This is a genomic window from Kineococcus rugosus (assembly GCF_050871975.1).
Lineage (GTDB): Bacteria > Actinomycetota > Actinomycetes > Actinomycetales > Kineococcaceae > Kineococcus.
In genome coordinates this window covers 112905-153774 of the sequence record NZ_JBJLSJ010000007.1, presented here as the reverse complement: position 1 = coordinate 153774, position 40870 = coordinate 112905, and the positions used below count along the sequence as shown (strand labels likewise).

The following is a 40870-nucleotide window of genomic DNA, read 5'->3' as shown; positions in this document are numbered from 1 at the left end:
CCCGCCCCGCCCCCCCGCGCCCCCCCCCCCCCCCCCCCCCCCCGCCCCCCCCCCCGCCGCGCGCGCGCCCCCCCCCCCCCCCCCCCCCCCCCCTCCCCGGCGGCGACGGCCCGCGACTGCGCGGCGAGGCGGTTCAGCGGCCGGGCGATGGCGCGCCGCACGACGAGCGTGCCGGTGAGGGTGGCCGCCACCACCAGCCCGCACAGGGCGAGCAGCCGCCGCAGCTCGGCGCGGGTGGCCTCGGACTGCTCCCGGGCCCGGGCGACGACGGTGTCCGCGGCCCGGTCCAGCACCGCCCGCAGCTCCGCGTCGCGCTCGGCCGCGCCCCGGCCCACCGTCGTCAGGTCCCCCGCCGTGGGCGTCGCCGGCGTGAGGGCCGCGCGGGCGAGGACGGCGTCGAGGCGGCGCGCGCCGTGGGAGCCGGTGGCGCGGGTCCAGGCCGCGGCCAGGCCGGGGTCGCCGAGGGCCGCGACCTCGGCGGCGGCCTGCCGGGAGGCGCCCCAGGCGCTGACGAAGTCGTCGCGCCGCACCGAGGGCAGCCCCGCGGCGACGGCCAGGTAGAGGCTCGTCTCCCGGGTGGACAGGCTCCCGGCGGTGGAGACGCGCTGGAGGTCGGACACGGCGGCGGCGAGGTCGCCGTCCAGGCCGAGGGACCGCGCGGCCCGCAGGTGCCCGTCGACGGCGCCGGACAGGTCGGACAGCAGCCCGCCGTACAGGCCCAGGCCACCGTCGAGGTCGCTCGCGCTGAGGGTGCGGGCCCGGGCGATCCGGGCGCCGAGGTCGTCCAGGCCGGGCCCGCCGGGCGGGTCGTCCAGCGCGCCGTCGCGCCCGGCGGCCGCCAGGGCCCGGTCGGTGGCCGCGGTGCGCCGGGTCAGCTCCTCGCGCGCGGCGGCGTCCAGGGCCGGGACGACCTCCTGCCCGATCGCGCTGCGGACGTCGTCGAGGGCGACGGCGGCGCGGACCTGCGCGAGCGCGGTGGTGGCGTCGCGGACGTGGCCGAGCCGTTCGTCGACCCCGACGCCCGCCACGCAGGCCAGCCCGGCGACGGGCACCAGCACCAGCGCCAGCAGGGTGTTCTGCAGGGGGCGGCTGCGGCGCGGCGGGCGGGGGGCGTCGGGTCGCGCGGCGGTCACGAGGGCGTCTCGTCACCGCCGGTGGTGGACCTGAGCCGGACCGGCGGGGACCACCCGTCCGCGCGGGGACCGTTGCGGCGAAAGGGTTCCCCTTCTAGAACCTCAGGGCTTCAGGAGGACCTTGAGGGCGCCGCGGCGGGCGGCGAGCTCGTCGAGGGCGGCCTGCGCGTCGGCGAGGTCGAACTCGTGGGTGATGAGCGGGGTGGGGTCCAGGATCCCGGCCGAGAACGCGCGGACGGCGTACGCCCAGGCGCGGGTGGGGGCGCCGAAGACGGTCAGGACGTGGACGTTGCGCGAGACCAGCTCCAGGGCGGACAGGTCGTCGGCGTCGGTGCCGGGGATGCCGGTCAGGACGACGCGCCCGCCGCGCCGGGCCAGCCGCACGGAGGTCCGGGCGATGCCGGGCACGCCCGCGGCCTCGATGACGGCGTCGAAGGTGGCGCCGAGGGTGCTCGCGTCGCCGGTGTAGTGGGCGGCGCCGCAGGTCGCGGCGAGCTCGCGGCGCTCGTCGTTGTGGTGCACGACGGTGACCTCGGCGCCCAGCCCGGCCAGCAGCTGCACGGCGAGCAGGCCCAGGGTTCCGGCGCCGACGACGGCGACCTTCGCGCCGGGGGCGACGTCGGCGAGCAGGACGGCCTCGGCGACGCAGGCGGCGGGCTCGATGCCGGCCGCGGCGCGCAGGTCGGCGCCCTCGGGCAGCAGGTGCAGGTAGCGGGCCGGCAGGGTCAGCCACGTCGACCAGCCGCCGGGGAGGGTGAACCCGGTCTCCTCGTAGTCCTGCGGCCAGCCGTCGGTGTCGCCCTCGACGGAGGCGGGGGTGCCCTCGGCGGTGCGGATGCCCTGGCCGACGACCCCGCGGCCGACGATCCCGTCGGGGACGCCGGGCCCGACGGCGGCGACGGTGCCGGACCACTCGTGGCCGGGGACGAGGGGGTAGCTGACGAACTCGGCGGGCCGGGTGCCGGCGAAGACCTCCCGGTCGGAGCCGCAGATGCCGCAGTAGGCGATCTGGACGAGCGCCTCACCGGGTCCGGGGTCGGGGACGACGGTGTCGGTGAGCTCGAGGGTGCCGGGTTCGGTGATCCGGACGGCGCGGCCGGTGCGCTGGGTCATGGGCGCAAGGTACCGGGCCGGGGGCGTGCGGCCGGACGCCGAGGCGCGGGCGGCCTCAGGGGGTGGGGCCCTCGGCCCGCTCGATGACCTCGTTCAGGGCGGCGACGAGGCGGCGGGCCTCGGGCAGGGACAGCTGGGCGGTGTCGCCGATGAACACGCGGGGGCCGAAGCGGCGCAGCACGGTCTGGCCGGCCTCGGCGTAGGCGAGGTCGGTCGACTCCAGCCGGACGGGGCAGGGTCGCTCGGCCCCCTCGTCGCCCTCGAGGGGGACGACGCGGGCCTCGTAGCTGTGCAGCCAGCCGCCTTCGACCTCCAGGCCGCGCGACGCCCAGCGGGGGGCGTCCCAGCGGATCACCTGGACCGAGTCGTCGGCCACCTGCGCGGGGGTGGCCGCGGGGGTGTGCTGCTCGTCCATCGACGCTCCACAACTGACTAGTAGGTGCTCAACGAGGGTGCTGCTGAACGTGAGTATTTGGTCGCACAGAGTTGCGGGGTCAGCCTGCCAGACCTCGTTCGATCTCGCTGGGTGTTCGCGAGAACACTCTCAGTCGATCATGAGGGCGTCGATTCGCCACCCGGGGGGAGTCCGCACCGCACGAGGTTGCCCGCGGGTTCGCCCCGGCGGCACCATCGGAGCGTGCTCCCACCGCTGGTCGTGCTCGACCCGTTCTGGCCGAGCCGGCGCGCGTACCTCTTCGACGGGCTGTGCCGGCGCCCCTGACGCGCCCGCACCCACCCGACGACACGACCCCGAGGACGCACCGTGAGCACCGAGAACACCCCCGCCGTCGACCCCGCCACCTGGAGCTTCGAGACCCTCCAGGTCCACGCCGGCCAGACCCCCGACCCGGCCACGGGCGCGCGGGCGCTGCCCATCTACCAGACGACCAGCTACGCCTTCCGCGACACCGACCACGCCGCGGCCCTGTTCGGGCTCACCGAGATGGGCAACATCTACACGCGGATCATGAACCCCACGCAGGACACCGTCGAGCAGCGCATCGCCGCCCTCGAGGGCGGCGTCGGGGCCCTGCTCGTCGCCTCCGGCCAGGCCGCCGAGACCCTCGCGATCCTCAACATCGCCTCCGCCGGCGACCACGTCGTGTCCAGCCCGCGGCTGTACGGGGGCACGTACAACCTGTTCCACCACACCCTGCCCAAGATGGGCATCTCGGTCAGCTTCGTCGCCGACCCCGACGACCCCGCCTCCTGGGCCGCGGCCGTGCGGCCCGAGACCAAGCTCTTCTACGGCGAGACGATCTCCAACCCCGCCGGCGACGTCCTCGACCTCGAGACCGTCGCGGGCGTGGCCCACGAGCACGGCGTCCCGCTCGTCGTCGACAACACCATCGCCACGCCCTACCTCGTGCGGCCCTTCGAGCACGGCGCCGACATCGTCGTGCACTCCGCGACGAAGTACCTCGGCGGCCACGGGACGTCCGTCGCCGGCGTCGTCGTCGACTCCGGCCGCTTCGACTGGGCCGCCTCCGGCCGGTTCCCCGGCCTGACGACCCCCGACCCCAGCTACCACGGCGTCGTGTTCACCGAGGCCGTCGGGCAGCTCGCCTACCTCATCAAGCTGCGCGTGCAGCTGCTGCGCGACCTCGGCCCCGCCGTCGCCCCCTTCAACGCCTTCCTCATCGCCCAGGGCCTGGAGACGCTGTCGCTGCGCATGGAGCGGCACGTCGAGAACACCGGCGAGGTCGCCCGCTTCCTCGCCGGCCGCGACGACGTCCTCAGCGTGAACTGGGCCTCGCTGCCGACCTCGCCCTGGCACGCCCAGGCGCTGAAGTACGCCCCGAAGGGCTCCGGGGCGGTGATCGCCTTCGAGATCGCCGGCGGGCTCGCCGCCGGCAAGGCGTTCGTCGACGCCCTCACCCTGCACAGCCACGTCGCGAACATCGGGGACGTGCGCTCCCTCGTCGTGCACCCGGCCTCCACCACGCACAGCCAGCTCACCCCCGCCGAGCAGCTCGCCTCCGGCGTCACCCCCGGCCTGGTCCGCCTCGCCGTCGGGATCGAGCACGTCGACGACGTCCTCGCCGACCTGCGCGCCGGGTTCGCCGCGGCGGCCGCGGCCCGCTGAGCCCCGCGCGTCAGGGACACTGGGTCGTCGAGCAGGGGGTCGAGCGGGAGTGGTGGTCGTCGACGTGGTGGAACTCACCGACGGGGTTCCCGGGCAGGTCGCGCGCGCGTTCGCGCCGTCGCCGCCGCCGGCCTCCGGCGGCTGGCGCGAGGGCGACCCGGCCGGGCACCGGCGCTTCGCCGACGTCGGGGACCTGCCGCTGCAGCTCGGCGGGGTCCTCCCGCAGGTCCGGCTCGCCTACGAGACGTGGGGCACGCTCGCCGCGGACGGCTCCAACGCCGTCCTCGTCGAGCACGCCCTGACCGGCGACGCCCACGTCACCGGCGAGGCCGGGCCCGGGCACCCCACGCCCGGCTGGTGGTCCGAGCTCGTCGGCCCCGGCCGCGCCGTGGACACCGACGAGTGGTTCGTCGTCGCGGCGAACGTCGTCGGCGGCTGCCAGGGGTCCACCGGCCCCTCCTCGACCCGCCCCGGCACCGGCCGGCCGTGGGGATCGGCCTTCCCGCGCCTCACCGTCGCCGACCAGGTCGCCGCCGAGGCCCGCCTCGCCGACGCCCTCGGCATCACCCGCTTCGCGGCCGTCCTGGGCGGCTCCATGGGCGGCATGCGGTCGCTGGAGTGGGCCGCGGCGCACCCCGGCCGCGTCGGCGCCTCGCTCGTGCTGGCCTCCGCCGCCGCCTCCGGGGCCGACCAGATCGGCGGCCAGAGCGCCCAGATCACCGCGATCGTGTCCGACCCGGGCTGGCGCGGCGGCGACTACCACTCCGCCCCCGACGGCCAGGGCCCGCACACCGGCCTGGGCCTGGCCCGCCGCCTGGCGCACCTGTCGTACCGGACCGCCGCCGAGCTCGACGTCCGCTTCGGCCGCGCCGCCCAGTTCGGCGAGGACCCGCTGGCCCCGCACGCCCCCGGCCGGTACGCCGTCCAGAGCTACCTGGACCACCACGCCGACAAGCTGGTCCGCCGCTTCGACGCCGGCTCCTACGTCGCCCTGACCGACGCCATGAACACCTGGGACGTCGGCCTGGGCCGCGGCGGCACCGAGGCCGCGCTCGCGGCGATCACCACGCCGCTGGTCGTCGTGGCCGTCGACTCCGACCGGCTCTACCCGGTGGCCGACTCCCGGCGCATCGTCGACGCGGCCCCCGCCGCCGTCGGCGGGGTGCGGGTCGTCACCTCCGCGTCCGGCCACGACGGGTTCCTGCTGGAGGTCGACCAGATCGCCCCGCTCGTCCGGGAGACGCTGGCCCTGGGCCGCCGCTGAGCACGGGGACGACGAGGGGGACCGCACCGGCGATCACCGGTGCGGTCCCCCTCGTCGTCGGGGCGGGCGTCAGGCGGGGACGCGCTCGCCCTCGCGGACGTCGGCGGTCTTCGCCGGGTCCATCGACGTCTCGTCGAACGGCCGGTTCCCGGCCAGGACCGCGGTCAGCTGCTCGCGGTCCAGCGTCCGGCTCCACGTCGCGATGACGAGGGTCCCGACGGTGTTGCCGATGAAGTTCGTCACCGCGCGCGCCTCGGACATGAAGCGGTCGATGCCCACGATGAGCCCCACCCCGTCCAGCAGGGCCGGCTTGTGGGAGGCCAGCCCGCCGGCCAGCGTCGCCAGCCCGGCGCCGGAGACCCCGGCGGCGCCCTTGGAGGCGATGACCATGAACAGCAGCAGCGAGACCTGCTCACCGACGGACAGCGGGTCGCCCAGGGAGGTGGCGATGAACAGCGAGGCCATCGTCAGGTAGATCGCGGTGCCGTCGAGGTTGAAGGAGTAGCCCGTCGGGACGGTGATGCCGACCGTGGACTTGTGCACCCCGGCGTGCTCCATCTTGGCGATGAGGCGGGGCAGCGCGGTCTCCGAGCTCGACGTCGAGACGATGAGCAGGATCTCGCGGGCGACGTACTTCAGGACCTTGAGCAGCGAGATCTTGGCGACGACCCGCAGCAGCAGGCCGAGGACGACGAAGATGAACAGCGCGCACGTCACGTAGAACCCGACCATGACGATCGCCAGCGCCTTCAGCGCCTCGACCCCGGTCTCGCCGACCACGGCGGCGATGGCGCCGAACGCCCCGACCGGCGCGACCCACATGACCATCGCCAGGACCTTGAAGACGATCTTCTTGATGGCCTCCACCGCCCGCAGCGCGGCCTGACCGGTCTCCCCGAGGCCCTGGATCGCGAAGCCGACCAGGAGGGCGACGAAGAGCGCCTCCAGCACCGACCCGTCGGTGAGGGCCGAGGGCAGGGACGTCGGGATGATGCCGAGCAGGAACTCGGTGGTGCCGCCGCTCTCGCTGGCCTTCTCGGCCAGCTTGGCGCCCTCGCCGCGCAGGGCGTCGGTCAGCTGCAGGTTCGTCGTCGGCAGCAGGTTGCCGACGACCAGGCCGATGACGAGCGCGAAACCGCTCATCACGAGGAAGTACAGCAGCGCCGTCCCGCCGACCCGGCCGACCTGCGCGGCCTGCCGCACCGACCCGATGCCCAGGACGATGGTGCAGAAGATGACCGGCGCGATCATCATCTTCACCAGGGCCACGAAACCCGTCCCCAGCGGCTTGAGCTCCTTGCCGAGGTCGGGGGCGAGCAGGCCGACGGCGATGCCGGCGGCCACCGCCACGATGACGGCGATGTACAGGAAGTGGGTGCGGTCGCGCTTCTTCCCGGCGGGCGGGGCGGGGAACGCGGAAGCGGAGTTCTGAGCGCCTGTGCTCATGGGACCCTCTCGGTGACGTCCGGGGGACTGCTGGTTGAAGGACTGGGGTGATGGTGCTCACACGACCGCCGACCGGTCGCGCTTCCGGTCGTTTCGTTCACGTCCCCGCCGCCGCGACCGGGCGCCGCCGCCGGCACTGGACGCTGGCCTCGCGCGTCCTCGTCCTCCAGCTGCTCGTCGTCGGGATCGTCCTGGTGGGCGCGACGGCGGCCCTGGGCTGGCAGCTGCGGACCGACACCCGCCGCGACGCCGCGACGCAGGTCACCGACGTCGCCGCCGCCGTGGCGCAGGCCCCCGACGTCCGCGACGGCCTCGCCGACCCCGCGAGCGCCGACCGGGCCGGCCTGCAGGAGCACGTGGAGGCCGTCCGCCGCGCGACCGGCGTGTACTTCATCACCGTCATGGACCGCGACAAGGTCCGCTGGACGCACCCCGACCCGCGCCGGATCGGGCAGACGTTCGTCGGCAATGCCGACGCCGCCCTGGCCGGCGGCGAGGTCGTCGAGACCTACACCGGGACCCTCGGGCCGTCGGTGCGGGCGGTGCTGCCGGTGCGCGGGCCCGGCGGCGAGGTCGTCGGCGCCGTCGCGGCCGGGGTCGCGACCCGGTCGGTCACCCAGGACCTGCTGGCGCGGCTGCCCGTCCTCGTCCTGGCCCTCACCCTCGCCCTCGCGCTGTCCCTCGTCGGCAGCTGGGCCCTGTCGCGGTGGGTCCGCCGCCGCACCCACGGCCTCGAACCGGCCGACCTGACCCGGCTGTGGGAGGTCAACGACGCCGTCCTGCACTCGCTGCGCGAGGGGCTCGTCGTGCTCGACCCCGCCGGGCGGGTGCAGGTGGCCAACGACGAGGCGCGGCGCCTGCTGCCCGCCACCGCCGACGGCGGGCTCGACGTCGGCCCGGCGCTGCGCCGCCTCCTGGACGCCGGGGAGGACGTCGTCGACGACGTGCAGGTCACCGACGACCGCGTCCTCGTCGTCAGCCGCCTCGACGCGCACTGGGAGGGCCGCCGCGTCGGGACGGTCGTGACCCTGCGCGACCACACGGAGCTGCAGGCCCTGACCCGCGACCTCGACGCCGTCCGCGCCCTGGCCGAGGCGCTGCGCTCGCAGGCCCACGAGTCGGCCAACCGGCTGCACGTCGTCGTGACGCTCGTCGAGCAGGGCCTGCCGGACCGGGCCGTCGAGTTCGCCACCGCCGAGCTGCTCGCGGCGCAGCAGCTCACCGACCTCGTCGTGGCCGACGTGGCGGACCCGGCCGTGGCGGCGCTGCTCATCGGCAAGTCCGCCCAGGCCGCCGAGCGCGGCGTCGAGCTCGAGGTCGAGCCCGACACCGCCCTGGCCGAGGGCCTGCTGCCGCCCCGGGACCTGGTGACCGTCGTCGGCAACCTCGTCGACAACGCCGTCGAGGCGGCGCTGGAGGCCCCCGGCCCGCGCTGGGTGCGGGTGCGCATCACCGCGCCGGGCGACCGCGTCGAGGTGCGCGTCACCGACTCCGGGCAGGGCCTGCCCGCGGGCCGGCTGGAGCGCGCGATGGAGCGCGGCTGGTCGCGCAAGGAGCACCGGCTGTCGCCCGGGGGGGCGCACGGGCTCGGCCTCGCGCTGGTGGGGCAGGTCGTGCGCCGCCACGGGGGGACGGTGCGCGTGGAGGAACCCGTGACGCTCGACGACGGCGGCGGCACGATCGTGGTCGACCTGCCGGTGCCGTCGTGATCCGCGTCCTGGTCGTCGAGGACGACCCCCTGCTGGCGGCCGGGCACGCCGCCCAGGTGTCCGCCGTGCCCGGTTTCACCGTCGCGGCCGTCGCCGGGTCCGGCCGGGAGGCGCTCGCCGCGGTCGGCGCGGCGGGGGCGGAGGCGCCCATCGACCTCGTGCTGCTCGACATGACGCTGCCGGACGTCGACGGCCTGCAGGTGCTGCGCGCGCTGCGGGCCGCGGCCGTGCCCGCCGACGTCATCGCGGTGACGGCGGCGCGCGACCCGGCCGTCGTGCGGCAGTCGCTGTCGATGGGGGTCGTGCAGTACCTGCTGAAACCCTTCACGGCGGCGGCGCTGGAGGAGCGGCTGCGGGCCTACGCCCGGTTCCGCGCGGACGTCGCGGCGGCGTCGGGGGAGTTCGGGATCGACCAGCAGGCCATCGACGAGGCGCTGTCGCAGTTGCGGACCGCGGCCGGCCCGGCGCGCGGGGTGGCGGCCCCCACGCTGCACGCGGTCGTCGTGGCCCTGCGCGAAGCGCCTGCGGGGCAGGGGCTCTCGGCGGCCGAGACGGCGGCCGCGACGGGGCTGTCGAGGGTCTCGGCCCGCCGCTACCTGGAGCACCTGACCACCACGGGCCGCGCCCGGCGCGAACCCCGCTACGGCGGCTCGGGCCGCCCCGAACTGGCGTACCACCCGACGTCGGCGCTGTGAGGGCGGGGGAGCCCGGCCGCGTCCCGGCCCGCCGAGATCGACTCCCCTCCGGTCGATCTCGGCGACCACGCACCGCCGAGGCGTCGCGCCACCGGGACCGGCCCCGATCGTACCGACCGCCTCAGCGCCGGTCGCGGGCCCCGGCCAGCCACTGCGCCGCCCGGTCCACCGGCACCGGCGGCGTCGCGGCGAGCTCGGCGGGCGGGACGGGGCGGCCGAACAGCCAGCCCTGCGCCAGCGTGCACCCCATCGCCGTGAGCAGGTCGGCCTGCTCGCGCGTCTCGACCCCCTCGGCGACGACCTGCAGCCCGAGCGCGCGGGCCAGCGACAGCAGCGCCTGCAGCATCCCGGCCCGGCGCGGTGACGTCGTGATGTCCGCCATGAACACGTTGTCGAGCTTGAGGTAGTCCGCCGGCAGCGTGTCCAGGCGGCTGAACGCGGAGTACCCCGTCCCGAAGTCGTCGATGGCGACCGCGACGCCGCGCGCGCGCAGCTCGTCGAGCGCCGCGAGCGCCTGCGCGGAGGACCCGTCGACGAGGCTCTCGGTGACCTCCACGACGAGCAGGTCGGTGGGCCAGCCGGTGGCGCGCAGGATCTCGTGCACGCGGTCGGGGTAGTCCCCGGACGTCAGCTCGCGGCCGGAGACGTTCACGGTCAGCAGCAGGTCGCGCCCCCACGCGTCGCGGACCTCGCGGGCGCCGCGGCAGGCGTCGGCCAGGACGGCCAGGCCCAGCTCGCCGATGAGCCCGCTCGTCTCGGCGGCCGGGATGAACTCGGCCGGGGGCACGACGCGCCCGTCCGGGCGCACCCAGCGGGCCAGCGCCTCGAACCCGACGACCTCCCCGCCCGGGCCGCCGGGACCGCCGGCGAGGGACACCAGGGGCTGGAACCAGGCCCGCACGTGCCCGCGGCCCAGGGCGTCGGCGAGGTCGCGGGCGGTGTCGGTGGAGGCGTCGTCGTGCAGCCGGGACCGTCCGCGGCCGGCGGCCTTGGCCGCGTACAGGGCGGTGTCGGCGTGCCGCAGGAGGTCGGCGGCGGAGTGCCCCCGCCGCAGCTCGGCGACCCCGGCCGACAGCCCGGCGGCGGTCACGGCCCCGCGCAGCCGGTCGACGAGGTCCTGCGCCTGCGCCCCGGAGCGGCCGGGCAGCAGGACGGCGAACTCGTCACCGCCGAAGCGGGCCAGGACCGCGCCCGCCGGCAGCACCGGCGCGGCCTGGTCGGCGATCGCCCGCAGCAGCTGGTCGCCCGCGGCGTGCCCGCCGCGGTCGTTGACGGTCTTGAAGTGGTCCACGTCCAGGAGCGCGGCCGACAGCGGGGTCCCGGACCGCTCGGCGGTGACGACGGCGGCCTCGACGGCGTCGTCGAAGCCGCGGCGGTTGCACAGGCCGGTGAGGCTGTCGCGGCTGGCGGTGGAGGCGCGCTGCACGAGGGCGCCGACGACGTAGGTCAGGGCGGCGCCGATGAGGCCGAGGCTGACCAGGATCCCGACGGGCACGTCCTGCAGGCCCAGGGCGGTGCCCCCGGCGACGGCGACGCTCGCCAGGTGCGCGGCGGCCTGGCGGCGGCTGAAGAAGTAGACGACGTCGACGACGATGAAGGTGTAGAGGCCGCCGACGGCCAGGGCGGTGGTCGCCGAGGGCATCAGCAGCGCCGCGGCGGTGATGAGGGCCGTGCCGAGGCCGACGACGGCGTGGTACCCGGCCGGGGGCACCCGGTGCCCGACCGCGAGCATGGCCGCCCCCGTCGCGGCGGCGACCGCCCCGAGCGCGAGCAGCCCCAGGCCCCGGGCGTCGAGGACGACGTCGGTCCCGGAGGCGAGGGCCACCGAGATCAGCCCGCCGGTCACCAGGAAGACCCCCATCGCGGCGGCGGTGGACCGCGAGGCGGTGACGGCGGGCGGGACGGCGGGCACACCGTCTTCTCGGCGCGTCCGGCCCCCGCCTCGAGGTGGGATCGCCCGTTCGCCCGAGCCGGGCCCGCGCCGCGCCCGGGGCCGGAGCGCCCACTAGGGTGCGGGACGTGGCAGCAGCGGAGCGCATCACCGACCGGATCGTGGGACACGGCGAGGGGCCCTGCTGGTCCCCGACCTGGGGAGGGCTGCGGTTCGTCGACCTCTACGAGGGCGACGTCGTGACGCTGGCCCCGGACGGGTCGACCAGCCGCCGGCACTACGGCGACGTCGTCGCCATCACCCGCCCGCGGGTGGGCGGGGGCGCGGTGCTGGCCGTCGAGCGCGGCATCGTCCTGGAGGACGCGGCGGGGGAGCTGACCGTGCTGCCGGAGCTGTGGGGGCCGCAGGATCGGCTGCGCATGAACGAGGGCGGCTGCGACCCCGACGGCCGCTTCTACGCCGGGAACATGGCCTACGACCAGGCCGACGGCGCCGGCACGGGCCGCGCGACGGTCTTCCGCCTCGACCCCGACGGCACGACGACCCCGGTGGTCGAGGGCGTGACGATCTCCAACGGCCTGGCCTGGAGCCCGGACGGGACCCTGGCGTACTACAACGACACCCCCACCGGGAAGACCGACGTCTTCGACTACTCCCGCGACGGGGGCCTGACCAACCGGCGCACGTTCGCGCAGGTCAACGACGACTCGGGCCGCAACCGGCCCGACGGGCTGACCGTCGACGCCGAGGGCGGCGTGTGGACGGCCCTGTTCGGCGGGTCGGCGGTGCGCCGCTACGCCCCCGACGGCACCCTCGACGCGGTGGTGGAGGTCGGCGCCCGCCAGGTCACGGCGTGCACCTTCGGCGGTGACGACCACTCCGAGCTGTTCATCACGACCTCGCGCGAGGGGCTCGACGACGACGACGACCCCGCGGCGGGCAGCGTCTTCCGGTACGTGCCGGGCGTCAAGGGGATGCCGGCGCTGCCGTTCGCGGGCTGAGGGTCAGCAGCTCACCGGGACGACGGAGCGCAGGGACGCGGCGACGACGAGGTCGCCGCTCCAGGTGACGTCGGCGCAGTCCCCGGCGCGCACCCCGGCCAGGCGCAGGTGGTCGACGTGCCCGCGGTCGAGGCAGACGTCGTGCCCGGCGGTGCGCAGGCAGACCTCCTGCGCGCCGGCGCGGGTGATGCGCCCGGCGGCGGTGGTCGACGCCGGCTGGTGCAGCAGGACGGCCCCCGCGAGGACGAGCAGGACCGTCGTGACGGCGGCGGGCAGCGCGCGGGTGAGCACGTGGGGCTGTCGGCCGGCCGGCGCCCCGCCTTGAGCGCCCGCGCCCGGGCCGGTGGGTCAGACGGTGTCGCGGACGGGCGGCTCGGGGGCGGGGGAGCCGCCGTCGGTGCGGCCCTCGGCCTCGTCGCGCAGCCGCTGCGCGAACTCCTCGGCCATCATCAGCCGGTCGCGGAGCTTCTCGACGCGGTCCTCGGCGGCCCGGCGGAACTCGTCGAGCCGGGCGAACAGCTCCTCGCGGGGGGTGTCCGAGGGGACGCGGCCGTCGAGGGCGTCCAGGACGGACAGCAGCTCGCGCATCTCGTCGAGGGAGAAGTCCAGCGGCTTCATCCGCTTCAGGATGAGGAGGCGGTAGACGTCCATCTCGGTGTAGAGGCGGAAGCCGCCGGGGCTGCGCCGGGTGGGGGAGACCAGGCCCATCTCGTCGTAGTAGCGGATGGTGCGGAAGCTGTACCCGACCCGTTCGACGACCTCGCCGATCTGCATGAGTCCGGACATCGATCCCCCCTGCTCGTGACCCTCGTGGAGGGGCGGTCGTCGTCGCGACGACAGTCGATCGTAACGGCCGGGCGCGCGGGGGCGGCACGGCCGCGGCGGTGTTCGCCCGTTCGCCCCCGGGGAGGGGGCCGGGGCGGGGCCGGGGCGGGGCCCGGGTCGGCGACCCGGGCCCCGCGACCTCAGTGGCCCGAGGCGCCCAGCTCGTAGGAGGTGCCCTTGGCGCGCTCGATGCTCGCCTGGATCTCCTTCTCGGCCGCCTCGCGCCCGGCCCAGTTGGCGCCCTCGACGCTCTTGCCCGGCTCGAGGTCCTTGTAGGTCTCGAAGAAGTGCTGGATCTCCAGGCGGTCGAACTCGCTGATGTCGGCCAGGTCCTGGATGTTCTCCCAGCGCGGGTCGCCCGCGGGGACGGCGAGGACCTTGTCGTCGCCGCCGGCCTCGTCGCGCATGTGGAACATGCCGATGGCGCGGCAGGTGATCAGGCAGCCGGGGAAGGTCGGCTCCTCGAGGATGACGAGGACGTCCAGCGGGTCCCCGTCCTCGCCCAGCGTGCCCTCGATGAACCCGTAGTCGTGCGGGTAGCGGGTGGAGGTGAACAGCATGCGGTCCAGGCGGATCCGCCCGGACTCGTGGTCCACCTCGTACTTGTTCCGCTGACCCTTGGGGATCTCGATGGTCGCGTCGAACTCGACTGGGGTGCTCACGGGACTCCTCATCTCGGCGCGGTGGGGCTGCGCTCTCGGCAGGCCGGCCGGAGGGCTCCCGGCCGGCGGACCGCGCTAGTGTCGCGCAGACGGGGCCCGTCGAACGAACCGGGCTGCACCCGCCCGTGACCGGGCGTAGCCGCAGGGACGGGGGGAGCACCAGCGTGCGCAGGGCCGCGACCGCGATCGTCACCGCCGCCACCGCTGTCGTCCTCGCCGGCGGGTACGCCGGGCTCGACGCCGTCGACGCCGTCCCCGGGCCCCTGACCACCACCCCCGCGCCGACCGCGACGCCGCTGCCGACGGCCCCCGGCGCCACCGCCGACGGCACCGCCGCCCCCGTCCTGCCCGCCCTGGACGCCGCCGCCCCCGTGCCCGACCCCGCCGTCCTCGGCGGCACCCTCGGCCCGCTGCTGGCCGACCCCGCGCTCGGCGCGTCCGTCTCGGCCCAGGTCGTCGACGCCCTCACCGGGGACGTGCTGCTCTCCTCGGCCGCCGACGTGCCCCGCACCCCGGCCTCCACGACGAAGGTCCTCACCGCCGTCGCCGCGTTGCGCGCCCTCGGCGGGACGACCCGCGCCACCACGCGCGTCGTCGACGGCGCCACCCCCGACGAGGTCGTCCTCGTCGCCGGCGGCGACGTGCTGCTGGCCGCCGGCGCGGGGGACCCCGACGCCGTCGACGGCCACGCCGGCCTGGGCGACCTCGCCGCCCGCACCGCCGACGCCCTGCGCGCCGCCGGCCGCACCACCGTCGCGGTCCGCCTCGACGACGCCTCCTTCACCGGCCCGGCCACCTCCCCGGGCTGGGGCACCGGCGACGTCGGGTCCGGCTTCGTCATGCCGATCGCGCCGCTGGCCGTCGACGAGGGCCGCCTGGCCGAGGGGGAGACCGCGCCCCGGGCCGCCGACCCCGCCCTCGGCGCCGCCCTCGTGTTCGTCCGGCACCTCACCGACGCCGGCATCACCGTCCTGGACGCCGGCGGCGGGCCCGTGGTGCGCACCCCCGCCCAGCCCGGCGCCCGCGAGCTCGCCGCCGTCGAGTCCGCCACCACGGCCGAGCAGGTCGAGTTCATGCTCACCACCAGCGACAACACCCTCGCCGAGGTGCTCGCCCGGCGCGTGGCGCTGGCCACCGACCGCCCCGGCACCTTCGACGACGCCTCCCGGGCCGTCGTCGACGAGGTCGCCGCGCTGGGCGTCGACGTGACCGGGGTGAGCCTGCAGGGCGGCAGCGGCCTGGGCCGCGACACCCGGATCCCGGCCCGCGCCCTCACCGGCGTGCTGGCCCTGGTCGCCTCCGGCGACCACCCCGAGCTCGGGACCGTGGCCGCGGGCCTGCCCGTCGCGGGCGTCAACGGCACCCTGCACGACCGCTACGACGAGCCCGGCTCCGTCGCCGCCGCCGGGGTCGTGCGCGCCAAGACCGGCACCCTGACCGGGGTCAGCAGCCTCGCGGGGTTCCTGCGCGACGCCGACGGGCGGCTGCTGGCCTTCGCCGTGATGTCGGACGCCGTGGCCCCCGGCGGGTCGGTCCCGGCCCGCCGCGCCCAGGACCGCTTCGCGACCGCGCTGGCGGCCTGCGGCTGCCGGTGACCTTGCCGGTGACCCCGCCCGGTGCCGGTCCGCGTACCGTGCGGGCATGCGTGCACCGGGGGACGAGATCGACGTGGTCGCGGGGGGTGTCGCGGGCGGGGGCCCGGACGACCTGCCCGCCGAGGGGACCGGGCAGGCGGTGGGACGCGCCGTCGGCGAGCTCGTCGACTTCGACCTCGCCGCCTCCGTCGCCGCGAAGCTGGTCAAGCCCGGCCCGAAGCTGGGCCGCGACGAGATCGACGACGTCGTCGCCGAGCTGCGCGCGGCGGCCGCCGAGGCCGCCGGGCCCGTCGCGGCGACCGCGCACCTGACCTCGCCGGTCCCGATGCCCCCGGCCCTCGTCGTCGACCGCGCGTCCTGGGCGCAGGCCAACGTCGACGCCTTCCGGACCCTGCTGGGTCCCGTCGTCGTCCCCGCCCGCCCCGGCGCCACCGCCCCCGGCCGCGCCGGGCTGGCCGTGGACCGCGCCACCACGGCCGTCGGCCGCCGCACCACCGGCGCCGAGCTCGGCAGCCTGCTGTCCTTCCTGTCCAGCCGCGTCCTGGGGCAGTTCGACGTCTTCGCCGGCGTCGACGAGGGCACCCCCGGCCGGCTGCTGCTGGTGGCCCCCAACGTCGTCCAGGTCGAGCGCGACCTCGGCGTCGACCCCCACGACTTCCGCCGCTGGGTCTGCCTGCACGAGGAGGCGCACCGCCTGCAGTTCGGCGCGCACCCGTGGCTGCGCCGCTGGGTGACCGACGAGGCCCGCGGCCTGTCCACCGAGCTGCTCGGCCAGCCCCGCGACCTGTCCGAACGCCTCACCGGCGCCCTGCGGTCCCTGCCCGACGTGCTGCGCGGCACCGCCGAGGGCAGCGGCGTCGGCCTCGCCGACCTCCTGCAGACCCCCGGCCAGCGCGAGCGCGTCGCCCGCCTCGTCGCCGTCATGTCGCTGCTGGAGGGGCACGCCGACGTCGTCATGGACGACGTCGGCCCGAAGGTCGTGCCGTCGGTCAAGACCATCCGCGCCCGCTTCACCCAGCGCCGCGGGCGCGGCCGGTCCTCCCTGGACCAGGTGCTGCGCCGCCTGCTCGGCCTCGACGCCAAGACCCGGCAGTACGCCGACGGCGCGAAGTTCGTGCGCGCCGTCGTCGCCGCGGTCGGCTGGGACGGCCTGAACGTCGTCTGGACCGCCCCCGAGCACCTGCCGCTGCCCGCCGAGATCGCCGACCCGGACGCCTGGGTCGCCCGCGTCCACGCCTGAGGTGGGCGGGCCGCCCCCGGCGGTCGCGGCGGTGCGCGTCGCCGTCCGCCGCGTCCTGCGCGACCTCGACGGCCCCGTGCTCGTCGCCTGCTCCGGGGGAGCGGACTCCCTGGCCCTGGCCGCCGCCACCGCGTTCGCGTCCCGCGCCGCCGGGTCCGTCACCGCCGGGCTCGTCACCGTCGACCACGGCCTGCACCCGGCCTCGGCCGACGTCGCCGCCCGCGTCGTGCGGCAGGGCCGCGACCTCGGCCTGGACCCGGTGCTCAGCGTGCGGGTCGCGGTGGGCCGGACGGGTGGTCCCGAGGCCGCCGCCCGCACCGCCCGCTACGAGGCCCTGACCCGCGTCGCGCAGCGGGAGGGCGCGGTCGCGGTGCTGCTCGCCCACACCCTCGACGACCAGGCCGAGACCGTCCTGCTCGGCCTGGCCCGCGGCTCCGGCACCCGGTCGCTGGCCGGGATGCCCGCCGTCCGGGGGATCTTCCACCGGCCGCTGCTGGGCGTCCCGCGCGCCGTCGTCCGCGCCGCCCTCGACGGGCTGGAGCCGTGGGAGGACCCCGCCAACGCCGACCCGGCCCTGACCCGCTCCCGCGTCCGGCACGACGTGCTGCCGCTCCTGGAGTCCGCGCTGGGCCCGGGGTTCGCCCGCGCCCTGGCCCGCACCGCCCGCGCCGCCCGCGACGACGCCGACGCCCTCGACGAGATCGCCGCCGCCGGCACCCCCTTCCGCGACGGCTCGGCCGCCGTGGCCGACCTGCTCGCCGCCCGCCCCGCCCTGCGCCGCCGCTGGCTGCGCGCGGCGGCGCTCGCGTCCGGCTGCCCGGCGGGGGCGCTGACCGCCGGGCACGTCGACGCCCTGGAGGCGCTGCTGCTGGACTGGCGCGGGCAGGGCCCGGTGCACCTGCCCGGTGGTGCGGAGGGGGCCCGCGCGTGTGGCAGGCTCGTCCTCACCCCCCACCGATGACCACCACGGGAGAACTGCGTGGACGCCGCGACCGCCGGTACCGACCTCGAGCACGTGCTGCTGACGAAGGAGCAGGTGGCGACCCGGGTCGCCGAGCTCGCCGCCGACCTCGACCGCGACTACGCCGACAAGGACGTGCTGCTCGTCGGCGTCCTCAAGGGCGCCGCGATGGTCATGGCCGACCTGTCCCGCGCCATGCAGATCCCGCTGTCGATGGACTTCATGGCCGTCAGCTCCTACGGCTCGGGCACCAAGAGCTCGGGGGTCGTGCGGATCCTCAAGGACCTCGACACCGACATCTCCGGCCGGCACGTGCTGGTCGTGGAGGACATCATCGACTCCGGCCTGACCCTGTCGTGGCTGCTGGCGAACCTGTCCTCGCGCGGCCCGGCGTCGGTGAAGGTGTGCGCGCTGCTGCGCAAGCCCGACGCCGCCAAGGTCGAGGTCGACGTCGAGTACGTCGGCTACGACATCCCCAACGAGTTCGTCGTCGGGTACGGGCTGGACTTCGCCGACAAGTACCGGAACCTGGACTGCGTGGCGACGCTGGCGCCGCACGTCTACAGCTGAGCCTCACTACCTATCGTTATCGCGATAGGGGTATCGCGATGGCGATAGGTTGGCGTCCGTGGATGCCGCCAACCCCCTGCGCACGATCGCGCCCACCGTGGACGCGGACGTCCTGCGGGTGCTGGCCAGGACGCACCGCCCCCTCAGCGGCGCGGCGGTGGCCCGCCTCACCGGCCGCTCCTACGCCCGCACCAGGGCCTGCCTGCACCGCCTCGTGGAGCACGGGCTCGTGGGAGCCGAGGACGTCGGGCCGGCGGTCCAGTACCGGCTGAACCGCGCCCACGTCCTCGCCGCCCCCGTGCTGGCGGTCGTCGACGCGGACCTGGCCGTCGAGGAGTGGCTCGTCGAGCGGCTGCACCGCTGGTCGCCCCCCGCACGGGCCGTGGTGCTCTTCGGCTCTTGGGTGCGCCGGGAGGCGGGCCCGGACAGCGACCTGGACCTCCTGGTGGTGCGCGCCGACGACGTCGACCCTGATGGAGCCTGGGCGGAGCAGGTGCACGCCACCGGTGGTGAACTCGAGGCGCTGACCGGCAACCCCGTGCAGGTCGTCCACGTCAGCGCCACCGACCTGGCGACAGCGGTACGTGAGGATCAGCCGCTCATCGGCAGCCTGCGGCTCGACGGCAGGGTGCTGGTCGGGCCGGACCTGAGGGACCTGCTGCGAGCGGCCTCGTGAGCGGACGCATCTCGCGGACAGCACCCTGCACTCCGGCCGATGCGCGAACCCGCCTCCGACAGGCCCGGCTGTACCTGGAGGTCGCCGAGCTCGTGCAGGCCGAGGACCTGGCCGAGGCCGCGACCGTCGCCACCGGCAACGCGGTCCTCGCTGCCATCGCCGCCGCCGACGCCATCTGCTGCTCCGCTGCCGGGATCCGCTCGCGAGGTCAGGACCACCGGCAGGCGATCGGGCTGCTGCAGGAGATAACGGGCGACGCGGCGCTGGCGAAGGCCCTGCGCGAGGTGCTGGACCTCAAGGACGCCGGCCACTACGGCCTCAGCAACGTGTCGGCGAGCGGCTGCACCACTGCGCTGCGACGGGCGACGACGCTGGTCGAGGCGGCGGGGCAGCGCGTCCGCTGACCCGAGCACCAGGGAGGGGAGCCCGCCGGCCGGGGATCCTCGGCCGGCACGTGGACTCACTCACCCACTGCCGATCAGTGACGCAGCACCTCCTGACGGGCACGAGCCCCGGCGCACCTCACCCGATCCGCGCCAGCACCTCCCCCGCGCCGACCGGCGCCCCTTCCTGCGCGACCCGCTGCACGGTCCCCGCCCGGTGCGCGGCGACCCGCGCCTCCATCTTCATGGCCTCCACGACGGCCACGTCCTGCCCCTCGTCCACCTGCGCGCCGTCCTCGACGAGCCACCGGGTCAGGGTGCCCGGGGTGGCGGCGGTCAGGGCGTCCTCGTCCGGGCCGGCCTCGGCCTCGGCGGCGGTGGCACGCGCGGAACCGACGGGTCCCAGCGCGGCGAGGAACGCGGCGGGCAGCCCGATCGTGGCCCTCCGCCCGTCGATCTCGACGCCGAAGCGCTGCAGCGCGGGCCCGTCGGCGGGGGCGGGGCGCAGCTGCGGTTCCAGCCGCGGCATCAGCTCCGTCTCGATCCATTGCGTGCCGACCGCGAAACCCTCCGTGGAGAAGTCGGGTTCGTCGACGACGGCGCGTGCGAACGGCAGCACGGTGGCGATGCCCTCGACCTGGAACTCGGCCAGCGCGCGGCGGGCGCGGGCCAGGGCGGCGTCGCGGTCACCGGCGTGGACGAGCAGTTTCCCCGCGAGGGAGTCGAACGCGGCGGCGACGGAGTCGCCGGCCTCCACCCCGCCGTCCCACCGGACCCCCGGGCCCGAGGGGACGCGCAGCACCGAGACCCGCCCGGGGCTGGGCAGGAAACCCCGGCCCGGGTCCTCGGCGTTGACGCGGAACTCGAACGCGTGGCCGCGGACCTCGGGGGTCGCGGTGAACGACGGCCCCTGGCCGGCGGCGATGCGGAACTGCTCGCGCACCAGGTCGACGCCGGTCACGAGCTCGGTGACGGGGTGCTCCACCTGCAAGCGGGTGTTCACCTCGCAGAACGACAGCGTGCCGTCGGCGCCCAGCAGGAACTCGACCGTGCCCGCGCCGCGGTACCGCACCGCGGCGCAGATGTCGCGCGCCGCCCGGTGGAGGGTCTCGCGCTGGCCGGCGCTCAGCCCGGGGGCCGGGGCCTCCTCGACGAGCTTCTGGTTGCGGCGCTGCAGCGAGCAGTCGCGGTCGCCCACGACGGTGACCGAACCGTTCCCGTCCCCGAGGACCTGGACCTCCAGGTGCCGGGGCCGTTCGAGGAACTTCTCGACGAAGCACTCACCGCGCCCGAACGCGGCCACGGCCTCGCGGGTCGCGGACTCGAAGGCGTCGGCGACCTCCTCGCGGGTGCGCGCCACCCGCATCCCGCGCCCGCCGCCGCCGTGCGCGGCCTTGATCATGATCGGCAGGCCGAACTCGTCGGCGAACGCCTCGGCCTGCGCGGCGTCGGCCAGCGGCGCGGTCGTCCCCGGGGCCAGGGGGGCGCCGGCGTCGCGGGCGATGGCGCGCGCCGTCACCTTGTCGCCCAGGGCCTCGATGGTCTCGGGGGCCGGGCCGATCCAGGTGAGCCCGGCGTCCTCGACGGCCCGGGCGAACCCGGCGTTCTCGGACAGGAACCCGTAGCCGGGGTGCACGGCGTCGGCGCCCGACGCCCGCGCCGCCGCCAGCAGCGCCTCGACGTTCAGGTAGGTCTGCGCCGCCGTGTCCCCGGGCAGCGCCACGGCCGCGTCGGCCAGCCGCACGTGCAGGGCGTCGGCGTCCTGGTCGGCGTAGACGGCGACCGAGCGCAGCCCGGCCTCGGCCGCGGCGCGGACCACCCGCACGGCGATCTCACCGCGGTTGGCGATCAGGACGGTCTGCATGGGGCTCCTCACAGTTCGGCGAAGGGGGCGCGCGGGCGGAAGCGGACGCGGGCGCCGGGGGGCAGCTGGCCGACGAGGTCGAGGTGGGCGTCGACGACGGCCCCGATGACGGGGTACCCGCCGGTCAGCGGGTGGTCGGGGCCGAACAGCACGGGCTGACCGTCCGGCGGGACCTGGATCGCCCCGGTCACCGCGCCCTCGCTGGGCAGTTCCCCGTCCCGCGCCCGCTCCAGCGGGACCTCCCCGGCCAGGCGCAGGCCGACGCGGTCCGAGCGGGCCGTGACCTCCCACTCCTGCGCGGTCAGGGTCTCCAGCGCGGCGGGCGTGAACCAGTCGGTGCGGGGGCCGAGGACGACGTCCAGCTCGACGACCCGCCCGCGGGCGGGCAGCGCGGGCGGGGGGTGCGGTCCGGGGTCGACGGCGTGCGGGGCGGCCGCGGGGCCGTGCAGCGCCAGCCGGTCCCCGGCGCGCAGCGGCTGCGGGCCCATCCCGGACAGGGTGTCCGTCGCCAGCGACCCGAGCGCGGCGGGGACGTCGAAACCGCCGCGGACCGCCACGACCGTGCGCAGCCCGTCGTGCTGGGCGCCCAGCCGCAGCTCGTCGCCGTCCTCCACGGCCACCGGGCGCGCCGCCGGGACGGGGACGCGGGTCCCGTCGGCCGCCCGCAGCGACGCGTCGATCCCGGCTCCGGCCAGGGCGAGCACCCCGGCCCCGGTGAACCGCAGGACGGCCCCGCCACCGGCGAGCTCGAGGGCGGCCGCGCCCGGGGCGTTCCCGACGGCGCGGTTGGCGGTGCGCAGCGCGCCGCGGTCGGCCGCCCCGGAGGGGGCCACCCCCTCGGCGAGGTGCCCGGGGCGCCCGGGGTCCTGCAGCAGCAGCTGGACCCCGGGGGAGACGACCTCCACGGCGTGCGCGGAGTCCACGGCCGCGGCGGGGGCGTCGCGCACGGGCACGAGCTCGCGGTCGGCCTGCCGGAACCGCACCGTGGTCCCCGGCGCGAACAGCGCCGGCGGGTCCCGGTCGATGTCCCACATCACCGCGTCGGTGCGGCCGATCAGCTGCCAGCCGCCGGGGCTCTCGCGGGGGTAGACGCCGGAGAACTTCCCGGCCAGCCCGACCGACCCGGCGGGGATCCGGGTGCGCGGGGACGGCCGGCGCGGGACGTCGAACGACGCGTCGTCGGCGACGAGGTACCCGAAACCGGGGGCGTACCCGGTGAAGGCGACCGTCCAGGTCGCGGCCTGGTGCCGGCGGACGAGCTCGTCGACCGAGCAGCCGAGGAACCCGGCGACCTCGTCGAGGTCCTGGCCGTCGTAGCGGACCTCGACGGTCACCGACCGCCCACCGGACGCGACGCCGGACGCCGGTTCGACCGTCCGCAGCCGCCCGACGAGCTCGGCGGGGGAGGTCACCCGCGGGTCGAGGACCACCAGGATCGTGCGGGCGGCCGGCACGACCTCGCGGACGCCGGGCAGGTCGGCGGCGACCAGCGCGGTGAACAGCCGGGTGCTCTCGTCCAGGTCGGCGGCCTCGACCATGACGGCGGTGTCGCTGACGGGCAGGAACCTCACGAGGCCCTCGTGACGTCGTACTCGGTGTCCAGCACGTCCGTGATGAACATGTGCCCCGGCGCGTGGGTCACCGCGAACGGCGGGCGGGACGCGAACAGCGCCACCTGCGGGGTCACCCCGCAGGCCCAGAACACCGGGACCTCCCCATCCCGGACGACGGGCGGGTCGCCGAAGTCGGGGGAGTCCAGCGAGGCGATCCCCAGCGCGGAGGGGTCGCCGACGTGCACGGGGGCGCCGTGCACGGCGGGGAACCGGCCGGTGATCGCCACGGCGTCGGCGACCCGGTCGGCCGGGACCGGGCGCATCGAGACGACGAGGTCGCCGCGCAGCCGGCCGGCCGGGGCGCAGGGCCGGTCCGTGCGGTACATCGGGACGTTGCGGCCCAGTTCCTGGTGGCGCACCGGGATCCCGGCCGCCAGCAGCGGCGTCTCGAAGGTGAAGCTGCACCCGATGAGCAGCGTGACGAGGCCGTCCCAGTGCGCCGTCGCGTCGGTGACCTCCTCGACCACCACCCCGTCGCGGAAGACCCGGTAGGCGGGCAGGTCGGTGCGCACGTCCGAGCCCGGTGCCAGGGCCGACTCGACCTGCCCGGCCTCCAGGACGTCCAGGACGGGGCAGGCCCGCGGGTTCCGCTGGGCGTACAGCAGCACCTCGAACGCCCAGTCCGCCGGGACGGCCACGAGGTTGGCCTGCGTCATCCCGGGCGCGACGCCGCTGGTGGGCCCGCGGCGCCCGGCCCGGTAGGCCGCCCGCGCCTGCCGGGCCTCGCGGCGCAGCTCCTCGGGGGCGAGGGCGACCATCAGCGCGCTCCCGCGGTGAACGGCGCGATCCCCACGCCGGCGTCGATCAGCGCGGCGCGGGTCGCCGCGGCCATCCCGACCGCTCCGGGGGAGTCGCCGTGCACGCACAGCGACTGCGCCCGCACCGGCACGTCGGTGCCGTCGATCGCCTCGACCACGCCCTCCTGCACCAGCCGCACCATGCGCCGGGCCACCAGGTCGGCGTCGTGCAGCACCGCGCCGGGCTCCTTGCGGGAGACCAGCTGCCCGGCCGGGGTGTAGGCGCGGTCGGCGAACGCCTCGGCCGCCGTGGGCAGCCCGGCCCGGTCGGCGACGTCGAGGGCGACCCCGCCGGCCAGGCCCAGCACCACGAGCGAGGGGTCGACGGCCTTGACCGCGGCCACGACCACCGAGGCCGTCGCCTCGTCGACGGCCATCGTGTTGTACAGCGCGCCGTGCGGCTTCACGTAGACCACGGCGTCCCCGACGGACCGGGCCAGCGCCCACACCGCACCGAGCTGGTACTCGACGTGGGCCTGCAGCGTCGCGGCCGGCAGGTCCAGGCGCTCGCGGCCGAAGTTCTCGTAGTCGCGGTAGCCGGGGTGGGCGCCGATCGCGACGCCCGCCCGCGACGCGGCCAGCACCGTCTCGCGGATGCCCTCGGGGCTGCCGGCGTGGAAGCCGCAGGAGACGTTCGCGCTGGTGACGACGCGCAGCATCGCCGCGTCGTCGGAGACCGGGCGGTCGGGGGTGTTCTCCCCGAGGTCGGAGTTGAGGTCGACGGTCGTCACGGGGGTCCTTCCGGGCGGGGGCGGGTCAGGCGGTGAGGAAGTCGAAGACGGGGCCGATGGACCGCGAGGCCATGTAGTAGCTGATGGCCAGCGCGATCGTGCCGACGACGAGCAGCCACACCGGGTACCGGTAACCGCCGAGCACGTCGCGCTGGCGGAACCAGCCGATGTAGAGGAACACCGTCATCCCGATCGGCAGGATCAGCCCGTTGAAGCCGCCCACGAACACCAGCAGCGCGGCCGGCGCGGTGCCGATGGCCAGGTAGACGGCGAGCGAGACGACGATGAAGCCGACGGTCGTCAGCTGCAGCGGCCACCCGCCGGACAGCTTGCGGGAGAAGGTGGAGAGGAACGTCGAGGACGTGTACGCGGCGCCGATGACGGAGGTGATCGCGGCGGCCCAGAAGATCGCGCCGAAGACGCGGATGCCGGCGTCGCCGAGCACGGCGCCGAAGGCCTGCCCCGCGGGGTTGGCCGCCTGGCCGGACAGGTCGAGCGCGACGCCGGAGGCGACGACGCCGAGGATCGCCAGGAACAGCACGTACCGCATGACGCCGGTGACGAGGATGCCGGTGACCGAGGCGCGGTGGACGTCGCGGACGTGCTCGACGCCGGTCTGCCCGGAGTCCAGGTAGCGGTGGGCCCCGGCGTAGGTGATGTAGCCGCCGACGGTGCCGCCGACGATCGTGGTGATGGTCGCGAAGTTGACCGTGTCGGGCACGAAGGTCTGCCGGAAGGCGTCCCCGACGGGCGGGGCGGAGACGAACGCCACGACCACGGTCATGACGATCATGCCGACGCCCAGCACCAGCACCACGCGGTCCACGACGGTCCCGGCGCGCTTGAACAGGAAGATCGCGATGGCCAGCGCGCCGGTGACCAGGCCGCCGACCTTGGGGTCGAGGCCGAGCAGGGCGTTCAGGCCCAGCCCGCCGCCGGCGATGTTGCCGATGTTGAAGGCCAGGCCGCCCACGACGATGAGGACGGTCAGGACGTGGCCGCTGTAGGGCACGGCGCTGTTGGCCAGGTCGCCCGCGCGCTTGCCGGTGACCGTGATGAGCCGCCAGACGTTCATCTGGACGGCGAAGTCGATGAGGATCGAGATCAGGATCGCGAAGGCGAAGGCCGCCCCGAGCGTGGCGGTGAACGTGGCGGTCTGGGTGATGAAGCCCGGTCCGATGGCGGAGGTGGCCATCAGGAAGATCGCGCCGATGACCGGGCCGCGGCGGGACCGCCGGCTCGTGCTCAAGGCGGGGGTGCTGCTCTCCTGCACTGGCTGGTCGGACATGCGTGCTCCCCGGGGACGTGGCGTCGCTGCCTGGAGGCAGCACTCTGGCACCGCTGGTTGCCGAACACAATGGCGGACTTTGTTGAACAACATGTTGCGTCGTGTTGCGTTCGTGTGACATCACTGATCGACGGGCGTCCCCGCCCCGGCGCCGGCGGCCACCTACGATGGCGGGGTGACCCCCACCGCCGCGCTGTCCCCCGAGGCCGTCGAGGGGGGCGGCACCCTGGCGGAGCTGCTCAGCGCCCGGATCGCCGCGGGGGAGTTCCGCCCGGGCCAGCGCCTGTCCGAGTCCGCGCTGGCGCAGCGCTTCTCCGTCTCCCGCAACACCCTGCGCGAGGCCTTCCGCGTGCTGGCCGAGCAGGGCCTGCTCGAGCACGTCCCGCACCGCGGGGTCTCGGTGACCGCGCCCCGGGTGGCCGACGTGCTCGACATCTACCGCGTCCGGCGCCACGTCGAGGCCGGGGCGCTGGCCCGGGCCGACGCCCAGCACCCGGCGACCGGCCGGATGCGGGCCGCGGTCGAGGCGGCGGACACCGCCGTCGCCGCGGGGGACTGGGCGGGCGTCGGGACGGCGAACATGGCCTTCCACGAGGCGCTGGTCTCGCTGTCCGACAGCCCGCGCCTGCTGCGCACCCACCGGCAGCTGGCGGCCGAGCTGCGGCTGGCCTTCCTCGTGATCGGCGACCCGCAGGCCCTGCACGGCCGGTTCGTGGCCCGCAACCGCGCCGTGCTCGACACCTTCCTCGCCGCCGGCGGCGTCGCGGCGGCGGCCGAGCTGGAGGCCTACCTGACCGAGTCCGAGCGCACGGTGCTCGGCGCCTACGCCCGCCTCGGGCTCGACTGACGCCCGCCCGACCGCCCGCCGGCGGGCGTACGCCGACGGCGAAACCGCGGGGACGGGACGGAACAGGGGCGTGGTCCCGCCCGTTCGAGCTGCGTAGGACCTGCGGCGACGGACCGTGGGCGGCCCGTCGGGGCCGCGGTGTACCGTCGAACGTCAGGCTGGTTCGAGCAGGAGGGACAGGGGGCGACCCCTCCATCTGATGCCCAACACTCTCAAGCGCATCGTCCGTGGTCCGTGGCTGTGGATCGTCGTGGCCATCGCGGCCGTCGCGATCGGTGCCTCCTTCTTCGCGTCCAGCGGCACCGCGGAGGTCTCCACGACCCGCGCGCTGAAGCTGATCCAGGACGGCAAGGTCCAGAGCGCCACCCTGACCGACGGCAACCAGCGCATCGACCTCGAGCTGAAGTCGGGGGAGACCGTCGAGGGCGCGACCACCGTCCGCTCGTACTACATCGCCCAGCGCGGCTCGGCGGTCCTGACGGCCCTGAGCGACAACCCGCCGCCGGACGGGGTGACCGACGAGGTCCCCACGACCAGCGTGCTGCAGTCGCTGCTGTTCACCGTCGGCCCGATCCTGCTGCTCGTCCTGCTGTTCTGGTTCCTCATGAGCCAGATGCAGGGTGGCGGCAACCGGGTCATGCAGTTCGGCAAGTCCAAGGCCAAGATGATGACCAAGGACACCCCGAAGACGACGTTCGCGGACGTCGCCGGGGCCGACGAGGCCGTCGAGGAGCTCTACGAGATCAAGGAGTTCCTCGAGGACCGCGAGAAGTTCCAGGCCGTCGGCGCCAAGATCCCCAAGGGCGTGCTGCTGTACGGCCCGCCCGGGACCGGCAAGACGCTGCTGGCCCGCGCCGTCGCCGGTGAGGCGGGCGTCCCGTTCTACTCGATCTCCGGGTCCGACTTCGTCGAGATGTTCGTCGGCGTCGGTGCCTCCCGCGTCCGCGACCTGTTCGAGCAGGCCAAGGCGAACTCGCCCGCGATCATCTTCGTCGACGAGATCGACGCCGTCGGCCGGCACCGCGGTGCCGGGCTGGGCGGCGGTCACGACGAGCGCGAGCAGACGCTGAACCAGCTCCTCGTCGAGATGGACGGTTTCGACGTCAAGACCAACGTCATCATGATCGCGGCGACGAACCGCCCCGACATCCTCGACCCGGCGCTGCTGCGCCCGGGCCGGTTCGACCGGCAGATCGCCGTCGAGGCCCCCGACATGGAGGGCCGGCACAAGATCCTGCAGGTCCACGCCAAGGGCAAGCCGATGGCGCCGGGCACCGACCTGCTGTCGGTGGCGCGCCGCACCCCCGGGTTCTCCGGCGCCGACCTGGCCAACGTCCTCAACGAGGCCGCGCTGCTGACGGCCCGCGCGAACGCCAAGGTCATCGACGATGCCGCCGTGGACGAGGCCATCGACCGCGTGATGGCCGGCCCGCAGAAGCGCACCCGCCGCATGAGCCCGCAGGAGCTGAAGGTCACCGCGTACCACGAGGGCGGGCACGCGCTGGTGGCCGCGGCGCTGCCGAACACCGACCCGGTGACGAAGGTGACGATCCTGCCGCGCGGCCGCGCCCTCGGGTACACGATGGTGCTGCCCACCGAGGACAAGTACTCGACCTCGCGCAACGAGATCCTCGACCAGCTCGCGTACGCCCTCGGCGGCCGCGTCGCCGAGGAGCTCGTGTTCCACGACCCGACGACCGGGGCGAGCAACGACATCGAGAAGGCCACCGGGATGGCCCGCAAGATGGTCACCCAGTACGGCATGAGCGAGCGGATCGGCGCGATCAAGCTGGGCCAGGGGCAGGGCGAGGTCTTCCTCGGCCGCGACATGGGCCACGAGCGCGACTACTCCGAGGGCGTCGCCGGGATCGTCGACGAGGAGGTGCGCCGGCTCATCGAGGCCGCGCACGACGAGGCGTGGGAGATCCTCGTCGAGCACCGCCCCGTCCTGGACGCGCTCGTCGTCGCGCTGCTGGACAAGGAGACCCTCAACCAGGCCGAGCTGGCCGAGATCTTCGCGCCCGTCGTGAAGCGCCCGCAGCGCCCGGTGTGGCTGTCCTCCGAGCGGCGGCACGTCTCGGACATCCCGCCGGTGAAGGGCCCCGACGAGGGGTCGCTGAACGGTCACGCCGGGGGTTTCCAGACCCCGGTGAGCTTCGAGGACGGGACGAACGAGCAGCCGTGAGCACGACGGGGACGCCCGCCGCGGACGGTCGGGCGTTCGACCGGGTGCGGGCCGAAAACGCGGTCCGGGAGTTCCTCCTCGCCATCGGTGAGGACCCGGACCGCGAGGGCCTGCGGGACACCCCGGCCCGGGTCGCGAAGGCGGCCACCGAGCTGTTCTCCGGCCTGTGGCTGGAACCGGCCGACGTCCTCGTCACCGACTTCGGCCTCGAGCACGACGAGCTGGTGCTGGTGAAGGACATCGAGGTCCAGTCGACCTGCGAGCACCACCTGCTGCCGTTCCACGGCGTCGCGCACGTCGGGTACATCCCCGGCGAGCACGGCCGCGTCACGGGCCTGTCGAAGCTGGCCCGCCTGGTCGACGTGTACGCGCGCCGCCCCCAGCTCCAGGAGCGGCTGACGACCCAGGTCGCCGACGCCCTCGTCGAGCACCTGCACCCGCGCGGCGTCATCGTCGTCGTGGAGGCCGAGCACTCCTGCATGACGTACCGCGGGGTCCGCAAACCCGGCGCGAAGACCGTCACCTCGGCCGTGCGGGGGGCGCTGCGCAACGCCGCCACCCGCGCCGAGGCGATGAGCCTCATCGTCGCGGGGCACCGGTGAGCGACCTCCTGGCGCCCGGCCCCACCCGGGTCGTGGGCGTCCTGAACGTCACCCCGGACTCCTTCTCCGACGGCGGCCGGCACACCGGCGACCCGGTGGCCCGCGGGGTGGCGCTGCGCGCGGCGGGCGCCGACCTCGTCGACGTCGGCGGGGAGTCCACCCGCCCCGGCGCGACCCGGGTGGACCCGGCCGAGGAGCTGCGCCGGGTGCTGCCCGTCGTGGAGGGCCTGGTCGCGGCGGGCGTCCCGGTCAGCGTCGACACGATGCGCGCCGCGACGGCCCGCGCGGCCGTCGCCGCCGGCGCCGTCGTCGTCAACGACGTCTCCGGCGGGCTGGCCGACGAGGACATGGCCGCCACCGTCGCCGGGCTCGACTGCGTCTACGTCCTCAGCCACTGGCGGGGGGCCTCCGACGTCATGGGCTCCCTGGCGGTGTACGGGCACGTCGTGGACGAGGTGCGGGCCGAGCTCACCGCTCGCCTGCACGCGGTGACGTCCGCGGGCGTCGCGCGCGAGCGGGTCGTCCTGGACCCGGGCCTGGGGTTCGCCAAGACCGCCGAGCACGACTGGGCGCTGCTGGCCGGGCTCGACGACCTCGCCGGGCTCGGGCTGCCGCTGCTCGTGGGCGCCTCCCGCAAGCGGTTCCTCGGGGCCCTGCTGGCCGTGGACGGCGAGGTGCCGCCGCCGTCGGGCCGGGACGCCGCGACCGCCGCCGTGTCGGCGCTCGCCGCGGCGCGCGGGGTCTGGGGCGTCCGGGTGCACGACGTCCCCTCCAGCGTCGCCGCCGTCAAGGTGGCCACGGCGTGGGCGGCGGCCCGGGGCGGGGTCCCCGCGTGAGCTCCCTCGACGCCGCCGGCCCCGTCCTCGACGCCCACGGCCGGGTCCTGGACCGCGTCGTCGTGCGCGGGCTGCGCGGCGTCGGCCGGCACGGGGTCCTGCCCCCCGAGCGCGAGCTGGGCCAGCCGTTCGCCCTCGACGTCGCGCTGCACCTGGACACCCGGGAGGCGGCCGCGGGCGACGACCTGGGCGCGACGGTGAACTACGGCACCCTCGCGCTGGAGCTGCTCGCGCTGCTGGAGGGGGAACCGGTCGCCCTCGTGGAGACCCTCGCGCAGCGGGTCGCGGACACCTGCCTGGCCGCCTCGGAGCGGGTGCGGGCCGTCGACGTCGTCGTCCACAAGCCGCAGGCGCCGATCCCGGCGGTGTTCGACGACGTGGAGCTGGCGATCCGGAGGACCCGACCGTGACCCGAGCCGTCCTCGCCCTCGGCGCGAACCTCGGCCACCGCGCCGCGACGCTGCGCGCCGCCGTCGACGCCCTCGCCGCGACCGGCGGCGTCACCGTCGAGGCGGTCTCGACGTTCGTGGAGTCCGCCCCCGTGGGGGCCGTGCCCGACCAGCCCGACTTCCTCAACGCCGTCGTCCTGGTGCGCACCACCCTCGGCCCGCACGAGCTGCTCGCCGCCGCGCACGCCGTGGAGGCCGCCCTCGGCCTGGACCGCGCGACGAAGGTGCCCGACGGCCCGCGCCCGATCGACGTCGACGTGATCGTGCACGGCGACGCGGTCCTGGACGAGGACGGGCTCGTCCTGCCGCACCCGCGCGCCCACGAGCGCACCTTCGTCCTCGGCCCGTGGCTGGAGCTGGACCCCGACGCCGAGCTGCCCGCCGGCCGCGTCGCCGACCTGCTCGCGGGGCTGGGCCGGTGAGGCCCTCGCGCCCCGGTCTGCTCGTCGGGCTGGGGTTCCTGGCCGCCGTCCTGGCCTGGTCGGGGCTGCAGGTGTGGGTGTCCTCCGGGCGCGCCGAACCGGACCTGATGTGGCGCACGCCCCCGACGATCGCGCTCCTCGCGGTCACCGTCCTCGGCGTCGGCTGGCCCGTCAAGCAGTGGGTGGACGGGGACAAGGCCCGCCGCATCGACGCCCTGCGCGCGGCCCGCACCGCGGCGCTGGCCAAGGCCGCCTCGGTGGCCGGGGCCCTGCTCGTCGGGGTGTTCCTGGGCTGGGGCGTGCACTACCTGCCGACGGTGCACATCGCCGCCCGCCGCGGCGAGCTGTACGTGGCGGGCGCCGGCGTCCTCGTCTCGGTGCTGCTGCTCGTCGCCGGGCTGCTCGTCGAGCGCTGGTGCCGCGTCCCCGCCGACGACGACGACCGGGGGGCGCGCGCGTGAAGCTGTCGACCCGCGCCGCGACGACCGAGCCGTTCCACGCCCTCGCGTTCGGCCAGCAGGCCGCGGCGCTGGAGGCGCAGGGGCACCACGTCGTGCGGCTCAGCATCGGCGAACCCGACGTCGGCGCCCCGCCGGACGTCCTCGCCGCCATGCGGGACGTGATGGACGGCCGCCCGCTGCCGTACACCCCGGCGCTGGGGCTGCCGCAGCTGCGCGCCGCGATCGCCGCCGACTACCGCGCCCGGCACGGCGTCGAGGTCGACCCGGCCCGGGTCGCGGTCACCTCCGGGGCGTCGGCGGCGCTGCTGCTGGTGCTGGCCGCGACCGTCGACCCCGGCGACGACGTCCTGCTGGCCGACCCGTCCTACCCGTGCAACCGGCAGCTGGTCTCCACGTTCGGCGGGCGCGCGCTCACCCTGCCCACGGGCCCGGACCAGCGGTACCAGCTGAGCGTCGGCGCCCTGCGGGACGCCTGGACCGACCGCACGAGCGCGGTGATGGTCGCGTCCCCGTCGAACCCGACCGGCACGTCCGTGCCCGCCGCCGAGCTCGCCGCGATCTGCGCGGAGGCCGCCCGCCGCGACGCCTGGCGCATCGTCGACGAGATCTACCTCGACCTCGCCGACCCGGCCCCCGACGGGACCGCGGCCCGCACGGTCCTGACCGCCGACCCGGACGCGGTCGTCGTGGGCAGCTTCTCGAAGTTCTTCGGGATGACGGGGTGGCGGCTGGGCTGGGCGGTCCTGCCCGCCGAGCTCGTCGCGCCGGTGGAGCGGCTGGCGCAGAACTACTTCATCGCCGCCTCCACCCCCGTGCAGCACGCCGCCCTGGCCTGCTTCACCCCGGCGTCGCTGGCGCTGTGCGAGGAGCGCCGCGTCGAGTTCACCCGCCGCCGCCGGCTCGTGCTGGACGGCCTGGCCGACCTCGGCCTGCCCGTGCCCGTCGAGCCCGACGGCGCGTTCTACGTGTACGTCGACGTCAGCGGGACGGGCCTGGACGCGTGGGAGTTCTGCGCCCGCGCCCTCGCCGGGCACCACGTCGCCCTCACCCCCGGCCGCGACTTCTCCGACGCCACCGCCGCGACCCACGTCCGGCTGTCGTACGCGGCGTCGGCGGCGGAGCTGACCGAGGGCCTGCGCCGCATCGGCGCGTTGCTGGCGGAGGTGGGGGCCGGGTCGCCCTAGGGTGTGCCCGCGGCGGCCCGCCCGCCGCTCCCGATCCCCCCCGTCGACCCGTTGGAGTGCGCCCGGTGCGTGCCACGCCGTCCCGGCGCCCGTCAAGGAAACCGCCCGCCGTGCCGAGGCAAGGAGCGTGAGCCTCCCGACCCCGGCCCCGTCCGTGCGCCGCGTCCTGACGCTCGTGCTCGGCGTGGGGCTGCTCGTCGCCGCCGTCGCCCTGCTGCACCGGACGTTCCGCCACCACCCGTGGCACCAGCTCGGCGACGACCTGCTGGCCCTGGGGCCGGTGACGGTGCTCACCGCCGTCGCCGCGACCGCCTGCTCGTACCTGACGATGACCGGCTACGACGCGATGGCGCTGCGGCACGTCGGGCACCGGCTGCCGTTCCGGCGGTACGGGTTCGCCTCGTTCGTGGCGACCGCGTTCGGCAACAACCTGGGGGCCTCGGCCGTGGTGGGGGCCGCGCTGCGGGCCCGCGCGTACGCCGCCTGGAAGGTCCCCGGCGCCACCATCGCGCGCATCATCGGCTTCAACCTCCTCACGCTGGCCCTCGGCGCGGCGGTCCTGGTCGGCGGCGGGATGCTCCACGACCCGGCCGGGGTCGGCCGGGCCCTGCGCCTGCCCCCGCCGGTGGTCCTGGCCCTCGGCGCCGCGGTGCTGGCCGCCGTCGCCGCCTACCTCGGCTGGGCCGTGGTGACCCGGCGGCCGATCGGCTGGCGGCAGCGGCGCGTCGTCCCGCCCGCCCCGCGGCTGGCGGTGGCGCAGGTGGTCCTGTCCACCTTCGAGTGGCTGACGATGGCGGCGGCGCTGTACGTGCTGCTGCCCGCCGGCGCCCGCCCCGGGTTCCTGGCCTTCGCCGTCGCCTTCGCCGTGGCGACCGTCGCCGGGCTGGTCAGCAACGTGCCCGGCGGCCTGGGCGTGTTCGAGTCGACGCTGGTGGTGCTGCTGGGGGCGAGCACCTCGCCCGCCGACCTGGCCGTCGCCCTCGTCGCGTACCGGCTCGTCTACTACGTCCTGCCGCTGCTGCTGGCCGCGGTGCTCCTGGCCGTCCACGAGGTGCGGCAGCTGCCGCTGCCCCCGCTGCGCCGGCCCACCCTGCGCCGGCCCACCGTGGACGCCCCGTTCGTCCTGGCCCTCGTGGTGGCCGCCGCGGGCGTGTTCATGCTCGTCGTCGGTGACCTGCCCTGCCCGGCCGAGGTCGACCTGTCCGCCGTCACCATCAGCCTCGCCGGGCTGGCCGCGCTGCTCACCGCCCGCGGTCTGCGCCGCCGGCTGAAGGGGGCGTGGGCGGCGACGCTCGCGCTGCTGACCGGGGTCACGGTGGTCGCCGCCGGCCACGGCGACGTCGCGCTGTCGGTGGTGACGGCGGCCCTCGCCGGGCTGCTCGTCGCGACCCGCTCGGTGTTCTACCGCGGGGCGTTCCTGTGCCGCCGCCAGACCCTCGTGGTGCCGGTCGTGGCGGTCGTCCTCGTCGCCGGTGCGGTGTGGTGGTCGGAGTCGAGCCGGTTCACGCCGGTCGACGCGCCCCTGCTGACGGCGCCCTTCGCGGGCGGCGCCTCGGCCGCCGACCGGGTCGCGATGGCCGCCGGGATCCTGGGCGTGTTCCTCGGGATCCGGTGGATCTCGCGCGCCACGACGGTGCGCCGCGGTGTCGCGGACCCCGCGGAGCTGGACCGGGTGAGCGACATCGTCGCCCGCAACGGGCGCTGCCTGTCGCAGCTGGCGTTCACGGGGGACAAGCGGTTCTGGTTCAGCCCCGGCGGCGAGGCGTTCCTCATGTACCAGGTCTCCGGCCGCAGCTGGATCGTCATGGGCGACCCGGTCGGGAACCCCGCCGACTTCCGCGACCTCGTCGCGGACTTCCTCGCCGAGATCGACCGGCACGACGGTCGGCCGGTGTTCTACAACGTGCGCCCCGACCACGCCGACCTGTACCAGGGGTTCGGCCTGAGCCTGGCCAAGCTGGGCGAGGAGGCCGTGCTGCCGCTGGCGGACTTCTCCTTCGCGGGCAAGGCCCGGACGAACCTGCGCAACTGCCGCAACAAGTCGCAGAAGCTGGGGATGTCCGTCGAGTTCGTCGCCCCGCAGGACGTCGAGCCGCTGCTGCCGGAGCTGCGGGTCGTCTCCGAGGCGTGGCTGGGGCACCGCAACGGCAAGGAGAAGCGGTTCTCCCTCGGCGCCTTCGACGAGGAGTACGTCGCGCGGTTCCCGCTGGTCGTGGTGCGCCAGGAGGAGCGGGTCATCGCGTTCGCGACGCTGTGGATCGGCGCCGACGACGGCGAGGTGCAGGTCGACCTGATGCGCCGGCTGCCCGACGGCCCCCGCACCGTCATGACGTACCTGTTCGTCGAGTGCATCGCGTGGGCCCAGGAGAACGGCTTCACGTCGTTCAGCCTGGGGATGGCGCCGCTGGCCGGGTTGAGCACGGACGACTCGGCGTCGCTGTGGGACCGCCTCGGGCACCTGGTGTGGACCCGCGGCGAGCGGTTCTACAACTTCAAGGGCCTGCGGGAGTTCAAGCAGGGTTTCCTGCCGCAGTGGCGGACCTGCTACGTCGCCGCGCCCGGCGGGTCGGACCTGCCGAACGCGATGGTCGACGTGGTCACCCTCGTCGGCGGCGGCCTGCGCGGGGTGCTGCGCGGCTGACCCCGCGCGGGGTTCAGGACGGCTCGGAGGGCCAGGCCAGGTCGGCGATCACGGGGGAGTGGGTGCTGCCCCCCGGGGCCCCCTCGCGGGTCGCGACGGGGTCGAGACCGGACACCAGCACCACGTCGACGCGGGCGAACCCGGGGGAGCGCCCCCGGGTCAGGCCGGGGCGGGTGCCCACGGCGCGGTGGACGTCGACGAGCCCGTGCGAACGCAGCTCCCGCAGGGGTTCGTTGAGCTCGGCGGAGTTCAGGTCGCCGGCCACGACGACCGCCTCCCCGGCCGCGCGGCGCTCGGAGGCGAGGTCGGCGAACCGGTGGGCCTCCCCGACGCGGACGCGGGCGGCGTTCGCGGTGTCGCCCGCGGGGCTGTACTTCTCCGCCGACGCCGAGCAGAACAGGCACGGCGAGGCCAGGTGCACCGAGACGACCGCGAGGCGGCGCCCCTCGACGTCGAGGGTCACGACGTCCGCGGCCCGGGCCCCCTCGGGCAGGCCGGTCACGGGGTCGACGGACACGATCGGGTGCTTGGACCAGACGGCGACGCCGTCGCCCTGGATGCTCGACTTCGCGTAGCTGCGGTAGGGGTACCGGCCGCCGAACCGCTCGTCGTACGCGGCCCGCGACGACCTGGCGATCTCCTGCAGCGCGAGGACGTCGGGGTCCTGGTCGCGGACCAGCGCGGCCAGCCCGTCGACGCCGTGCCAGGCGGAGGTGTTGAACGTGGCGACCCGCAGGTCGGGCGTCGCCCCGGCCGGTGAGAACCGGTTCACCACGTACGGCCCGGCCAGCGCCCCGGCCGCGACGGCGGGGGCGGTCACGGCGGCCAGGGTCCGCCGGGAACCGGCCGCCGCGGCGAGCGGCACGAGCACGAGGGACGGGGCGAGCCACCACGCGGCGAACAACCCCAGGACGTAGCTGACGGCGTTCCCGTCGGAGAACACCAGGACGACGGCGAGGGCGAGCGTCGCGCAGATCCCGTACGCGACGGCGAGGGCGTGGAGGGTGCGGCGCCACGCCGGGCGCCGTTCAGGCGTCGGTGGCACGCGGCCATCTTGCTACACCGCCCCGGGGGCCAGGGCGCGGGTGGGCACGGCCCGCGGCAGCGAGCGCAGCGCGTAGAGCTCCTCGAACCGGGCCAGCGTCACGCGCTCGTCGTGCCCGGAGGCGATCTCGACGCTGCGGGCGGCCATCCGGGCGTGCAGCCCGCCGCCGTCGGCGCGGTCGCCCAGGACGAGGGCGAGGCGGGCCGCGAGCACCGCCGGCTGGGCGTGCGGGAAGAGGAAGCCGTTGTCGCCGTCGCGCACCAGGTGCGGCAGCGCGCAGGCGTCGACGCCCAGGACGGGCAGCCCCGAGGCCATGGCCTCCAGCACGACGAGCGACTGGAGCTCGGCGGTCCCGGCGTTGGCGAACACGTCGCAGGCCAGGTACGCGGCGGGCAGGTCCTCCTCGGGGACGAAACCCGTGGAGACGACGCGGTCGGCGACGCCGAGCTCGGCGGCCCGTTCCAGCAGCTTCGGCCGCAGGGCGCCGTCGCCGACGAGCAGCAGCTGCGCGTCGAGGTCGGGGCGGACGGTGCGGACCAGCGCGAGGGCCTCGACGAGTTCGCCGACGTTCTTCTCCGGCGCGAGCCGGCCGACGTACCCGACGGTGGGGCGGTCCGGGACGCCGTAGCGGGCCCGGAAACCCCGCCGCAGCTGCCCGGTGGGGTCGGGGGTGAACCGCCGCAGGTCCATGCCGCAGGAGATCGGCAGCACGGGGCCGGGGATCCCGGCGCGCTCGGCGAGCGCCGCCGCGTACGGGGTGGGGGCGGTGACGACGTCGGCGCGGGTGAACACGGCGGCGGCGTCGGCCCAGGCCCACTCGTGCAGCCTGCGCTGCACGGCCTTCCCCAGCGGGACGTGGTGGGTGAGGTTCTCGGGCATGAAGTGGTTGGTGGCGACGACGGGGACGCCGAGCCGGTTGGCGGCGCTGACGAGGGCGCGGCCGACGAGGAAGTGGCTCTGGACGTGCACGACGTCGGGGCGGACGGCGCGCAGGACGCGGGTGGCGGCGCGGACGAGCCCGACGGGCGGGCAGAACCGCAGGCCGGTGCCGCCGACGCCGACGGGCACCGCGGGCAGGCGGTGCTCGGTGACGCCGGTGGGCAGGTGGGTGGTGGTGGCGCGCAGCCCGCGGGCGGGGGCGACGACGTGGACCTCGTGGCGGGCGCTCAGCCCGGCGGCGAGCCGCTGGGCGAACGTGGAGGCGCCGTTGACGTCGGGGGCGTAGGTGTCGGCTCCGATGAGGATTCGCATGGGGAGATCGAACCGCCGGGGGGTGTCCCGGGGCATCGGACCGGGGGACCGTTCGGGACGGCACGTCGGGCTCACGGGTCGTACCTCCGGGGTAGGGGCTCGTCCTCCCACCCTCCCCGGTGGTCGTGCGCCGCGGGGCGTCGCGGGGGTTACGGGCCGCCGACGTCCCGGCGAAGAGCGGTGTGCACGACGTCGGCGGTGAGCGCCCCGACGTACCCGCCGCGGTCGTCGAGGACGGGCAGCAGCGGCGCGTCCTGGGCCAGCAGCGCGGAGAACGCGGTGCGCAGGTCGGCGTGGTCGCCGACGGTGGCGGTGAAGGGGCGGACGACGTCGCGCACGCGCGCGTCGCGGGAGCGGGCCGCGGCGCGCAGCCGGCCGCGCGGGACCCAGCCGACGACCTGCCCGCCGGACAGGACGACGGCCACGTCCCCGCGGTCGACGTCGAGGGCGGTGGCGGCGTACGCGGCGCCGTCCTCGGGGGCCAGCACGAGGGGTTTGGCGAGGTCCTCGACGCGGACGGGGGTGACGGCGAGCCGGCGCAGCCCGCGGTCGGAACCGGTGAACTCGACGACGAACTCCGAGGCGGGCGCGGACAGCAGGGTCTGCGGGTCGGCGAGCTGCTCCAGGACGCCGCCGCCGGAGAACACGGCGATGCGGTCGGCGATGCGGACGGCCTCGTCGAGGTCGTGGGTGACGAACAGGACGGTCTTGCGCAGGTCGGTCTGGATGCGGCGGAACTCGCTCTGGAGGCGGTCGCGGACGACGGGGTCGACGGCGCCGAACGGCTCGTCCATGAGCAGCACGGGCGGGTCGGCGGCCAGGGCGCGGGCGACGCCGACGCGCTGCTGCTGGCCGCCGGAGAGCTGGGCGGGGTAGCGGTCGCCGTAGGTGGCGGGGTCGAGGCCGACGAGGTCGAGGAGGGCGTCGACGCGGCGGTCCTGGGCGGCGGGGTCCCAGCCGAGCAGGCGGGGGACGGTGGCGACGTTGCGGCGGATCGTGCGGTGCGGCAGCAGGCCGCCGGCCTGGATGACGTACCCGATGCCGCGGCGCAGGGTGACGGCGTCGACGTGGGTGGTGTCGCGGCCGTCGACGACGATGCGCCCGCCGGAGGGCTCGACGAGGCGGTTGACCATGCGCAGGATCGTGGACTTGCCGCAGCCGGAGGGGCCGACGAGGGCGACGAGCTCACCGCGGCGCACGGAGAACGTGAGGTCGGTGACGGCGGGGGAGTGGTGGCGGCCGTACCGCTTGACGACGTTCTCGAACCGGATGACGTCGTCGACGCCGGTGTCCAGCTCCTCACTGTCGGTGATCACCGGTTCAGCCTCCCCGACGACTCCGGGGGTCGGCAACGTGAGACGTTCGGGGGACGGTGCCCCGGGCACCCTTCTGGGAGGGTGGGGGCATGGCCGAGGTGAACCCCCTCCCGCAGGCGATCGTCGACGAGCCGTTCGCGCCCGGCGACGTCGTCTGGCAGCGCATCGACCCGAAGTGGGCGACGGCGCAGCGGCTGGTCGGGGGGATCGTGTTCGGGGTGATCACGGTCGTCGTGGCCGTGCTGGCGGTCCTGCTGACGCCGTGGATCTGGCTGGGCCTGGTGCTCGTGCTCCCGCTGTGGCTGTGGGACTACCTGTGGGCCGCCCGGCAGGTGCGGGCGTGGGGGTACGCCGAGCGCGACGACGACCTGCTGGTCGTCAAGGGCATCATGTTCCGCTCCCTGGTCGTCGTCCCGTACGGGCGGCTGCAGTACGTCGACGTCGAGGCCGGGCCCGTCGACCGCAGGTTCGGGCTGGCGAAGGTGCAGCTGCACACGGCGTCCTCGGACTCCGACGCGGCGATCCCCGGCCTGCCGCCGGCCGAGGCGGCGCGGCTGCGCGACCGGCTCGCCGCGCGCGGTCAGGCCCGGCTGGCGGGGCTGTGAGCGGGCCCGCCGACGAACTGGCCGTCGAGGTCGTCCCCGACGAGGTCGCCGTCCGGCTCGACGCCGGCACCCGCGCGGTCCTGGCCGACCCGGGCTGGCGCAAGCTGCACCCGGTCACGCCGGTGCTGCGGGCGTGGAAGGTCGTGGCCGCGGTCCTGGCGGTCCTGGTGGGGCAGAACCTCGACGACGTCCTGCGGCTGGACCTGCCCGGCTGGGTCCTGGCCCTGTCGATCCTGGGCGGGCTGCTGCTGCTGGCCGTGGTCGGCGCCGTCTACTCCGCGCTGGCGTGGCGGCGCACCCGCTACCGCATCGACGCCGAGGCCGTGCACGTCGAGCGGGGGATCGTGTGGCGCCAGCAGCGGCGCGCGCAGCTGGACCGGCTGCAGGCCGTCGACGTCGTCCGGCCGCTGCTGGGCCGGTTGTTCGGCCTCGCCGAGCTGCGGCTGGAGGTCGCCGGCGGGTCCGGCAGCAAGGTGTCGCTGGCGTACCTGAAGGAGGAGGAGGCCCAGCGCGTGCGGAACGCGCTGCTCGCGGCGGCGGCCGGGGTGGTGGTCGCCGAGGGCGAGGACGCCCCCGAGGCGCCGCAGCGCGAGGTCGTGGAGGTCCCGGCGACGCGCCTGATCGCCTCGACGCTGAAGTCCGGGATGACGATCTGGATGGTCGTGGGGCTGATCGGCATCGGCATCGGCTGCTGGTTCGCGAGGAGCCTCACCCCGCTGTTCGCCTCCGGCGCGGGGATCCTCGGGCTCGTCTCGGCGGTGTGGTCGCGGTTCAACACGGGCTTCAACTTCACCGTGGCCGACTCCCCGGACGGGCTGCGGATGACGCACGGGCTGCTGGAGCAGCGGTCCCAGACCGTCCCGCCCGGCCGCGTCCAGGCGCTGCGGATCACCCAGCCGCTGCTGTGGCGGCGGTCGGGGTGGTGGCGGGTCGAGGTCAACGTCGCGGGGTACTCCTCCGACAGCGGCAGCGCCTCGGAGCAGAGCACGACGCTGCTGCCGGTGGGGACGCTGGAGGAGCTGGGCCACGTGCTGGGGATCGTGCTGCCGCAGCTGGGGACTGCGCACGAGTCCCCGCTGGAGGTCGTGCGCGCCGGGCTCACCGGGTCGGGCACCGACGGGGGGTTCACCCCGGTCCCGCGGCAGGCCCGCTGGCTGGACCTGATCAGCTGGCGCCGCCGCGGGTACCTCGTCACCGAGCACGCGTTCCTGTCGCGCGGCGGGCGCATCGTGCGGGGGCTGGACGTCGTCCCGCACGCCCGCACGCAGAGCCTGGGCCTGACGCAGGGGCCGCTGCAGCGCCGGCTGGGCCTGGCGTCCGTGCGGCTGCACTCCACCCCCGGCAAGGTCACCCCCCGCGTCGACCACCTCGCCGAGCACGTCGCGGCACGGCTGCTGCGCGAGCAGACGGAGCGGGCGCGGGTCGCGCGCGCCGGGTCCGGGCCCGAGCGGTGGATGACGCGCTGAGCGTCAGTCGCCGCTGA

38 protein-coding genes and 1 pseudogene (1 of these 39 running past the window's edge) are annotated in these 40870 nt (G+C 75.9%); 22 read left to right on the top strand and 17 right to left on the bottom strand.

The window, feature by feature from the left end; all coding sequences use genetic code 11:
* The 3 genes and pseudogenes from ACRYM6_RS05850 to ACRYM6_RS05840 all read right to left on the bottom strand — a co-directional run.
* Nucleotides 1–1133: pseudogene (locus ACRYM6_RS05850) on the bottom strand (hypothetical protein); the annotation flags it as partial.
* Between the two features lie 102 nt (nucleotides 1134–1235).
* Nucleotides 1236–2246 carry a zinc-dependent alcohol dehydrogenase gene (locus ACRYM6_RS05845; RefSeq protein WP_432541795.1) on the bottom strand — a complete coding sequence of 337 codons (1011 nt, stop codon included), beginning with the start codon at nucleotides 2244–2246 and terminating at the stop codon, nucleotides 1236–1238.
* 55 nt (nucleotides 2247–2301) lie between these two features.
* Nucleotides 2302–2661, bottom strand: a complete 360-nt coding sequence (locus ACRYM6_RS05840) for a hypothetical protein (RefSeq protein ID WP_432541794.1) — start codon at nucleotides 2659–2661, stop codon at nucleotides 2302–2304.
* A 348-nt stretch (nucleotides 2662–3009) separates the two neighbouring features.
* Here ACRYM6_RS05840 and ACRYM6_RS05835 point away from each other — a divergent pair, with 348 nt between their 5' ends.
* Entirely contained in the window at nucleotides 3010–4332 is a 1323-nt protein-coding gene (locus tag ACRYM6_RS05835) for a bifunctional o-acetylhomoserine/o-acetylserine sulfhydrylase (RefSeq protein WP_432541793.1), read from the top strand.
* A 64-nt stretch (nucleotides 4333–4396) separates the two neighbouring features.
* Nucleotides 4397–5596, top strand: coding sequence for a homoserine O-acetyltransferase MetX (gene metX / locus ACRYM6_RS05830; RefSeq protein WP_432541802.1), 1200 nt, complete (start codon nucleotides 4397–4399; stop codon nucleotides 5594–5596).
* Nucleotides 5597–5665: 69 nt separating this feature from the next.
* Here metX and ACRYM6_RS05825 read toward each other — a convergent pair whose 3' ends face one another.
* A complete protein-coding gene (locus tag ACRYM6_RS05825; RefSeq protein ID WP_432541792.1) occupies nucleotides 5666–7042 on the bottom strand; it encodes a cation:dicarboxylate symporter family transporter in 1377 nt (458 codons plus the stop codon).
* 50 nt (nucleotides 7043–7092) lie between these two features.
* Between ACRYM6_RS05825 and ACRYM6_RS05820 the strand changes: the two genes are divergently transcribed.
* Complete coding sequence (locus ACRYM6_RS05820) at nucleotides 7093–8751, top strand: sensor histidine kinase (RefSeq protein ID WP_432541791.1); 1659 nt, start codon at nucleotides 7093–7095, stop codon at nucleotides 8749–8751.
* The gene (locus ACRYM6_RS05815) at nucleotides 8748–9446 is read left to right on the top strand and encodes a response regulator (RefSeq protein ID WP_432541790.1); all 699 of its coding nucleotides are present in this window, start codon (nucleotides 8748–8750) and stop codon (nucleotides 9444–9446) included. The genes ACRYM6_RS05820 and ACRYM6_RS05815 overlap by 4 nt, the downstream gene beginning before the upstream one ends.
* Before the next feature lie 121 nt (nucleotides 9447–9567).
* On the opposite strand, the gene ACRYM6_RS05810 is transcribed toward ACRYM6_RS05815, so the two are convergent.
* On the bottom strand, nucleotides 9568–11358 hold the full coding sequence (locus ACRYM6_RS05810) for a putative bifunctional diguanylate cyclase/phosphodiesterase (protein ID WP_432541788.1): 1791 nt from the start codon (nucleotides 11356–11358) through the stop codon (nucleotides 9568–9570).
* Nucleotides 11359–11465: 107 nt separating this feature from the next.
* Between ACRYM6_RS05810 and ACRYM6_RS05805 the strand changes: the two genes are divergently transcribed.
* The gene (locus ACRYM6_RS05805; RefSeq protein WP_432541786.1) at nucleotides 11466–12338 is read left to right on the top strand and encodes an SMP-30/gluconolactonase/LRE family protein; all 873 of its coding nucleotides are present in this window, start codon (nucleotides 11466–11468) and stop codon (nucleotides 12336–12338) included.
* A gap of 3 nt (nucleotides 12339–12341) precedes the next feature.
* Here the strand turns inward: ACRYM6_RS05805 and ACRYM6_RS05800 are convergent, their stop codons facing one another.
* From ACRYM6_RS05800 to ACRYM6_RS05790, 3 genes are all read right to left on the bottom strand, one after another.
* A complete protein-coding gene (locus ACRYM6_RS05800) occupies nucleotides 12342–12629 on the bottom strand; it encodes a hypothetical protein (RefSeq protein ID WP_432541785.1) in 288 nt (95 codons plus the stop codon).
* 57 nt (nucleotides 12630–12686) lie between these two features.
* Complete coding sequence (locus ACRYM6_RS05795) at nucleotides 12687–13124, bottom strand: MerR family transcriptional regulator (RefSeq protein WP_432541784.1); 438 nt, start codon at nucleotides 13122–13124, stop codon at nucleotides 12687–12689.
* A 179-nt stretch (nucleotides 13125–13303) separates the two neighbouring features.
* The gene (locus tag ACRYM6_RS05790; RefSeq protein ID WP_432541783.1) at nucleotides 13304–13837 is read right to left on the bottom strand and encodes an inorganic diphosphatase; all 534 of its coding nucleotides are present in this window, start codon (nucleotides 13835–13837) and stop codon (nucleotides 13304–13306) included.
* 152 nt (nucleotides 13838–13989) lie between these two features.
* Between ACRYM6_RS05790 and dacB the strand changes: the two genes are divergently transcribed.
* From dacB to ACRYM6_RS05760, 6 genes are read left to right on the top strand one after another with little or no spacing between them, the layout of a single operon-like run.
* Nucleotides 13990–15420 carry a D-alanyl-D-alanine carboxypeptidase/D-alanyl-D-alanine endopeptidase gene (gene dacB / locus ACRYM6_RS05785; RefSeq protein ID WP_432541782.1) on the top strand — a complete coding sequence of 477 codons (1431 nt, stop codon included), beginning with the start codon at nucleotides 13990–13992 and terminating at the stop codon, nucleotides 15418–15420.
* A 46-nt stretch (nucleotides 15421–15466) separates the two neighbouring features.
* Entirely contained in the window at nucleotides 15467–16660 is a 1194-nt protein-coding gene (locus ACRYM6_RS05780) for a zinc-dependent metalloprotease (RefSeq protein ID WP_432541781.1), read from the top strand.
* Between the two features lies 1 nt (nucleotide 16661).
* Nucleotides 16662–17621 carry a tRNA lysidine(34) synthetase TilS gene (gene tilS, locus ACRYM6_RS05775; RefSeq protein ID WP_432541780.1) on the top strand — a complete coding sequence of 320 codons (960 nt, stop codon included), beginning with the start codon at nucleotides 16662–16664 and terminating at the stop codon, nucleotides 17619–17621.
* A gap of 18 nt (nucleotides 17622–17639) precedes the next feature.
* Entirely contained in the window at nucleotides 17640–18191 is a 552-nt protein-coding gene (hpt, locus tag ACRYM6_RS05770) for a hypoxanthine phosphoribosyltransferase (RefSeq protein ID WP_432541779.1), read from the top strand.
* A 58-nt stretch (nucleotides 18192–18249) separates the two neighbouring features.
* On the top strand, nucleotides 18250–18867 hold the full coding sequence (locus ACRYM6_RS05765) for a helix-turn-helix domain-containing protein (RefSeq protein ID WP_432541778.1): 618 nt from the start codon (nucleotides 18250–18252) through the stop codon (nucleotides 18865–18867).
* Nucleotides 18864–19271, top strand: coding sequence for a hypothetical protein (locus ACRYM6_RS05760; protein ID WP_432541777.1), 408 nt, complete (start codon nucleotides 18864–18866; stop codon nucleotides 19269–19271). The genes ACRYM6_RS05765 and ACRYM6_RS05760 overlap by 4 nt, the downstream gene beginning before the upstream one ends.
* Before the next feature lie 118 nt (nucleotides 19272–19389).
* On the opposite strand, the gene ACRYM6_RS05755 is transcribed toward ACRYM6_RS05760, so the two are convergent.
* Genes ACRYM6_RS05755 through ACRYM6_RS05735 form a run of 5 tightly spaced genes read right to left on the bottom strand, consistent with a single transcriptional unit; the run spans nucleotide 19390 to nucleotide 25543 of the window.
* A complete protein-coding gene (locus ACRYM6_RS05755; RefSeq protein ID WP_432541776.1) occupies nucleotides 19390–21114 on the bottom strand; it encodes an acetyl/propionyl/methylcrotonyl-CoA carboxylase subunit alpha in 1725 nt (574 codons plus the stop codon).
* An 8-nt stretch (nucleotides 21115–21122) separates the two neighbouring features.
* Complete coding sequence (locus ACRYM6_RS05750; protein ID WP_432541775.1) at nucleotides 21123–22685, bottom strand: 5-oxoprolinase subunit B/C family protein; 1563 nt, start codon at nucleotides 22683–22685, stop codon at nucleotides 21123–21125.
* A complete protein-coding gene (locus ACRYM6_RS05745; RefSeq protein ID WP_432541773.1) occupies nucleotides 22682–23485 on the bottom strand; it encodes a putative hydro-lyase in 804 nt (267 codons plus the stop codon). Before ACRYM6_RS05745 ends, ACRYM6_RS05750 begins: the two co-directional genes overlap by 4 nt.
* Entirely contained in the window at nucleotides 23485–24255 is a 771-nt protein-coding gene (locus tag ACRYM6_RS05740; protein WP_432541772.1) for a LamB/YcsF family protein, read from the bottom strand. Before ACRYM6_RS05740 ends, ACRYM6_RS05745 begins: the two co-directional genes overlap by 1 nt.
* A 25-nt stretch (nucleotides 24256–24280) precedes the next feature.
* Entirely contained in the window at nucleotides 24281–25543 is a 1263-nt protein-coding gene (locus tag ACRYM6_RS05735) for an NRAMP family divalent metal transporter (protein ID WP_432541771.1), read from the bottom strand.
* A 175-nt stretch (nucleotides 25544–25718) separates the two neighbouring features.
* Here ACRYM6_RS05735 and ACRYM6_RS05730 point away from each other — a divergent pair, with 175 nt between their 5' ends.
* The 9 genes from ACRYM6_RS05730 to mprF all read left to right on the top strand — a co-directional run bounded on the left by ACRYM6_RS05730 (nucleotide 25719) and on the right by mprF (nucleotide 35170).
* Nucleotides 25719–26390: a GntR family transcriptional regulator gene (locus ACRYM6_RS05730; protein WP_432541770.1), complete on the top strand. Its 672-nt coding sequence runs from the start codon at nucleotides 25719–25721 to the stop codon at nucleotides 26388–26390.
* Nucleotides 26391–26589: 199 nt separating this feature from the next.
* Complete coding sequence (ftsH, locus tag ACRYM6_RS05725) at nucleotides 26590–28575, top strand: ATP-dependent zinc metalloprotease FtsH (protein WP_432541769.1); 1986 nt, start codon at nucleotides 26590–26592, stop codon at nucleotides 28573–28575.
* Complete coding sequence (folE, locus tag ACRYM6_RS05720; protein ID WP_432510370.1) at nucleotides 28572–29177, top strand: GTP cyclohydrolase I FolE; 606 nt, start codon at nucleotides 28572–28574, stop codon at nucleotides 29175–29177. The genes ftsH and folE overlap by 4 nt, the downstream gene beginning before the upstream one ends.
* The gene (gene folP / locus ACRYM6_RS05715) at nucleotides 29174–30013 is read left to right on the top strand and encodes a dihydropteroate synthase (protein WP_432541768.1); all 840 of its coding nucleotides are present in this window, start codon (nucleotides 29174–29176) and stop codon (nucleotides 30011–30013) included. The genes folE and folP overlap by 4 nt, the downstream gene beginning before the upstream one ends.
* Nucleotides 30010–30423 carry a dihydroneopterin aldolase gene (folB, locus tag ACRYM6_RS05710; protein WP_432541767.1) on the top strand — a complete coding sequence of 138 codons (414 nt, stop codon included), beginning with the start codon at nucleotides 30010–30012 and terminating at the stop codon, nucleotides 30421–30423. The genes folP and folB overlap by 4 nt, the downstream gene beginning before the upstream one ends.
* The gene (gene folK, locus ACRYM6_RS05705) at nucleotides 30420–30884 is read left to right on the top strand and encodes a 2-amino-4-hydroxy-6-hydroxymethyldihydropteridine diphosphokinase (RefSeq protein WP_432541766.1); all 465 of its coding nucleotides are present in this window, start codon (nucleotides 30420–30422) and stop codon (nucleotides 30882–30884) included. The genes folB and folK overlap by 4 nt, the downstream gene beginning before the upstream one ends.
* Complete coding sequence (locus ACRYM6_RS05700; RefSeq protein ID WP_432541765.1) at nucleotides 30881–31345, top strand: DUF3180 domain-containing protein; 465 nt, start codon at nucleotides 30881–30883, stop codon at nucleotides 31343–31345. Before folK ends, ACRYM6_RS05700 begins: the two co-directional genes overlap by 4 nt.
* Nucleotides 31342–32529, top strand: coding sequence for an aminotransferase class I/II-fold pyridoxal phosphate-dependent enzyme (locus tag ACRYM6_RS05695; RefSeq protein WP_432541764.1), 1188 nt, complete (start codon nucleotides 31342–31344; stop codon nucleotides 32527–32529). Before ACRYM6_RS05700 ends, ACRYM6_RS05695 begins: the two co-directional genes overlap by 4 nt.
* 127 nt (nucleotides 32530–32656) lie before the next feature.
* On the top strand, nucleotides 32657–35170 hold the full coding sequence (mprF, locus tag ACRYM6_RS05690) for a bifunctional lysylphosphatidylglycerol flippase/synthetase MprF (RefSeq protein ID WP_432541763.1): 2514 nt from the start codon (nucleotides 32657–32659) through the stop codon (nucleotides 35168–35170).
* Nucleotides 35171–35183: 13 nt separating this feature from the next.
* Here the strand turns inward: mprF and ACRYM6_RS05685 are convergent, their stop codons facing one another.
* From ACRYM6_RS05685 to ACRYM6_RS05675, 3 genes are all read right to left on the bottom strand, one after another.
* A complete protein-coding gene (locus ACRYM6_RS05685) occupies nucleotides 35184–36215 on the bottom strand; it encodes an endonuclease/exonuclease/phosphatase family protein (RefSeq protein WP_432541762.1) in 1032 nt (343 codons plus the stop codon).
* 12 nt (nucleotides 36216–36227) lie between these two features.
* Nucleotides 36228–37466 carry a glycosyltransferase gene (locus tag ACRYM6_RS05680; protein WP_432541760.1) on the bottom strand — a complete coding sequence of 413 codons (1239 nt, stop codon included), beginning with the start codon at nucleotides 37464–37466 and terminating at the stop codon, nucleotides 36228–36230.
* 149 nt (nucleotides 37467–37615) lie between these two features.
* Entirely contained in the window at nucleotides 37616–38782 is a 1167-nt protein-coding gene (locus tag ACRYM6_RS05675) for an ABC transporter ATP-binding protein (protein ID WP_432541759.1), read from the bottom strand.
* An 89-nt stretch (nucleotides 38783–38871) separates the two neighbouring features.
* Between ACRYM6_RS05675 and ACRYM6_RS05670 the strand changes: the two genes are divergently transcribed.
* Both ACRYM6_RS05670 and ACRYM6_RS05665 read left to right on the top strand, forming a co-directional pair.
* Complete coding sequence (locus tag ACRYM6_RS05670) at nucleotides 38872–39387, top strand: PH domain-containing protein (RefSeq protein WP_432541757.1); 516 nt, start codon at nucleotides 38872–38874, stop codon at nucleotides 39385–39387.
* Nucleotides 39384–40853 (top strand): PH domain-containing protein, encoded by a 1470-nt coding sequence (locus ACRYM6_RS05665; RefSeq protein ID WP_432541756.1) that lies wholly within the window; start codon nucleotides 39384–39386, stop codon nucleotides 40851–40853. Before ACRYM6_RS05670 ends, ACRYM6_RS05665 begins: the two co-directional genes overlap by 4 nt.
* Nucleotides 40854–40856: 3 nt before the next feature.
* Here ACRYM6_RS05665 and ACRYM6_RS05660 read toward each other — a convergent pair whose 3' ends face one another.
* Nucleotides 40857–40870, bottom strand: partial view of a SulP family inorganic anion transporter gene (locus ACRYM6_RS05660; RefSeq protein ID WP_432541755.1) — the 3' end only. Its footprint extends 1465 nt past the window's final position; only the last 14 of its 1479 coding nucleotides appear in the window; the start codon falls outside the window, past its right edge; its stop codon occupies nucleotides 40857–40859.

Excerpts from the sequence above, each read along its gene's own strand:
- ACRYM6_RS05790 (WP_432541783.1), bottom strand. The coding sequence starts at position 13,837 with ATGAGGAGTCCCGTGAGCACCCCAGTCGAGTTCGACGCGACCATCGAG.
- ACRYM6_RS05735 (WP_432541771.1), bottom strand. The coding sequence starts at position 25,543 with ATGTCCGACCAGCCAGTGCAGGAGAGCAGCACCCCCGCCTTGAGCACG.
- ACRYM6_RS05795 (WP_432541784.1), bottom strand. The coding sequence starts at position 13,124 with ATGTCCGGACTCATGCAGATCGGCGAGGTCGTCGAACGGGTCGGGTAC.
- ftsH (WP_432541769.1), top strand. The coding sequence starts at position 26,590 with ATGCCCAACACTCTCAAGCGCATCGTCCGTGGTCCGTGGCTGTGGATC.
- ACRYM6_RS05825 (WP_432541792.1), bottom strand. The coding sequence starts at position 7,042 with ATGAGCACAGGCGCTCAGAACTCCGCTTCCGCGTTCCCCGCCCCGCCC.
- ACRYM6_RS05780 (WP_432541781.1), top strand. The coding sequence starts at position 15,467 with ATGCGTGCACCGGGGGACGAGATCGACGTGGTCGCGGGGGGTGTCGCG.
- ACRYM6_RS05820 (WP_432541791.1), top strand. The coding sequence starts at position 7,093 with ATGGTGCTCACACGACCGCCGACCGGTCGCGCTTCCGGTCGTTTCGTT.
- ACRYM6_RS05845 (WP_432541795.1), bottom strand. The coding sequence starts at position 2,246 with ATGACCCAGCGCACCGGCCGCGCCGTCCGGATCACCGAACCCGGCACC.
- ACRYM6_RS05745 (WP_432541773.1), bottom strand. The coding sequence starts at position 23,485 with ATGGTCGCCCTCGCCCCCGAGGAGCTGCGCCGCGAGGCCCGGCAGGCG.
- ACRYM6_RS05670 (WP_432541757.1), top strand. The coding sequence starts at position 38,872 with ATGGCCGAGGTGAACCCCCTCCCGCAGGCGATCGTCGACGAGCCGTTC.
- ACRYM6_RS05680 (WP_432541760.1), bottom strand. The coding sequence starts at position 37,466 with ATGCGAATCCTCATCGGAGCCGACACCTACGCCCCCGACGTCAACGGC.
- ACRYM6_RS05840 (WP_432541794.1), bottom strand. The coding sequence starts at position 2,661 with ATGGACGAGCAGCACACCCCCGCGGCCACCCCCGCGCAGGTGGCCGAC.
- ACRYM6_RS05755 (WP_432541776.1), bottom strand. The coding sequence starts at position 21,114 with ATGCAGACCGTCCTGATCGCCAACCGCGGTGAGATCGCCGTGCGGGTG.